Source organism: Bradyrhizobium sp. (assembly GCF_019242285.1).
Classification (GTDB): Bacteria; Pseudomonadota; Alphaproteobacteria; order Rhizobiales; family Xanthobacteraceae; genus Bradyrhizobium.
This window is the reverse complement of record NZ_JAFAVV010000741.1, coordinates 1-42,379: the sequence shown is the minus strand read 5'-3', so window position 1 is coordinate 42,379 and position 42,379 is coordinate 1. Positions and strand designations below refer to the sequence as shown.

Here is a 42,379-nt window from a genome sequence, read left to right as displayed (position 1 = left end):
CAAGAAGTTCGAGCGCGAGAACGGCCTGACCTACAAGCCGAGCCAGGTGATCGTCTCCACCGGCGGCAAGCAGGTGCTCTATAACGCGCTGATGGCGACCATCAATCCGGGCGACGAGGTCATCATTCCCGCGCCCTATTGGGTGAGCTATCCGGAGATGGTGGCGCTCGCCGGCGGCGAGCCGGTCGCGATCGTCTGTGAGGCGAGGCATGGCTTCAAGCTGCAGCCCGATGACCTGGAGAGGGCGATCACGCCGAAGACCAAGTGGATCATCCTCAACTCGCCGTCGAACCCGACCGGCGCGGCGTATTCGCGTGCCGAGCTCAAGGCCATCACCGATGTACTGGTGAAGCATCCGCATGTCTACGTCATGACCGACGACATGTACGAGCACCTGGTCTATGACGACTTCACCTTTGCGACCCCGGCGCAGATCGAGCCGAAGCTCTACGAGCGCACGCTCACCGTGAACGGCGTGTCGAAGGCCTACTGCATGACCGGCTGGCGCATCGGCTATGCCGGCGGACCCGCCGATCTGATCAAGGCGATGGCGACCATCCAGTCGCAATCGACCTCGAACCCGTGCTCGATCGCACAATGGGCCGCGGTCGAGGCGCTGAACGGGCCGCAGGATTTCATCCCGGTCAACAACAAGGCGTTCAAGGAGCGGCGCGACCTCGTGGTGTCGATGCTGAACCAGGCCAAGGGCATCGAATGCCCACGGCCCGACGGCGCCTTCTACGTCTATCCGTCCTGCGCCGGCACCATCGGCAGGACCACGCCGTCCGGCAAGCCGATCGCCAATGACGAGGATTTCGTCACCGAGCTTCTCGAGAACGAAGGCGTGGCGGTGGTGCAGGGTTCCGCGTTCGGGCTCGGGCCTGCGTTCCGCATCTCCTACGCGGCGAAAAACTCCGACCTCGAGGATGCCTGCAAGCGCATCCAGCGCTTCTGCGGCAATCTGAGATAACCCCTCTTTCGCGAGGCGGAATACCTCAGCGAGGATTTTTGCGGGCTGATCACCGGCACCGCCATGTTTTGGACACGGCGGTTCCTTCCTTTGCGCCCGCCAATCACATCCGTCTCGCGGAGATCCGAACCCATGCGACTTGCAACTCTCTTCATTGCCGCCGCCGCGCTCGCCGGCGGCGTCGCGACTGCCAACGCGCTGCCGCCGGTGCAGGCCGGCATTCTCGAATGCCGGGGCGGTCAGAATGTCGGTTTCGTCGTCGGCTCGGTGGCGAACCTGGAGTGCGTGTTCCAGAGCGAGGGCCGAAGGCCCGAGGCCTATATGGCGACCGTGCATCGGATCGGCGTGGATCTCGGCTTCACCGAGAAGACGCAGATGAGGTGGGCCGTCAGTGCACCGACCACGCGCCTCGCGCGCGGCGTGCTCGCCGGCAATTATGGCGGCGTCGGCGCCAACGTGTCGGTCGGTGTCGGCGGCGGCGGCAACTTCCTGGTCGGCGGTCCGGCCAACGCCTATGCGCTGCAGCCGATCAGCGTGCAGGGCCAGACGGGTCTCAACGTCGCGGCGGGCGTCGCGAGCCTCGAGCTCGAGCCGGTGGCGTTCGCGCCGGGCGGCCGGCATTTTCATCACCGTCATCATCACCGCCCGATGCGCGGCTGACGCAACGTTTTCATGACGAGAATGAACGGGAGGCCTGCGAAAGCGGGCCTCTTTAATCTTTGGCATGAGAATGCCGATTGTGGCATAGATGCGGCCGGCGCCGGCCATGGGGCCAGCGCTCGCATCACATCTCTCCGCGTTCGGAGCCTTGTTTCATGTCTCGTTCATTCGTTCTTGCAGCGGCAGCGGCGATCCTGCTTGCCACATCCTCAACGTGTGCCCGCGCGCAGCAACCTTCGCTCGTGCAGGTCGGAATCCTCGAGTGCCGCGGCGGCGCGAGCGTCGGCTACGTCGTCGGCTCCGTCACCAATCTCGGCTGCGTGCTGCGCGTCGAAGGCGTGCCGGAGGATCGCTACGTCGCAACCATCCGCAAGGTCGGCATCGATCTCGGCATCACCCAGGAGACGGTGCTCGGCTGGGGCGTCTACGCGCCGGTGGCGCGGCTCGGGCCGGGCGATCTCGCCGGCACCTATGCGGGCGCACAGGGCAGCGCGTCGGTCGGCATCGGCGTGGGGGGCAACGCGCTGTGGGGTGGCTCGGCCAACTCGATTGCGCTGCAGCCGCTCAGCGTGCAGGGGCAGGTCGGCCTCAGCGTTGCCGCGGGTCTGGAAAGCCTGGAACTGCGGCCGGGACGCTAGCCCAGGCGCGATGGTTTCGTGCCTCCGCTCTCCGTGAAACAACGGAGAGCACGGTGTTAACAAATTTCGGACGCATCGCAGCGACACTTTCCCGCTTGCCAAATCCTGAGGTCAGGCAGACCATGGACGTTTGCCGACCCAATCAAGGGCCGAGCTCCAATCCAAAGGAGACGGCGAAATGGGACAAGACGTCAGAAGTCCCCGCGGTCCCCGGTGCATCGCGCTGGTGGGCCCTTTCCAAAGCGGTAAAACCTCCCTTCTCGAAGCGATCCTGGCCCGCACCGGCGCGATCCCGCGCGCCGGCAGCGTCGACGCCGGCAATTCCGTCGGTGACGCCAGCGCCGAGGCCCGTCATCACAAGATGAGCGTCGGGCTGACGGCCACAACCACCAGCTTCATGGGCGAGAATTACACCTTCGTCGACTGTCCGGGCTCGGTCGAATTCTCGCACGACATGCGCGCCGCGCTTCCCGGGGTCGACGCGGCGGTCGTGGTCTGCGAGGCCGACGAGAAGAAGCTGCCGCAGCTCCAGATCATCCTGCGCGAATTGGAAGACCTCAAAATTCCGCGCTTCCTGTTCCTGAACAAGATCGACCGCGCCAGCAAGCGCGTCCGCGAGACGCTCGCGATGCTGCAGCCGGCGTCCCGGGTGCCGCTGGTGTTGCGGCAGATCCCGATCTGGAACGGTGAGTTGATCCAGGGCTTCGTCGATCTCGCGCTGGAGCGCGCCTTCGTCTATCGCGAGCACAAGGCTTCCGAGGTGATCGCGCTCGAAGGCGGCGATCTCGACCGCGAGAAGGAAGCCCGCTTCTCGATGCTGGAGAAGCTCGCTGACCACGACGATGCGCTGATGGAGCAGCTATTGGAGGACATCCAGCCGCCGCGCGACGCCGTATTCGACGATCTCGCCCGGGAATTGCGCGAAGGGCTGATCTGCCCGGTGCTGATCGGCTCGGCCACGCGCGGGAACGGCGTGCTGCGGCTGATGAAGGCGCTGCGCCACGAGGCACCGGACGTGACCGAGACCGCCAAGCGGCTCGGCGCCCGCGCATCGAAGGAGGCGCTCGGCTATGTGCTGAAGACCGTGCATCTGCAGCACGGCGGCAAGCTGTCGCTGACGCGGATCATCGCCGGCCACCTCGACGACGGCGCGACGCTGCATGCCGCTTCCGGCGAAAGCGGCAGGGTGTCGGGCATCCTCGCAGCGAGCGGCGCCCACGACACCAAGCGCGCCGCGGCCGAGGCCGGCGACACCGTGGCCCTCGGCAAGCTCGACGCCATCAAGACCGGCGACACCGTGGCAGCCGGCAAGTCCGCGCCGGCCGCGCTGGTCGAAATCGGGCCGCTGCCGCCGGTGCTCGCGATGTCGATCGCCGCGGTCGACCGCAAGGACGACGTCAAGCTCGGCCAGGCGCTGCTCAGGCTCAACGAGGAGGATCCGTCACTCACCATGGTGCAGAACGCACGCACCCACGACACCGTCTTGTGGGGGCAGGGCGAGATGCATCTACGCGTGGCGCTGGAGCGGCTGCGCGAGCGCTTCGGCATCAATGTCAAGTCGCACCCGCCCGTAGTCGGCTATCAGGAGACCATTCGCAAGCCGATCACCCAGCGCGGCCGGCACAAGAAGCAGTCCGGCGGCCACGGCCAGTTCGGCGACGTCATGCTCGACATCAAGCCGCTGTCGCGCGGCGAGGGTTTCAAGTTCGAGGAAAAGGTGGTCGGCGGTGCGGTGCCGCGCAACTACATCCCGGCGGTGGAGGAGGGCGTCAAGGACGGCCTCACCCGCGGACCGCTGGGCTTCCCGGTCGTCGACGTGCAGGTCACGCTGACCGACGGCTCCTACCACAGCGTGGATTCGTCCGATCTCGCCTTCCGCACGGCGGCGCGGATCGGTCTCAGCGAGGGCCTGCCGCAATGCCAGCCGGTGCTGCTGGAGCCGATCCACACGGTCGAGATCGTCTGCCCGACCGAGGCGACAGCCAAGATCAACGCGATCCTGTCCGGGCGGCGCGGGCAGATCCTCGGCTTCGACACCCGCGAGGGCTGGTCGGGCTGGGACTGCGTCCGCGCCATGATGCCGGAGGCCGAGATCGGCGAATTGATCGTCGAGCTGCGTTCGGCGACCGCAGGCGCCGGCTCGTTCACGCGCCAGTTCGATCACATGGCCGAGGTCACCGGCCGTGCCGCCGACCAGATCATCGCCGCGCATCGCGACGCGGCATAGGTCGCGACGCAGAGAAAGTCCCGGACGGACGCCCGTCCGGGACTTTTTTTGTGTGGACACTTTTCAACCTCAGCGCCTTCGTCGACATTGCTCACGCGAACGCGGGGTTTAGGCAGTGGACCAGTTCAACCTGGCGCGAAAGATGAAGCGGTTGACCATGTGGCTCGACGGCTGCAATCAGCCCGCGGGTGTGACTCGCCGCCAGTTTCACTGCGTCCCGTTCGGCGAGGCCTATGTCACGATCGATCCCTCGGGTCGGAAACCGTATGCCTCCGGCAACCCGAATCGCGTCCATCTGTGTGGGCTGGAAGCAGGAATGAAGCCGGACGGCATCCCGCGCCTGATCGAACTATTCGCCTCCGAAGGCGTCGGCCGCTTCTTCATCTGGTTTAGCCCGGGCCCGGATGTCGCGGTCGCGCGCGGCATGATCGAGCAGGCCGGGCTCATACGCGTCCCCTGGACCCGCTACCCGACGCTGTGCCGCCAACAGCGCGGTCCGGCTCCCTTCACGACCGATCTCGACATCCGACAGGTCGACGGGGAGGAAATAGCTGCGGCGGCGGAACCGCTCGGCGAGGCGCTGTGGCCGGAATATGTGCGGTCGGCAGGCCGCGAGAGCTTCTTCCACTACATGGCGTTCGACGGCGATCGTCCGGTCGCGGTCGCCGCCCTCTGCCTGTTCGAGGACATCGGCTATCTCGGCATGGCCGCGACCCGTGAGGGCGACCGCAAGCGCGGCGCGCAGCAGGCGCTGATCGCGGCGCGCCTGGCGCGGGCCGAAGCGCTCGGCTGCGCGCTCCTGGTGTCGGAGACGCTCACCATGCTGGAGCATTCCCATCGCAACCTGCGCCGCGCCGGCTTCGCGGAGATCTTTGACAAGGAGGTCTACGAGTGGAGTGCTTCGGCGTAGCCGGCAAGCATGCTTGACACCCGTCGCAACATCGCGCTCGCCTGCGCGCTGAGCGCGCTCGCCGGCTATGTCGACGGCATCGGCTTCCTGCATCTGGGCGGGCTGTTCGTGTCGTTCATGAGCGGCACCTCGACCCGGATGGGCGTCAGCCTCGCCGAGGGAAAATGGCTCGACGCGGCCGAGGCGTCCGCCCTGATCGCGCTGTTCACGCTGGGCGCGCTGCTCGGCAGCCTGATCGTGCTCGGCCGCGGCGCCCATCGCCAGCCGCGCGTGCTGCTCGCCGAGGCGGGGCTGCTCGCGTTCGGCGCGCTCTGCTACACGTTCGGGCGGCCGGATTTCACGATCGGCGCCATCGTGATGGCGATGGGCATGGAGAACGCCGTGTTCCAGATCGACGGCGGCGCCGGCCTTGGCCTCACCTATGTCACCGGCGCGCTGGTCAAGGTCGGCCAGCACCTGGCGGTCGCGCTGACCGGCGGGCCGCGTCTCGGCTGGGTCACGAACCTGCTCCTGTGGGCGGCGCTGGCCGCGGGCGCGGTCGGCGGCGGCGCTGCCTATCACTGGATCAATCTCGCGGCGATCTGGTTCGCCGCGATCTGGGCGCTCGGCCTCGCCGCGCTATGCGCGCTGACGGACCATAAGTGACATTGACAGCGGCCGCGGCTTGTCGGATTGGACGGTCATGAGCGCAGAGAAGAAGCCCCCGATGGCGTGCCTGATCGGCTGGCCGGCCGCCCATTCCCGCTCGCCGGTCATTCACCGCTACTGGTTGCGGCTGCTCGGCATCGAAGGTGGCTACATCATCGAGGCGGTGCCGCCGGAGGAATTCGCCGATTTCATCCTGCGGCTGTCGCAGCGCGGCTTCGTCGGCGCCAACATCACCCGCCCCCACAAGGAGCAGGCGCTGGCGCTGAGCAGGGGCGATGCCCGCGCCCGCGCGGTCGGTGCCGCCAACACGCTGTGGTTCGACAACGGCGAATTGTGCTCGACCAACACCGATGTCGAGGGCTTCATCGACAACCTCGATGTCTCGGCGCCGGGATGGGACGGATGCGGTGACGCGCTGGTGCTGGGCGCCGGCGGCGCCGCGCGCGGCGTCGTGTTCGGCCTGATCGAGCGCGGCATCGCCCGCGTGCATGTGGCGAACCGCAGCGCCGAGCGCGCGCAAGGGTTGGCGGAGCAGTTCGGCGAACGGGTTCACCCGTTGCCGTGGGAAGAGGCCAGCAGCGTGCTGCCGCGCGCGGGCCTCCTGGTCAACACCACCTCGCTCGGCATGCACGGCCAGCCGGCGCTCGAGATCGACCTCGGCCGCCTGCTGCCCGAGGCGGCCGTCGCCGATCTCGTCTATGTGCCGCTGGTGACGCCGCTGCTCGCCGCGGCGAGGGCGCGCGGTCTGCGTACCGCCGACGGGCTCGGCATGCTGCTGCATCAGGCCGTGCGTGGATTCAGCTTGTGGTTCGGCCAGCGCCCGCAGGTGACGCCTGAGCTTCGTGCGCTCGTCGAGGCCGATCTCACAAAGGCTTGAGGCCGGAATATCGTGCAGGCGAGGGGGTCTCCTGGTAGGTACACCGACCCTGCCGGAGTGTTCCCATGACTGTTCGCCGTTCCACCTTTGGCCGCCCGCTCATCGCGATCGCGATGGTCACGGCCTCGACCGTTTTCGCCATCGCGCAGAAATCGCCGACGCCGTCGCGGGTGCGCGGCACCATCGAGGCGGTGGATGGCGACACGCTCTCGGTCAAGTCGCGCAGCGGCGAGGACGTCAAGCTGCATCTGACTGCTGATGCGAAGATCGTCGGCCTGATCAAGATCTCGCTCTCCGAGATCAAGGTCGGCTCGTTCATCGGCACCACGACCGTGCCGGGACCGGACGGCATGCCGAAGGCGGTCGAGGTCCATGTCTTCCCGGAAGCCATGCGCGGCACCGGCGAGGGATCGCGGCCCTATGACCTGAAGCCGAATTCCACCATGACCAACGCCACGGTGACCGAGAGCGTGGTCGGCAATGACGGCCACACGCTACTAGTGAAATACAAGGACGGCGAGAAGAAGGTGGAGGTGCCGCAGGACACGCCAGTCGTGACCTATGTCCCCGGCGACAAGTCCGACCTGAAGGCCGGCGCCAGCATCATCGCCTTCGTCAAGCCGCTCGATGACGGCACCTTCGAGAGCAACCGCATCAGCGTCGGCCGCGACGGCCTGACCCCGCCGATGTGATGTTTTGGTCTACGCGCGCGCAGACCAAAACGTCATTCCGGGATGCGTAGGATCGAACCCGGATTCCGGGTTCGATCCTACGGACCGCCCCGGAATGACGGTCCGGATGGTTGACTTCCTCAACACCGCGATCACGCGATCGTCGGTGCCAGCGATCGTGACCTCGGAATACCTTCGTTCCCGCGGGGTTTGGGTTGGCGCGATCGCTGAAAATCCGGAGAAAGAAGCCATGTCGAAGACGAGATCGATGATGCCGCGCCTGCTGGTGGCATCGCTTGCAACCATTTCGGTTCTGACCTCGGTGGCGTGGGCGCAGCAGCCGCCGCCGACCCGCATCCGCGGCACCATCGAGGCGGTGGATGGGCCGGTGCTGGACATCAAGACCCGCGAGGGCACCGACGTGAAGGTGCGGATGACCGACAACGTCGCCGTGTTCGCGGTGGTCAAGACCGAGCTGTCGCAGATCAAGGAAGGCTCTTATATCGGCGTCTCGGCAATGGCCGAGCCGGACGGCACCCAGAAGGCGTTCGCGGTGCACATCTTCCCGGAAAACCAGCGCGGCGCGGCGGAAGGCTTCCGCCCCTGGGATGCGCGCCCCAACTCGACCATGACCAACGCCACCGTCGCCGAGACGGTCAAGGGCACCGACGGCCAGAACATCCTGGTGAAGTACAAGGACGGCGAGAAGAAGGTGGTGGTGCCGCCGGATACGCCGATTGTCACCTTCGTCGCCAGCGACAAGTCCGAGGTGAAGCCCGGCGTGAAGATCATCATCTTCGGCGCGACCAAGAAGGACGACGGCATGCTGGAGGCCAACCGCGTCAATGTCGGACGCGACGGCATCACCCCGCCGATGTGACGTGTTGGTCTGCACGTGTGCAGACCAAACGCCATTCCGGTGCGGTCCGAAGGACCGCACCCCCCGCACAATTCGTAGGGTGGGCTAAGCTTTCGCCGAAGCGCGAGCGGAGGCGGAAGCGTGCCCACCATTGCCGAGCTATGATGCCGATGGATGGTGGGCAGGGCGCCTCGCGCCTTTGCCCACCCTACGAAACCGAGTGTGCGGCCGCTTCAGTCCAGGCTGGCGCGATACACGGAAGACTCATCGAAGAAATAGAGATGCGCACCGCGTCCGAGCAACTGTCCTCTGGGCAAGGGTGAGCCGTCGGGCAATTGCAGTCGCACCCGCCGCGTTGAAAGTGCGCTGCCGTCGAATTGTCCGCGATAGGCCGTGTCCGGCGGCTCCTTGTATTGCGCTGTGAAGAGAATCTGCGCGGCGGAGATCGCGAATTCGTGGCAGCCGCGCAGCTCGGTCCTCCAGTGTGTCGTCCTGAAATCGCGCGATATCCGACACAGGGGAAAATCGGTGTAGAAGAACATCGCTGCTTCCTCGCCGCACACGTTCAACGCGTAGCAGTCGGCCATCCCGTTGTCGTCGGAATACTCCCAGATCTTGTCGCCGGTCTCCGAGAAGCAGACCAGGCCGGCGGCGCCGATGGGCGTCGGACCCGGGCCGCCCCAGCCGAAATTGCCGAACACGCCCTCATCGAAATAGGAGACCCAGATTCGTCCAAGGGCATCCACGTAGGTACGCTCGATCCCGTCGCCGAGAAGGATGCGCGAAACCTCGGAGCTGCCCGGATCGACGATCGCGCCGTTCAGGTCGAAATCCTCCGGGCCGCGCCAGGCGCATCTTGTCGCGACGACGAGAATCCTGCCGCCCGGGAAAACATCGACCAGCGGAAACGTGACATCGAGCTCCGGCAATTCGATCTCCCGCGCGGAGCCGTCGGCTGCCACCAGCGTCAGGCGAAACCGCCTCGCCTCCTTCATCCGCGGCTTGGGAAAGACGCCGCCTCCGCGCGAATAGGTCTCCCTGACCGCGCCAGCGCCGCCAGGCTCGATCGACAGGAACAGGAGCGAGCCGTCATTCGCCACCGACTTGGTGACGAGCGAATAGCCGTCGCGAGAAACGGGTATGTCGGCAAGCTTCTGAACGCGGATGGAATCCATAGTAGCGCTGCCAGCAGGACCTCCTACCCTTGATCAAGGGTAGGAGGTCCTGCGAAACCGAGCAAGATGCGATGGCTTACCCTCACACCGCGATCACGCGGTCGTCGATTTCGGCGATGGTGTTGACGCCGCACAGGCCCATGGTGGTCTCCAGCTCCTTTGCGATCAGGCTGATGGCCTTCTCGACGCCGGCCTGTCCGGCGGCCCCGAGGCCGTAGGCGTAGGCGCGGCCGATCATGCACGACTTGGCGCCGAGCGCGAGCGCCCGCATCAGATCCTGGCCCGAGCGGATGCCGCCGTCGAACATCACCTCCATCTGCCCGCCGACCGTGTCGACGATCTCCGGCAGCACCTCGATCGAGGATGGGGCGCCATCGAGCTGACGGCCGCCATGGTTGGACACCACCAGCGCCTGCGCGCCGCTCTTCGCCGCGATCTCCGCGTCCTCGACGTCGAGGATGCCCTTGAGGATCAGCTTGCCCGGCCAGATCGAACGGATCCAGTCGACGTCCTTCCAGTTCAGCGTGGTGTCGAACTGGGTGTTGATCCAGCTCGACAGCGCGGTGATGTCGTCGCTGCCCTTGAGATGTCCCATCAGGTTGCCGAAGGTGCGGCGCTTGCCGCGCAGCACGCCGGACACCCAGGAAGGCTTGGTGGCGAAGTCGATTAATTTCGACAGCGACCATTCCGGCGGCACGGTCATGCCGTTCTTGATGTCCTGGTGGCGCTGGCCGATCACCTGCAGATCGACCGTCAGCACCAGCGCGCTGCACCTGGCGGCGATCGCGCGCTCGATCAGCGCCTTGATGAAGCCGCGGTCCTTCATGACGTAGAGCTGGAACCAGAACGGTTTCTCGACGCTGGCTGCGATATCCTCGATCGAGCAGATCGACATCGTGCTCTGCGTGAACGGAATGCCGGCGGCCTGGGCCGCGCGGCAGGCATGGATCTCGCCGTCGCCATGCTGCATGCCGAGCAGTCCGACCGGCGCGAGAATCAAGGGCAGGGCGGCCGGCTCGCCGAGGATCGTGGTCGAGAGATCGCGCTTGGACACGTCGACCAGGATGCGCTGGCGGAACTTGATCTCCTGGAGGTCGTCGCGGTTGGCGCGCAGCGTCTCCTCGGCATAGGAGCCGCGGTCGGCGTAGTCGAAAAACGCCTTCGGCACGCGGCGCTTGTGCAGCGCGCGCAGATCCTCGATGCAGGTGATGTGTTTCATGGGCGTCCCCCGCCTTCTTGCGTTCACGGCTTTCGGGGTCATCTAGCATGATTGAGGCGGCTGCCAAATGCTGGGGAGCCGTGCGGCCAGGAGGTGACGATGCGTGGCTCCGGTTCGAAGAAGGCCAGATCCAGCAAGGATGCCGAAAAGCGCCGGCTTGATTCGGCGCTGGAGGAGGGGCTCGAGGAAAGCTTTCCGGCCTCCGACCCGCCCAATCTCACCCAGCCGCCGCCTTCCAAGGGCGACCACGACGTGTTCCGAAAGGACTGAACGCGTCGCGTCTGGCCGAAATAATTAATTTAAACAAATAATTGCAGTTGCCGCGGCGGAGTTCGTCGCGGTAATTATTCATCATATTTTTTGAAGCCAATTTAGCGACGAAGGCATTATAACCCCAAATTCTCGGGGGCGATGACAGGCCTCCGCCGCTTGCGCTCGGGAAGCGGCGCACTGGGGGTTCCATGAGCCGTAACTATTTCGGTACCGACGGCATTCGTGGTCGTGCCAACGCACTGATCACACCGGAGTTGGCGCTCAAGGTCGGCCAGGCTGCGGGCCTGCTGTTCCAGCGCGGCGACCACCGCCACCGCGTCGTCATCGGCAAGGATACCCGCCTGTCCGGCTACATGATCGAATACGCGATGGTCGCGGGCTTCACCTCGGTCGGCATGGATGTGCTGCTGGTCGGCCCGATGCCGACACCGGCGGTCGCGATGCTGACCAAGTCGATGCGGGCCGACCTCGGCGTGATGATCTCCGCCTCGCACAATCTGTTCGAGGACAACGGCATCAAGCTGTTCGGCCCGCAGGGCTTCAAGCTCTCCGACGATGTCGAGAGGCAGATCGAGCAGTTGCTCGACGAATGCCTGACCAAGCGGCTGGCTCAGAGCGCGAGCCTGGGGCGCGCGCGCCGCATCGACGGCGTGCACGACCGCTATATCGAGTTCGCCAAGCGCACTCTGCCGCGCGACCTATCGCTCGACGGCCTGCGTGTGGTGGTCGATTGCGCCAATGGCGCGGCCTACAAGGTGGTGCCGGAAGCGCTGTGGGAGCTCGGTGCCGACGTGATCTCGATCGGCGTCGAGCCTGATGGATTCAACATCAACAAGGAATGCGGCTCGACGTCGCCGGAGGCGCTCTGCAAGAAGGTGCGGGAGATGCGCGCCGACATCGGCATCGCGCTCGACGGCGACGCCGATCGCGTCATCCTGGTCGACGAGCGCGGCCATCTCGTCGACGGCGACCAGTTGCTCGCGGTGATCGCGCAGAGCTTCAAGGAGGACGGCAGGCTGGCGCGGCCCGGCATCGTCGCCACCGTGATGTCGAACCTCGGGCTGGAGCGCTACCTCAACGGCATCGGGCTCGAGCTGGTGCGCACCCCGGTCGGCGACCGCTACGTGCTCGAGCGCATGCTCGCCGACGGCTACAATCTCGGCGGCGAACAGTCCGGCCATATCATCCTGTCCGACTACGCCACGACCGGCGACGGGTTCGTCGCCGCGTTGCAGGTGCTCGCCGTGGTGCAGAAGCTGCGCCGCCCGGTGTCGGAGGTCTGCCACAGATTCGATCCGCTGCCGCAGATTCTGAAGAACGTGCGCTATCGCAGCGGTAAGCCGCTCGACGATGCCGAGGTCAAGTCCGCGATCGACGCCGGCGAGAAGCGGCTCAACGGCCACGGCCGGCTCTTGGTACGCTCGTCGGGAACCGAGCCCGTGATCCGCGTGATGGGCGAGGGCGACGATCGCAACATGGTCGAGGAGGTCGTCGATCACATCGTCACCGCGCTCGGCCAGGCGGCGGCCTGATAGCGCAATCCAGCCATGGGCTATTGACGGTGGTGGCACGCGTGCCGCCATCGTAGGAAGGCCGCATCGTTTCACTGATCGATGCGAGGTGTCACCTTGAACAAGTCCGTCGTCGTCTCCGAGGAAACGCTGACCGAGCCGGTCGTCGTTCCGGAGATCAGGCGGACGATGGCGGCGAAGGCGGCGGGTCCGGCCTATATCGTGCTCGCCGGCATCAGCTTCTCGCACTTCCTCAACGACACCATGCAGTCGTTGATCGCCTCGGTCTATCCGATCCTGAAGGCGACCTATGCGCTCGACTTCGCGCAGATCGGGCTGATCACGCTGGCGTTCCAGTTCACGGCTTCGCTGCTGCAGCCCGTGGTCGGGCATTTCACCGACAAGAAGGCGCAGCCGTTCTCGCTCGCGATCGGCATGTCCTCGACCTTCTTCGGGCTGCTGCTGCTCAGCGTCGCGCGGCAATATCCGGTGATCCTGATCTCGGCGGCGCTGATCGGGCTCGGCTCGGCGGTGTTCCATCCGGAATCGGCGCGAATCGCGCGGCTCGCCTCCGGCGGCCGCTACGGCTTCGCGCAATCGGTATTCCAGCTCGGCGGCAGCTTCGGCACCTCGATGGGGCCGGTGCTCGCGGCACTGATCGTGGTGCCGTTCGGCCAGCCGTCGATCGCCTGGTTCTCCTCGATCGCCTTCGTCGCGATCGTCATCCTGTGGCGCATCGGGCTGTGGTACCGGCCGCAGATCAAGGCGAAGAAATTCGTATCCGTCGATGCGCATCCGGATGCGCCGAGTTCGCGCCGCGTGACCGTCGCACTCGCGGTGCTGGTGGCGCTGCTGTTCTCCAAGCAGCTCTACGTCTCCAGCCTGTCGAGCTATTACATCTTCTACCTGATCGACAAGTTCGGCGTCTCGACCCAGGCGGCGCAGATCTATCTGTTCGTGTTTCTCGCCGCCAATGCCGTCGGCGCCTTTCTCGGCGGGCCGCTGGGCGACCGCTTCGGCCGCAGGATCGTGATCTGGTTCTCGATCCTCGGCGCGCTGCCGTTCACGCTGGCGCTGCCCTATGTCGGGCTCGCTGCGAGTGCGGTGCTGACCGTGTTCATCGGCCTCATCATCTCCTCGACCACGTCGTCGATCATCGTGTTCGCGCAGGAATTGGTGCCGCACCGCTTCGGCATGATCTCCGGCGTGTTCTTCGGCGTCGCCTTCGGCATCGGCGGTCTCGGCGCCGCAGTGCTCGGCAAGCTCGCCGACCACACCTCGATCGGCTTCGTCTACCAGGTCTGCGCCTTCCTGCCGGCGATCGGCCTGCTCGCGGTGTTCCTGCCCACGATGCCACGGCACACGCGCTGAGGCGCGCGACCCGTCCGGCCCGTCGTTTTCTCGCGCGTTAACTTCTGTCCCGCTCCGTTAACCATTGTGAAGAAGGTCAGCGCCGCTGGCCGATGCTTTTCGCGCGAGCGTTCGTAGGAAATCAACCTTAAGAATTAGGGTTAAGCGGTAATTAAGTAATTAGTGCCATCGTCCTGCCCGTGAATTGTCGGATGTGAGGCCATCGCTCGCCTCACTTGGCCAAAAGGACAAAGCCAATGCGTAGCGTTAAGCCCCTCATTGCCGCCGCGGCGGCTTCACTGCTGTCGACCGCGGCATTCGCCGCCGACATGCCCATCAACCCGCCCCCGATGTATGCGATGCCGCAGCCGGTCGATTTTGGCGGCTGGTACCTGCGCGGCGATATCGGTATGACCAACACGAGCACGAAGCTGCACGAGAACAGCTATGACACGCTGCCGGCCGGGACCGCCTTCAACCAGTACGGTCATGGCTTCGACGGCGGCATGCGGTTCGGCGTCGGCGTCGGCTATCAGTTCAACAGCTGGTTCCGCGCCGACATCACCGGTGAGTACCGTTCGCGCGCAAGCTTCAACGGCACCGACTTCTTCATGTTCAATCCCGGCGGCGGGCTCGCCGATACCTATCATGGCGGCTACACGAGCTGGGTCGGACTGGTCAACGCCTATGCCGATCTCGGCACCTGGTGGTGCCTGACGCCGTTCATCGGCGCCGGTGTCGGTGCCGCCAATATCAGGACCACCGCCTTCACCGACAACGCGACCTTTCCGGCGTTCGACGGCCGCACCAGCGCCTTCGCCGCCGATGGCGCCTCGAAGACGAACTTCGCGTGGGCAGCCCATGCCGGGGTCGCCTACAGGGTCACCAACGACTTCACGGTCGAGCTGGCGTATCGCTATCTCGACATGGGCACCGGCGTTCAGGGCGGCGGCCACTTCTTCGATGGCACCAATATCGGTCAATCCAGCTTCCAGTTCCGCGACATGATCTCGCAGGACCTCAAGCTCGGCGTGCGCTGGATCTGCTGCGACGTGCTTCCCCCGCCGCCACCGCCGCTGGTGCGCAAGGGCTGATCGCGGCCACAATCACTTAGGGTTGGTTAACGGCGCGGGGCTTTCCCGCGCCGTTTTCTTTTGCCGTTTTCCCGACACGGAAACGCCGCAGGAACGATTGGTTAAGGTTAACGCGCGATGATCTCCTCGGATCTAGTCTCGATGGAGAGCGTTGCGATGCGTGGTTTCCTGGTGGCGGTGATGGTGTTGGGAGCGGTATCTGCCGCGCACGCGGCCGACATGCCCGACCTTCCGATCCTGCGCGGCGGCTTCGCCGACGGCCTCTCAGCGAGCCGCGTCAACTGGGAGGGCTTCTACGTCGGCGGCCAGGGCGGCCTCGGCACCTCCGACATGGACTTCACCGGGGCGACGAAGGATCTCGCGACCAAGCTGCTGTTCGACACGGCGATCCAGAATGCCGGCGATGTTTCCGACTGGCCGCTGGGCGGCAAGGTGTCGACGCACGGCCACGGCTTCGGCGCGTTCGCCGGCTACAACGCCCAGTGGGAAGATGTCGTGCTCGGCCTCGAGCTCAGCTACATGCACGGCAGCTTCGGCGGCTCGCAGACCGACAGCATGACCCGCATCTTCACCGACAGCAACGGCACCACGGACACCGTGACCTATCAGGCCGACGGATCGGTCAAATTGACCGACATGGCGTCGGCGCGGCTGCGCGCCGGCTATGCATGGGGCATCTTCCTGCCTTACGCCTTCGGCGGCATGGCGCTCGGGCAGGCCGACATCGTCAAGACCGCCTCGATCTACGGCACGCAGGTGGGGACCGGTTTCAACGTCCCGTTCTACCTCAGCGCGACCGATGCCCAGAACAGCCGGTTCGTCTATGGCTATAGCTGGGGTCTCGGCGTGGACGTGATGCTGATGTCGGGCCTGTTCCTGCGCGGGGAGTGGCAGTACAGCCGCTATGCCGCCTCGATCGACACCGCGGTCAACACCTTCCACGTCGGTCTCGGCTACAAGTTCTGATCGGGCGAGCCGATTGGCCCGTTGACGGCGGCGCTGCCGCCTGCTGCTCTTCGCCATCGCGAGCAGGAGGCGACGGCGATGAGGATTCATGGCGATAGCGGCTCGGGCAACTGCCTGAAGGTCAAATGGGTCTGCGACACGCTTTCGCTGCCCTACGCCTGGGTCGACGTCGACACCATGACGGGCGGCAGCCGCACGGCCCAGTTCCTGAAGCTCAATCCATGGGGGCAGGTGCCGACGGTCGAGTTCGACGACGGCCGCACGCTCGCCCAGTCCAATGCCATCATTCGCTATCTCGCCGATGGCAGCGCGCTGATTCCGGCGGATCCGTTCAGCGCGGCGCAGATGGAGGCCTGGATGTTCTGGGAGCAGAACAGCCACGAGCCCTACGTCGCGGTCTGCCGCTTCCAGATGGTCTATCTGGGCAAGCCGGCGAGCGCGCTCGACGAGAATCTGGTGAAGCGCGGCTATGCCGCGCTCGACGTGCTGGAACGCCGCCTTGCCGATGCGCGCTTTCTGGTCGGCGAGAACTTCTCACTCGCGGACGTCACGCTGCTCGCCTATACGCGCGTCGCGCATGAGGGCGGTTTCGACCTCGGCCGCTACACGGCGCTGCGGCGCTGGATCGCGGAAGCCGAGCAGGCGCTCGGCCTTCCGCCGGCGCGGTGAGCGCCACGGTCGCGATCCGAACGAAGAAGAGCCGAAACATCATGACAGCGATCTCCGCCATCACCATCCGCCGCGCCTGCCGCGACGATGTCACCGCCATCGTCGCGATGCTGGCCGACGATCCGCTGGGACGTGCGCGCGAGCGGCTGGACGATCCCCTGCCCGCATCCTATTTCGGCGCGTTCGAGCGGCTCGACGCCGATGTCAACGTCACGCTCGTGGTCGCGGAGGAGGGCGGCAAGGTGGTCGGCTGCCTGCAGCTCTGCATCCTGCCGGGGCTCAGCTCGCAGGGTGCTTCGCGCGGCCTGCTCGAGGATGTCCGCGTCGCCTCCGACCGGCGCAGCCGCGGCATCGGCGAGAAGCTCGTGCGATGGGCGGTCGACGAAGCGCGCGGCAAGGGCTGCAAGCTGGTCGAGCTGCTCACGCATCACACCCGCACCGACGCGCAGCGCTTCTACGGGCGGCTCGGTTTTGCGCGCAGCCATGTCGGCATGACGATCCGGTTCTAGCAGCGACAAGGAAGTGAGCATGTCAGCGATGTCAGCCATCAACCCGCTCACCGCCATCGCCGTCGTGCTGGCAACGGCCGCGACCGACGCCGTTTACGTGATGTTTACCTCGGCGGTGGTGGCGCGGCGGCGCGTGCCGGCGGCGACCTGGAGCAGCGTCTGGTATCTGCTCTCCTCCTTCGCTGTGATCAGCTCCACCGAGAACTGGGTCTATGTCGGCTTTGCCGCGATCGGCTCCTGGATCGGCGCCTATGTGTCGATGACCTTCCTGCATCGGCCGGGCGGCGGCGCGCCGTTCGGCGCCGCGCCGGAATAGAACGATTAACAGATGCTTCCAGCGTGGGCCGCCGATCGCCCGCCCGTCAATGGCCCGTGATCGCGCCGTCCTTGACGACTGGTCCCGATTCCCATATGTGCAGCGGCGGGACACCTCCCCCCAACGGGAGGCTTACTATCTGGAAGGGTAGATCATGACGACAGCGAAGCCCGCTCAGCGGCCGGCCGTGCCGCATTTTTCGTCCGGCCCCTGCGCCAAGCGCCCCGGCTGGAATCCCCAAAATCTCAAGGACGCCGCACTCGGCCGCTCGCATCGCGCCAAGGTCGGCAAAGCGCGGCTCAAGCAGGCCATCGAGCTGACGCGCGAGGTGCTCGAGGTGCCTGCCGATTACCGGATCGGCATCGTGCCGGCCTCCGACACCGGCGCGGTCGAGATGGCGCTGTGGTCGCTGCTCGGCGCCCGTGGCGTCACCACGCTCGCCTGGGAATCCTTCGGCGAGGGCTGGGTCGGCGACATCCTCAAGGAATTGAAGCTCAAGGACGTCACCCAGCTTCACGCCGGCTATGGCGAGATCGTCGACCTCTCCAAGGTCGATTGCGATACCGACATCGTCTTCACCTGGAACGGCACCACCTCCGGCGTGCGCGTGCCGAACGCGGACTGGATCAAGGCCGACCGCAAGGGCCTGACGATCTGCGACGCCACCTCGGCGGCGTTCGCGCAGCTGCTGGACTGGCCCAAGCTCGACGTCGTGACCTTCTCCTGGCAGAAGGCGTTGGGCGGCGAGGCCGCGCATGGCATGCTGGTGCTGTCGCCGCGCGCCGTCGAGCGGCTCGAAACCTACAAGCCGGCCTGGCCGCTGCCGAAGATCTTTCGCATGACCAAGGGCGGCAAGCTCAATGCCGGCATTTTCGAGGGCGAGACCATCAACACGCCGTCGATGCTGTGCGTCGAGGACTATCTCGATGCACTGAACTGGGGCAAGTCGATCGGCGGACTGAAGGCGCTGATCGCCCGCGCCGACGCCAACACCAAGGTGCTGGCGGACTGGAAGGCGAAAACGCCCTGGATCGACTTCCTGGGCAGGGATCCCGCGATCCGCTCCAACACCTCGGTCTGCCTGAAGGTGGTCGATCCGGCCATCACCTCGCTGAATCCGGACGCGCAGGCCGAGTTCTGCAAGAAGCTGGTGGCGCTGGTCGAGAAGGAAAATGCCGGCTTCGACTTCGCGCATTATCGCGACGCGCCGGCCGGCCTGCGCATCTGGTGCGGCGCCACGGTCGAGGCATCCGACGTCGCTCTCTTGACGCAGTGGATCGATTGGGCGTTTGCCGAGGCCAAGGCGCAATTGCCGAAGGCGGCTTAGCTTTCATGTTCACCTCTCCTTGTTCTTGCAAGGGGAGGGAGAAGAACAATCCGAGACTTCACCACTTTGGCCCCTACGGGCAGCCCTCGTGCGGGGGGCGAGGATCATTCAAATGTCAAAACCCAAAGTTCTCATTTCCGACGCGCTCTCGCCCGCCGCTGTCCAGATCTTCAGGGATCGCGGCGTCGAGGTCGATTTCCAGCCCAATCTCGGCAAGGACAAGGACAAGCTCGCCGAGATCATCGGCAACTATGACGGCCTTGCGATCCGCTCCGCGACCAAGGCGACCGCCAAGATCATCGAGCGCGCGAAGAAGCTGAAGGTGATCGGCCGCGCCGGCATCGGCGTCGACAATGTCGAAATCCCGGCGGCGACCGCCAAGGGCATCATCGTGATGAACACGCCGTTCGGCAATTCCATTACCACAGCGGAGCACGCGATCTCGCTGATGCTGGCGCTGGCGCGCGAGATTCCGCAGGCCGATGCCTCGACCCAGGCCGGCAAGTGGGAGAAGAACCGCTTCATGGGCGTCGAAATCACCGGCAAGATGCTCGGCATCGTCGGCTGCGGCAACATCGGCTCGATCGTTGCCGACCGCGCGCTCGGCCTGCGCATGCGGGTGATCGCCTTTGACCCGTTCCTGTCGCCCGAGCGCGCCCGGGACATCGGGGTGGAGAAGGTCGATCTCGACGAGCTGTTCAGGCGCGCCGATTTCATCACGCTGCACACGCCGCTGACCGAGAAGACCAGGAACATCATCGACGCGGCCGCCTTCAAGAAGATGAAGCAGGGCGTGCGCATCATCAACTGCGCCCGCGGCGGCCTGGTCGACGAGCAGGCGCTGGTCGAGGCGTTGAATGCCAAGCACGTCGCGGGCGCGGCGTTCGACGTGTTCTCCGAGGAGCCGGCCACGTCGAACGTGCTGTTCGGCCATCCCAACGTGATCTGCACCCCGCATCTCGGCGCCGCCACCACCGAGGCACAGGAGAACGTCGCGCTGCAGGTCGCCGAGCAGATGTCGGACTACCTGCTCTCCGGCGCGATCTCGAACGCGGTCAACTTCCCCTCGATCACGGCGGAAGAGGCGCCGAGGCTCCGGCCGTTCATCGAGCTCGCCGAGAAGCTCGGCTCGTTCGCGGGCCAGCTCACCGAGACCGGCATCGTCAAGGTGCAGATCACCTATGAGGGCCAAGTCGCCGAGATGAAGATCAAGGCGCTCACGTCGGCGGTGCTGTCGGGCCTGCTGCGCCCGATGCTCGGCGACGTCAACGTCGTCTCGGCGCCGGTGGTCGCCAAGGAGCGCGGCATGATCGTCGACGAGGTGGTGCGCGCAGCGCAGAGCGATTACGAGAGCCTGATCACGGTCAACGTCACGACCGAGCGGCAGGAGCGCTCGGTGTCGGGCACGGTGTACGCCGACGGCAAGCCGCGGCTGGTTGATATCAAGGGCATCCGGGTCGACGCCGAGTTCGGCAAGACGATGATCTACGTGACCAACGAGGACAAGCCAGGCTTCATCGGCAAGTTCGCAAGCCTGCTCGGCGACGCCAGGATCAACATCGCGACCTTCCATCTCGGTCGGATGAAGCAGGGCGGCGACGCCATTGCGCTGGTCGAGGTCGACGGCGCGGTACCGCCGGACGTGCTGGCCAAGGTGCAGGCGCTGCCGCAGGTCAAGCAGGCCAAGGCCCTGGTCTTCTGAAACAAAGGCCCGGGTCTTCTGAAAATCGGATCATCCGCCGCGGCGGATGCAATCGGCATGAAATGTTCCCTTGCGGCGTTTCGCCTCGGATGCGGCGAAACGTAGGCGGCGGTTATGTCTTAACGACGCCGCAAATCGAACCGATCTCTCCATCGCTGCGTCTCACCACTTGCTTGTGGTGTGGCCGTTTTTTCGTGCGTTTGGTCGCGCCGCCGGAATGGGGGCGCGATCCATGAAGATTTGCCGGAGGGACGTCATGCGACTTGTTACCAATTATCTCGCCACCACGAGCCTCGTGCTCGTCGCAGCCTTCGCCGGCGGCGCTGCATGGGCTGCCGACCTGGAAACCGGCTCGGCGATCGATGCCGTCACGGTCTATCCCGACGGCGCCACCGTGACGCGCGTCATCAATGTCGATCTGCCCTCGGGCGACAATACGCTGGTGGCGAAGGACTTCCCGCCGTCGCTGGACGTGGCCTCGCTGCGGGTCGAGGGCGCGGCAGGCGAGAAGCTCACGGTCGGCGCAATCGACGCCCGGGCGCCCAAGCCGGTCGCCCCGACCAACTTGCCTGAGCTCGACAAGCGCATCGAAGGGCTCAGGGATCAGCGCGCCGATCTCGACGGCGCGGTCGCCGCCGCCGAGGCGCGGCGCAAATTCGCCGAGCGCTTTGCGGAAGCGTCGCCTGCCGGATTGGGCGAAAAAGGCGAGGCGCGACCGCTCAGCGACTGGCGCGCCGCCTTTGCCGCGGTTGCCGAGGAGGTCGCGAACGCCGACACCGCGATCCGTGACGCGCAGCGCAAGCAGCGCGACATCGACCGCGAGATCGCGCGGTTGGAAGCCGACCGCGCCGCCAAGCCCCCGGCGAAATTCGAAGTCCGGATCGATCTCGCCGCAGCGGCCGCGACCAAGGCGACCCTGCGGGTCACCTATTCCATGCGCCGTGCGCACTGGACGCCGCTCTACGATGCGCGTCTCGACACCGGCGCCAAGGACCGCAAGCCGTCCCTCGAACTGGTGCGGCGCGCCGAGATCACGCAGAGTACCGGCGAGGACTGGTCGAACGTGATGCTCGGCGTTTCCACCGTTCGCATGACCCGCGGCGGCAGCGCGCCGGAGCTCGCTTCGCTGATCGTGCAATATCCGCCTCCGCCGCGTGCCGCTCCGCCGCTCGGCGCTCTCGGCGGCGCGGCGGAAAGGGACATGGCGCGCTCGGCGGTCGCGCAAGCACCGGCGTCAGCGGCGCCGGCGCCCGAGCCGCTGGAGAAGAAGAAGGCCGACGAGCAGCAGGCCGTCGCCGAGGTCGGCGCCTTCCAGGCCGCGTTCAGGATTCCCGGGCGCGTCAGCATCGGCGCCAGCGAAGGCACGAAAAGCCTGCGCATCTCGACCACGACCATCGTTCCCGATCTCGTCATCCGTTCGGCGCCGGTGCTCGACCCGACTGCGTTCCTCGAAGCAAGCTTCGTGCAGAACGAGGATGCACCGCTGCTGCCCGGCCGGGTCGCGATCTATCGCGATGGCGGCTTCGTCGGCCGCGGCGCGATGATGGCGGCCGGCAAGGACGAGACGGTGCGCTTAGGCTTCGGCGCGGATGACAAGGTCAAGATCGAGCGTGCCGTGATCAAGCGCAACGAGGGTTCGTCCGGCCTGATCGTCGCCACGTCGAAGACCGACGAGCGCAGCTTCAAGACCAGCGTTCGCAACGGCCACGACTTCCCGATCAAGGTCGCGATCCAGGACCAGTTGCCGGTCAGCGAGAATGAGGACATCGTGGCCGAGATGCTGCCCTCGACGACGCCGCCCACCACGACCAATGTGCGCGACAAGCGCGGGGTGCTGGAATGGGCCTTCGAAGCCAGGCCCGGCGAGGCCAGGGATATCGGCTTCGCCTGGCGCGTCCGCTGGCCGAAGGACAAGGGCGTCGTCATATTACCGTCTGGTTGATCGCGGAGTGATGCCAGTGGTTTTGAGCGTGGAGTCGGCGATCGACGCCGTCATGGTCTATCCGGACGGCGCGCTCGTCACACGGGTCATCGCCGTCGATCTGCCGGCCGGCGACAGCAGGGTGCTGGTGGAGGACTTTCCGCCCGAGCTGGACACCGCCTCGCTGCGCGTCGATGGCGAGGCGGAAGAGAAGCTCATGATCGAGGCGGTCGATGCCCGGCCGCCGCGACCGGTCCCGCCGGCCAAGCTGCCGGAGATCGACCAGCGGATCGAGGTGTTGAAGGACGAGCGCGCCGATCTGCAGGATGCGATCGCCGCGGCCGAGGCGCGGCGAAAATTCGCGGAGCGTTTCGCCGAGAAGTCACCCGCCGGGCTGGGCGAGCAGGGCGAGGCGCGGCCGCTCGCGGAGTGGCGCGCGGCGTTTGCGGCCGTGTCGGAGGAAGTCGCGGATGCGCGTGCCGCGATCCGCGCCGCCGAGCGCAGGCAGCGCGAGCTCGACCGCGAGATTGCTCGCCTCGAAGCCGATCGCGCCGCCGAGCCGCCGAACAGGCTCGGATTGCGGATCGATGTTTCGGCAGCGGCAGCCACCAGGGCGGTGCTGCGGGTCAGCTACGCCATGCGCGACGCGTGCTGGGCGCCGCTCTATGATGCCCGGCTCGATACCGGCAGCGGGGATCGCAAACCGGCGCTCGAACTGATCCGCCGTGCGGAGATCACCCAGAGCACGGGCGAGGACTGGTCCGATGTGACGCTTTCGCTGGCGACAGCCCGTGTCGCCCGCCGCAGCGAGGTGCCGGATCTGGACCCGTTGATCGTGGAGTTCGAAGCCGCGGAGTTCGCCGTGGTGAGGCGAAGGTTCGAGCCTGCGGGCGCGGCGTCCGCTCCCGCGCCGAAAAAGGCCGAGGAGCAGCAGGCGGTGCAGGAGACCTCAGCCTTTCAGGCGACGTTCCGGATTCCTGGACGCGTCAGCATCAGCGCCAGCGAGGGCGGCAGAGGTCTGCGCATCTCCACGGTGAGCATCGCGCCCGAGCTCGTCATCCGTTCGACGCCGCTCCTCGATCCGACCGCGTTCCTCGAAGCGAGCTTCGTGCATGGCGAAGACGCGCCGCTGCTGTCCGGCCGGGTCGCGATCTATCGTGACGGCATGTTCGTCGGCCGTGTCCAGATGACCGGGGCCGGCAAGGGCGAGACGGTGCGGCTGGGTTTCGGCGCCGACGACCAGGTCAAGGTCGAGCGCGTGGTGGTGAAGCGGAGCGAAGGCTCGTCAGGCCTGATCGTGACGACGTCGAAGACCGATGAGCGCAGCTTCAAGATCATCGTGCACAATGGCCACGATTTTCCGATCCAGATGATGATCCTGGACCAGATGCCGGTCAGCGAGCATGAGGACATCGTGGTCGAGCTGTTGCCGTCGAAGACGCCGCCGACTGCCAGCAACGTGCGGGACAAGCGCGGGGTGCTGGAATGGGCTTTCGAAGCCAGACCCGGCGAGTTCAAGGAGATCGCTTTCGGCTGGCGCATGCGCTGGCCCAAGGACAGGGGCGTGGTCATGCCGCCATCCGGTTAAGTCGGCGGCCGGCGACAAAAAGTCGGACTCCGTGACCTTGATCACGCTGTTGCCGTCAATGTGACGCTAGCTGTGTGGGATCAGGGCGCCCGTCGGGTTGCCCACCGCACCGGTACCATGGCATGGCTGACGCATCATGGTTTGCTTTTCGGGGTCTCATGCTTTTTCGGGGTCTCATGATGAAACGGATGTTCGCCGCGATGATCGTCGGCTCAATCGGATTGGCCGGGGTGGCCCAGGCACAGACGCCGGCACCTGCGGCCGTCGTCGAGGACGTGCAGGGCAAGGTCACCGGTGCCGAGTTCATGGACTATGTCGTGCCGGGTCAGGTCATCAAGCTCGGACCCGGCGGCGTCGTCGTGCTCGGCTACATGAAATCATGCTGGCACGAGACCATCTCAGGGATCGGCACGGTGATCGTCGGCGCCGAGCAGAGCGCGGTTCATCTCGCCGATTTCAAGGCCAACAAGGTGACCTGCGATTCGAGCCAGGCCAATCGAATCGGCAAGGAGGCCGGCGAGAGCGCCGCCACGGTGGTGCGCAGCATCGCGGAAGAAAGCGTCCCGCCGCCGGTCGTGCTGCACGGCCTGTCGCCGGTGATCGCCACCGCCGAACGGGGCAAGCTGATCGTCGAGCGGCTCGACGTCAAGGGCGAGCGCTACGAGGTCGATGCGGGCGGCAAGTCCTATGACTTCCTCAAGGCCAACACGGCCCTGAAAGCCGGCGGCACCTATGCGGCGAGCCTGAAGTCCAAACGGGTGGTGTTCCGGATCGATGCCAGCGCCGCGCCCGGGCCGAGCCCGATCGTGGGGCGCCTGGTCACATTGCGATAGGCAGCGGAGGAGGCGGTCCGGACCACGCCATGGGGAGCGCCGTCAGGCGGGACGTCATCGTCATCCTGATCGTCGCGCTGGCGAGCGGGCTCGTCACCGTTCTTCCGCCTTTCACCCATGTGCATGGCTGGTCGATCGACATCCTCACCGCGTTGCGCTTTCAGCTGTTCGGGCCGCGTCGCGATGCGGCCGCGGCGCCGGCCGTGGTGATCGCGATCGATGAGGAGACATACCACACCCCGCCATTCGAGGGATCGCCGACGACGATCTGGACCACCGAGATCGGCCGCGTCCTGACCGCCGTGCTCGAGGGCGGCGCCAAGGTGGTCGGGTTCGACATCGTGTTCGAGAATTCGATCGAGCAATCCGTGCTCGCCTTCGGCGAGGATTCGGTCGGTGCGAAGATGCGTGGTTTCGACCGGCCCTTTTTGCGCGCGCTGGCGTCGGGTGCTTCCGCCGGCAAGGTCGTGCTGGGCGAGGTGCTCGGGACGGAGGTTATCCACGCGCCTTCGCCCGGGCAGGGCATCGCGGTGAAGAGGCAGCAGAACATCCGTCCACTGAACGTCTATACCGATCCCGACGAGGTGGTCCGGCGCGTGCAGCTCACTTTCCCGGAACAGGAGAAGCCGGTGCCGTCGATGGCGCTGGAGTTGGCCTCGCGTGCGATCGGCGCCGAGCCGGCATTTTCCGACGACGGCAACGTGACGCTCGCGGGCTATCGAATTCCGGGCGCGATGACGAACACGATGACGCTGAATTTCGATGGCGGGGCGAACGACATCGAAACCTTCTCGCTCGCGGACTTGCGCGCCTGTGTCGAGAAGAACGACCGGGAGTTCTTTCATCGCGTGTTCGCCAACCGGGTCGTGATCCTCGGCACGATGGTCAGCCTGGAGGACCGCAAATCGACCTCCAAGCGCTTCGTCACCCGACCGGAGGCGGCCAATGCGCCGCGCTGTGCGCTCCCTGGGGCGACCGTCACCGCGCCGCGGTTCGATCCCGGCAGCATCGCCGGCGTGTATGTTCATGCCACCGCGGTCAACAATCTGCTCGGCCATGATGCGCTGGTCGAGCTCGGGCGATGGTCCACCATGCTGATCGCGATCGGCCTCGCACTGTTCATGGCCATCGTGGCGCGGCGGTTCGCGCCGGTTGGCGCTGCCTCGATCTATCTTGCCATGATGGCACTGTGGACCTTCGGCGCCACGCTGGCCTTTGCCAGGACCCTGGTGCTGCCGTTGAGCGAGCCGTTCGCCGCAGGTCTCGCGGCGCTCGCGATGATCATCGCCTACCGCCTCGTTGTCACCGACCGCGGCCAGCGCCTGCTGCGCCGGAGCTTTGCGCTCTATCTCGCGCCGCAGGTGATCGACCGCATGCTGGCTTCGAACAAGCTCCCGGAACTGGGCGGCGAGACGCGCAACGTCACCATCTTCTTTTCCGACCTCGCCGGCTTTTCCGCGATCTCCGAGCGGATGACGCCGGCCGAGCTCGTGACCTTCATGAACGAATATCTGTCCGCCATGACCGACGTCGTCGAGGCCAATGGCGGCTATGTCGAGAAATATATCGGCGATTCCATCGTCGCGGTGTTCGGTGCGCCGATCGACGATGCCGATCACGCCCGTCATGCCGCCGAAGCCGCGCTCGGTTGCCGCGCGCGCCTCGCCGAGCTCAACCGCGACTCGCCGGTGCTGCACGGCTTCGACGTCGCACAGCGGATCGGGCTCAATACCGGCGAGGCGCTGGTCGGCAATATCGGCTCGCGGCGGCGCTTCAACTATTCGGTCATGAGCGACGCCGTGAACGTCGCCTCGCGGCTCGAGGGCGCCAACAAATATTACGGCACGACCATCATCGCCTCCGAGACGACGGTGGCGATGGCAGGTGAGAGTTTTGCCTGGCGCGAGCTGGATGCGACGCGGGTCAAGGGCCGCGAGAGCGCAGTGAGGATCTACGAGCTCATGGCGCCGGCGGGCGAGGCGACGCCGCGGCAGCGCGACGCCGCGGCAGCCTATGCCGAAGGGCTGGCGCGTTGGCGAAATCGCGAATTCGAGCCTGCCGCGCAATCGTTCGCGCGTGCGGCAGCCTTCGACAAGCCTTCAGCGCTGTTTGTCGTCCGCGCGCGCGAGCTCGCGCAGCAGCCGCCAGGTGCGGACTGGGAGCCGGTCAGCGCGCTGGAGGGAAAGTAGTTTCGGCGCAGTCGCCGAGGGCACCGTCTCCCGTCTTCCCTCTCCCCGTGAAGAACGGGGGCGAGGGAGCGTACCCCTCGACGCCGCGCCGTCGGAGATCAAGACTCCTTCCTCTCCACCCATCGATTGCCGACCTTTTCGTATTTGTGCTTCACCGCTGCCCAGGCGACACGGTGCGCGGTCTGCTCGCGCTCGAGCAAGCCACACGAGGCATATTTCAGCCAGGCGTTGTTGAACGCGCCGAGATAGACTTCCTGCGCATGCTCGGGCAGGTGGGCACGAACCGGCGGCGGCAGGTCGTCGATGGAGGCGTAAGGCATACGGAATACCTCATGATCGCTGCGCAACGGTGATGCGCTACTGTGAGATGCCCGTTGATCAAGAGCAAGCTTTCGAGAGCCGGAACTCCCGTCAGCCGCTGGATTCGATGCAAGCCGGTGCAGGCGTGGAAGGCCGGTTGCGGTGCCGGGGCTGACATCCCCGCTGATCTCGGGCAGAAATGGCAGCAACGACAACCAAAGCTCGGGAGGAACTGCGCCGATGACCCATCAGCACATTCTAGTCGATGATCCCCGCCCGCGGGTACGGCGGATCACGCTGAACCGCCCGGAGAAGCGTAACGCGCTCAACAACCGGCTGCGTGGCGAGATATTCGGGGTGCTGGAAGCTGCCGATCGCGACGCCGACGTTTCGATCACCGTCATCCGCGGCGCCGGCCCCTGCTTTTCCGCCGGCTACGATCTGTCGGCCGACAACAGGGTGGAGCAGCCCTATCATTCGGCCGGCGGCCCCGGCCAATGGTCGCGCCATGTCGTGGAGGGCTGGTTCTCGATCTGGGATCTGGCCAAACCGGTGATCGCGCAGGTGCACGGCTATTGCCTGGCCGGCGGCACTGAGCTCGCCACCGCCTGCGATGTCGTCTACGTCGCCGACGATGCGCAGATCGGCTATCCGCCGGTGCGGCTGATGAGCCCGCCCGACATGCAATACCATCCGTGGCTGGTCGGCATGCGCCACGCCATGGAGCTGATGCTGACGGGAGACGCGATGAGCGGGCGTGAGGCGGCCGAATGGGGCTACGCGACGCGGTCGTTTCCATCGGCCGAACTGGAAAATCGCACGCTCGATTTCGCCGAGCGTGCGGCGAAGGTGCCGGTGGAGCTGCAACAGCTCAACAAGCGCACGGTGCATCGCGCGATGGAGATCATGGGCGTGCGCGCCGCGATCCGCGCCGGCACCGAGATCCAGGCGCTGGCCTTCACGACGGAAGCGAGCAAGGCCTACATGTCGGGCTTCCGCCGTGACGGCTCGAGCGTCAAGGCGCAGCTCGATCAGCGCGATACGACGTTCGGGGATTATCGGACGAAGAAGCCGTGATCGGCGATCTTCCCGCAACGGCCGAAGCGATGCGCCGGTGAGGGACTGAACTAATTCGATATGCGCTCCGACTGCTGAGGCATGTCGCGCAACTTTTGAAGGATGGAGTCCGTCGTTGCGCCGCTGGCGCACATTCCTATCGCGGTTTCTCCAAAGTCGACGAGGCTATGATATTTCGGGCCGGGAGCCTTCTGCAAGGGTACCAGCCAGGCATCGAGGCCCCGTCTCTTCAGCCCGTCGAAATAGAGCTCTTGCGTCGAGAACGGAATGTTGGTGTCGCGGGGGTCGGCAACGAGGAATATTCGCCTCCCGGGCTGGTTCGGTATTCTGTCGATCGAATCGTAGGGATCGAAAAACACCTCGGTCTTCAGCCGCTGCACGAAACCTTTCTTCTCAAGCCTGGCGCGATAGGCAGCCGCAGGGGATGAAAGCACCGCGCATCGGATGTCGTCGCGCCAAGCGAGAAATTCAGCGGCAAGCGTTCCGCCGCCGCTGTGTCCGCCGAGCACCCATTGATCGATGCGGTAGCGCCTCTTCAGGGCATCGATTTGAGCGTCCACCAGCCTCGCTTCCAGAGGCGTATGTCTGACGTCGTAGTGCTTGCCGGAGCTGCCATAGGTGCCGGGTCGCGCGAGGAAAATGTAGGGCACCGCATATCGGTTGGACAAGGTCGCGGACTGTTCGATCATCGAGGCGACGCCCAGCCCCTGTTGATGCGCGACACCCTTCGGGCCTCCCATCACGTCGCCGGACATCCAGCCGGCGACGACAGGATTAGGTCGATCGAGCGCGACGCCGGCGGCATAGTATCTCAGGCAATAACCTCGTCCGTCGACGCGAACCCAGACCGCCGTCTGGCGCCGTACCATCTCTTCACAGGCCGACGGCGTGGTCTGGATCCCGTTGATGACGCTGACCGGATCGAACATGCCGGTGTCTGGAAGAGATTGGGCGAAAGTCGTGACCGAAGCCATCATCCAGATCGCAATCGCGAACGAGAAAACTAGCGTTGCAAGCCTAGCGGTTCTCAACACTCACTCCATGCCTTAAGAAAGAGTACATGGCAGATGGTGTGTCGAGATTCAACCATGTCCTCGAACGTCTGCCTCACGAAGACGAACGAAGCCGGACATCGCAAATTCCGTGGAACATCTTATGATCAAGACGAGCCTCATGATCCTCTCCTTCTTGCTGGCAGTTTCGGCGGCGGCTAAGGCCGAATGCTCGCCTCATACCATGCAGGGCCAATATATCTTTTCAGCAAGGGGGTTCATCGAGCCGCTCGCCCCAAAGGTGCAACGGGTCCATGCCGGAGTTTTTGTATTTGATGGCGTTGCCAACGTTTCGGGTACCGAGACGTCCAGCCGTGAAGGCAGAATCGCAAGGGGCCAGAAGCTGAAGGGCAAGTACACGTTGAATGCGGACTGTACCGGAACGATTACATTCGATTCGCTGGCCCTGCCGAACCTACAGACTCATTGGGACCTGTTCGCGACGGACGGCGGCAGCAAGGCCAACATGATCCGGACCGACCCGGGCGCGATGTCCATTCGCAGTCTCGAGAGATGATTGGCGGAGTGCCGCACGCGATATATCGCCGAAAAACCGATCACTCCTTCACCGCGCCGGTGAGCGAGGAGACGTAATAGTCGACGAACAGCGAGTAGAAGATCGCGACCGGCAGCGAGCCGAGCAGCGAGCCCGCCATCAGCGCACCCCATTGATAGACGTCGCCGGTGACGAGCTCGGTCAGGATCGCGACCGGCACGGTCTTGTTGGCGCTGCTCTGGATGAAGGCGAGCGCATAGATGAACTCGTTCCAGGACAGGGTGAACGAGAAGATGCCGGCCGAGATCAGGCCGGGCACCGCGAGCGGCAGCGTGATCCGCCACAATATCTGCAGGCGCGTCGCGCCGTCGACCAGCGCGCATTCCTCGAGCTCGTAGGGGATCGACTTGAAATAGCCGATCAGGAGCCAGGTGCAGAATGGCACCAGGAAGGTCGGATACACCAGGATCAGCGCCATCGGGCTGTCGAACAGGCCGAATCGCACCACCACGGTGGCGAGCGGAATGAACAGGATCGACGGCGGTACCAGATAGGCGAGGTAGATCGCGAGCCCGACATAGGGGCTGCCGCGGAAGCGCAGGCGCTCGATCGCGTAGGCCGCGAGCGTCGAGGCGACCAGCGACAGGAAGGTCGCACCGATCGCGACCGCCATCGTGGTGACGAGCCAATGCGGATAGGCGGTCTCGAACAACAGATGACGAATATGGCCAAGCGTCGGCGAGGAGATCCAGAACGGACTGTGGGCCTTGTAGTTGTAGAGCTCGGCATTCGGCTTGAATGCAGTCACCGCCATCCAGTAGAATGGAAACAAGAGGATGAGCACGAAGCAGCACAGCGGCAGATAGATCAGCATCATCCGTCGCGTGCGCGATTCCCACTGCATCGTCTCGGGCGCGGCGCCGGCATCGTCCGGGCTCTGCGCGACCAGCTCAGTCATTGGCCTCTCCCTGCTGCCACTTGCGGCGGGCGAGGCCGAAATAGGAGAACAGCGTCGCGAACACCAGGAACGGGATCATCGAGACCGCGATCGCGGCGCCCTCGCCGAGCTCGCCGCCGGCGATACCGCGCTGGAACGCCAGCGTCGCCAGCAGGTGGGTCGAGTTGACCGGGCCGCCGCGGGTGATGGCGTAGACGAGCTGGAAATCCGTGAAAGTGAAGATGATCGAGAAGGTCATGACGATCGCCAGGATCGGCATCATCATCGGAAAGGTGATGTAGCGGAAGCGCTGCCAGGAGGTGGCGCCGTCCAGCATCGCGGCCTCGTAAAGCGAGGGCGAGATGGTCTGCAGGCCCGCCAGCAGCGAGATCGCGACGAAGGGAATGCCACGCCAGATGTTGGCGGCGATCAGCGAGAAGCGCGCCGGCCAGGGCGCGCCGAGGAAGTCGATATTCGAGGTGCGCAGATGCAGCACGTCGACCAGGAGATAGGAGATGACCGAGAACTGCGGATCATAGATCCACCAGAATGCCAGGGCCGACAGCACCGTCGGCACGATCCAGGGCAGCAGCACGATCGCGCGCACCAGGCTCTTGAGCGGGAAGTGGTTGTTGAGCAGCAGCGCGAGCCAGAAGCCGAGCGCGAATTTCCCGAAAGTCGCGACCGCGGTATAGAACACGCTGTAGAACACCGCACCCCACCACAAGGGATCGCCGAGCAGGTACTCGAAATTCTCGAGCCCGATGAAGACGCCGCCGCGGCCGATCGTGGTGTCGGTGAAGGCAAGCCAGATGCCGAGCCCCAGCGGGTAGGTCAGGAACACCATGAGCAGCCCGATCGCGGGCGCGAGGCAGGCGACGATCAGGAACGGCTTGTAGTCGAACAGCCGGGTGAGCCAGCCCGGCTGGCGCTGCGAAACGACGCGGGACGGAATGGTCGTGACGGACATCGGTGGACCTTCTCCCGTCATTCCGGGGCGATGCGAAGCATCGAACTATGTTGCGCAATTGCGCACCATGGAATCTCGAGGTTCCGGGCTCGCTTGCGTGCCCCGGAACGACCGGCACTACCGCCTGAAATAGCGCTTGGCGCGACGCTCGGCTTCTGCGGCGGCGGCCTCCGGCGTCGCCGCATCGGTCGCGACCGAGGCGCACATCTGCACCAGCACGTAGTCGGCATTGATGGCGCCGGTCGCGGTCGAGATCGGACCGGCATAGCCGTTCCAGTACTGGTTCCTCATGCTGTTCTTGAAGATCGCGACCTTCGGGTCGCCGGACCATACCGCGCTGTCGTCGTAGGCGGCGAGTGGATGCGTCCAGTACCCGTAAGTGGCGTTGAGCCACGGCTCGTACTGCTCGCGTTCCAGCATGAATTGCAGGAAGGCCTTCGCCGCGTTCGGGTAGGGGCTGTGCTTGAACACCATCGCGTTCATGGTGAGCGCACCCATCGGCGAGACCTTCGCGACGCCCTTCGGCACGAGCTGGTGCTCGGTGTCGTCGGCGATGGCCTTGGTCGCCGGGTCGTTCTTCAACGCGAAATACAGCGATACGCCGTTCGCCGTCAGCGAGATTTCTTCCGCCGAATAGGCCCGATTGTTGGAGACGTCGTTCCAGGACGGCGTGCCGGCGATGAAGGTCGGGTAGAGCCGCTTCAGGTATTTCAGCGCCGCCACCGTCTCCTTGCTGTTGATGGTGAGGTTGCCGTCCGCATCGAGCAGCGCGGCGCCATGCGACCACAACAGCCAGCTCGCAAAGCCGTTGCCGTCGCCGACCGCGTTGCCGAGCGCGAAGCCGGCCGGCTTGCCGGCGGCTTTCAGCTTCTGGCACAGCGCGAGCAGGCCCTCATGGTCGTCGGGCACCCTCTCGAAACCCGCAGCCTGCACCAGCGACTTGCGATAGACCAGCGGGCCGGAGCCGCCGCCGAATGGCAGCCCGATCCAGGCATTGCTCTTGTGCCGCCTGCCGTATTTCTCGGCGAGGAACAGCCAGCCGCCATAGCGCCTGCCGAGATAGTCGGCGACGTCGGTGAGCTCGATCAGCTTGTCGACGTAGATGTGCGGCGAGTCGGAGAAGCCGATGATGAGGTCGGGACCGGCGCCGGAATTTGCGGTCACCGCGGTCTGCTGGTTGATGTCCTCCCAGCCGACGAAATCGACCTTGACCTCGACGCCGGTCTTCTCGGTGAAGCGCTTGGCGTTGGCGCGAAACACGTCCTCGTCCGGCTGCACGAAGCGCACCGGCCGCAGCATCCGCAGCGAGGCGCCCTTCTCGATCGGCAGCGACGGCGGCTCGACGTCGACCGCCTTGATCTCGGCGCGCGCCGGTGCGCCGGTTGCGGCCAGCGCCGCGCCGGCGAGGCCGAGCGCCAGCGCATCACGACGGGACATCTCCTTCGTCATGGCTTCCTCCACGATGTGTCCTCGGCGGCGTTGATCGCCGCTCGAGATATCCGGCAGGCTAGCTGTTCGGCCCGCGATCCATGCTCACCGGCTGCCAGCGCCTGAGCTGGGTGTTCTGCAGCACCGCCGGATTGACGCAGCTTACCGGCCACAGGCCCTGCAGCACCAGCGACAATTCGTAGCCGACCCGCCGCTTGCGCGCCTCGTCGAAGCGCGCGGAGGCCGAGGCGACGTGCGCCGTCAGGGTGACGTTCTCCATCGACAGCAGCGGGTTGTTGTGGGAGGGCGGCTCGGTCTCCAGCACGTCGAGGGCGGCGTGGGCGATCCAGCCTTCCTGCAGCGCCTTGATCAGCGCCTCCTCCTGCACCGTGGCGCCGCGCCCGGTATTGACGAAGATCGCGTTCTTCTTCATCTGCCGGAAATGGCTCTCGCCCAGCATGTGGTGCACCTCGGGCCGGGCCGGCGCATGCATCGAGATGAAGTCGGATTGCGACAACACCTCCGACAGCGTCGCCGGCATCACGCCGTGATCATACATCAGCGTTTCCTGGAGGAAGGGGTCGAACGCCATCATCCGAAGCCCGAACGGCGCCGCGCGCTTGGCGACCGCGCGCGCCACCCGTCCGAACGAGACGAAGCCGAGCGTCTGGCCCATCAGGCGCGGCAGCTTCAACAGCGCCGGGCGGCCTTCCCGCCAGCGGCCGTCGCGGACCATCCTGTCCTGCTCGACCAGGCGGCGGAAGCCGCCGAGCAGGAGGGTCATGGCGTGATCGGCGACCTCCTCGATGAAGGTATCGGGAACGTTGGTGACGGGAATGCCGCGCCCGGTCGCGGCCTTCACGTCGACACTGTCGACGCCGACGCTGCCGAGCGTGATCACCCTGCAGTTCTCGAGCGCGTCGATGACCGCCTTGGTGATCGGCATGCCCTTGGCGTAGATCGCATCCGCATTCCGCGCGGCCGCGATGAATGCCGCCTCGTTGGCCGGGGCCTCGACGATCTCGGCGCCGATCGGCTCCAGGGCCTCCATCTCGTAGGCATAGCCGCCGCCGGCCACCGTGAAGCTCGCGCCCTGCGGCGTCACCACCCTGAATTTTGGCATTCGTTGCTCCCGTTTTCGCCCCCGCGGGGCGGGCTTGTTATTATGGACATCAAAGCACGGAGCAGCGGTTGTCGGCTAGGCCGCTCGCGGAGGGCTGATCTGCCGGGGACGGCAATCGAGGGCTTCGGATCATTCGAGGACGCGCCCAGGCAGCAATGCCACGCCATGCGTGGGAACCCAGAACTTCTACGGAGGCATGCGTAACCGACCACTCATAAATTCAATCTATCGTTAATTGAATCATCTGCCCGTTTCGCCCGCCACCGGCCCAAGTTCCTGGAGATCGTCCCGTGAAGCTGAACAACCTGAAGATTGCCCCTAAACTTGCGATTCTGGTGGGCGTGACGTTGCTCGGCCTGGTCGTGTCGGGCGTGCTTGCCGGCTACCTCATGCAGCAGGAGATGCTGAATGCCCGGATCGAACAGACCAAGACACTGGTCGAGGTCGCGCGCAACATGGCCTCCGAGCTGAAGAAGGAGGTCGACGCCGGTGAGATCACCAAGGAGCAGGCGATGGCCCAGTTCCGTAGGCTCGGCAATGCCATGAAGTATGACAACGGCTCGGGCTATTTCTTCGCCACCACTTATGACGGCACCACCCAGCTCTCGCCCGACCCCAAGCAGGTCGGCACCAACCGCATGGAGGTGGTGACCAACGGCCGCAAGCTCTCCTGGGAGATATTGAACGGCGTGAAGGCCAACGGCCAGATCCTGCTCAACTATGAGTATGTGAAGCCCGGCGAGGAGAAGCCGATCCGGAAGATCGGTTATGCGGTCGCCGTGCCCGGCTTCGACCTCTATCTCGGCACCGGCGCCTATCTCGACGATCTCGACGCCAAGCTCAGGCCGATCGCCTGGCTGCTCGGCCTTTCGATCCTCGGCATCGGCGTGATCGCGGGCGCCATCGCCTGGCTCATCGGTGGCAGTATCAGCCGTCCCTTGCACCTGCTGGGTCAGTACATGCGCGGCCTCGCCGATGGCCGGCTGGACGGCGACATTCCCGGCAGCGGCCGCGGCGACGAGGTTGGCGCGATGGCATCGACCGTGCAGATCTTCAAGGACAATGCGGTTCGCATGCGCGAGCTCGAGCAGGCCGAGGCCGCGAACCAGGCCCGCGCCGCCGCCGAACGCCGTGGCGCGATGGAGAACCTGGCCAGCGACTTCGAGCGCAGCGTCAACGGCATCGTCCGATCGGTCTCGACCGCCGCCGCCGGCATGCAGACCACCGCGCAATCGATGACGTCGACCGCGAGCGACGCCAGCGCCCGGGCTGCGAACGTCAGTGCCGCTTCGCAGAGCGCTTCCGGCAATGTCGGCACGGTCGCTGCTGCGGCCGAGCAGCTTTCCGGTTCGGTTTCCGAGATCTCGCGCCAGGTGGCGCGCTCCAGCGAGATCGCCAGCAAGGCCGTCGGCGACGCCGAGCGCACCAATGCCACCGTGCAGGTGCTGTCGACCGGCGCCGAGAAGATCGGCGAGGTGGTGAAACTCATTCATTCGATCGCCGCACAGACCAACCTGCTTGCGCTGAACGCCACCATCGAGGCGGCCCGCGCCGGCGAATCCGGCCGGGGCTTCGCGGTGGTTGCCTCCGAGGTCAAGGCGCTGGCCAACCAGACCGCCAAGGCGACCGAGGAGATCTCCGGCCAGGTCGCGGCGATGCAGCAGTCGACCGGCGATGCGGTGACGGCGATCAATGGCATCACCCAGACCATCTCGCAGATGAGCGAGATCACGATCAGCATCTCGAACTCGATCGAGCAGCAGGGCGAGGCGACCCGCGAGATCGCCCGCAACATCCAGTCGGTGGCGGCGGGCTCGAACGAGATCAACGCCCATATCGGCGGGGTCACCTCCGCGGCCGAGGCCACCGGAAAGGCGGCTTCCGAGGTGCTCACCAACGCCCGCGAGCTCGACAACCAGTCCGGCATGCTGCGCAGCGCGGTCGACGGCTTCCTCGCCAAGGTGCGGGCGGCCTAGCCGTCCTCACCCCCGCCGCGAGGCGATGACCACGCCCGCCAGCACCAGCGCGTAGCCGATCAGGTGAAACGGCCGCGGCTGCTCGCTGAGCAGCAGGATCGCCATGGCCGAGCCGAACACCGGCACCAGATGCAGGAATGGCGCGGCGCGGTTCGGCCCGATCAGCGCGATGCCGCGGCTGAAGAAAAGATAGGCGAGCGCCGACGGGAAGATCACCACATAGACCAGCGTGGCGATCGTCACGAGATCGGGTGTCAGCGTGGGGCCGGTCGACAGCTCCCAGACCGCGAACGGCACCAGCAGCGCCGAGCCGCAGCCCGTGGTGAATGCCAGGAGCGACAGGTGATGCGTCACCGGCCGGCGCGTCATCAGCGCTGAATAGAGGCCGAATACCAGGAGCGAGCTTGCGAACATCACGTCGCCCTTGTTGGGGCGGATGCCGGCCAGCGCCGTCAGGTCGCCGCGCAGGATGATGGTGAGCACACCCGCGAGCGAGATGACGATGCCGGCGAACTGCGCCGCGGTGAGCCGCGCGCCGAACAGCACCAGCGACCACAGCGCCACGAACAGCGGCCCCGACGACTGGATCAGCAGCGCGTTCAGTGCTTCCGTGTACTGCATCGCCCAGTAGGAGACCGCGTTGTTGTAGGCGAAGCCGGTCGCCGACAGCAGGAGAAGCAGCGGCAGATGCGCACGCAACGCCGGCCAGTCCCGCCTCAGATGCGTCCAGGCGAACGGCAGCAGGAGGGAGAAGACGCCGAGCCAGCGCACGCAGGACAGCGTGAGCGGCGGCACGCGGCCGGCGACATGGCGCGCCAGCACGATGTTGACGGCCCAGAACAGCGACGTCAGGCTCAACAGCAGGTAGGGCTGGTCGACGAGCCAGCGCAGCGCGGGGTGATGCTGTTGTTCGGGCAATGCGCCGCTACTTGCGCCGGAAACGTCGGACTTCGCAAGCACGACGTCGGAATTGGTCCCATGCGCGACTCCGGCGGGAAGCGGGACCTGCGACCAGGCGGAGCGCATCGGCGTCGACGCCGTCGATCGGCCACGCTCCGCCCACGCGATGTGCCCGCCTGGACGCGGCTCTGGCGGCGCGGCGGGATGAATCCTGAAGGCCGCGGAAATCTGCTTTGCGCGCCAGGGCTTTCACCAGACCACGATCCAGGAAGTGATCCGGCAGTCCGGCCTGGCGGCCAGCCTTGCAGGCGGCGTCAGCTCGGGCCTGCTCGGTGTCAGTCCCGTCGGCGGCTCGTGGTGTCCTCCGTGCTGCCGCTCGGAGCCGAGCGGCATGTGGCGCAAGGCATCTGGCTGGTGGCGCAGATTCCGCCGACCAGCGCGTTCGGGATCAGGCGCTGTTGGGAGAAGGGCAACCGCAGTCCGCGGCGCCGGCTGGCGCTGCTGGCGATCGGTTTCGTGTCCGCAATGGCGATCTACATGGCATCGAAGGCGCTGTTCTGACGCCGCGCCGGTCGATCCATTATTTCTGCGGCCCCGACAGCGAGATGTCGCGCTCGGCGCGGAACACGTTGCTGTAGAGGTTGGCGATCCATTGCCGGCCGCTGGAGGTCACGTTGAGATAGCGGATTGCGGTCTGCACGTGCGGCGCCACGCTGTTCCAGTAGAACTGGGGGTAGAGGTTGACGATGTCGGCCGGCGAGGAATAGCCGAACTGCCGGTTCAGCCCCGCCTCCTCGAATTCGTAATAGAGCGCATTGGCCTTGCGGATGTAATGGGGATCGCCGAGCTGCCCGATCAGGTCGGCGGCGCGCAACAGCGAGGCTTCCTCGTCGCATTGCTCGTTCTCGCTCGGGACGGTGCAGGGAAACCGCGTGCCCTCCACGGCACGTGCGATGCGGTTCTTGTCGAGCTGCGCGATGCCTTCGATCCGCTCCATTACGAACATCTTGGAGCGGTCGACATGGTAGGGCAGCAGCGCCGCATCGGACGCGCCGCGCGGCAGCGTCACCTTGCGTCCCGCGGCATCGACGACATAGCCTTCCTTGTCGTCGGCCTTGAACACCCCGCGGACATAGCCGATGTCGTGGGTCAGGCAGGCGATGATCACATGGGCGTAATCTTCCGCGAGCATGTGGCTGTGCAGCGCGCGGCCGCGCAGGATGTCGTGGCCTGCCAGCGTCACCAGCATCGTATGCTCGACATTGTGATAGAGCGCGTCGCTGTTGCCGATGCATTCGAGCGCGATGCGCGCAATTGACGGTACCATCTCGACGAGGTCGGTCTGCGACGAGCCGAACCTGCGCCGCATGTAGGTGGCGAGAAATTTCCCCAGCGCGTCGGCAGCAAGCTCCGGAACGGTAATCATCGCCAAGTCCCCGAACCCCCGTGCAGGCCGCAGGCCTACCGCAGTTTAAAGCATAACGTGCGGTTGTGACACAATCGTTATCCTTACGGTCGGGGACAACACGGGCCGGTGCGACGGCGTGACGCGCGATCTCAACTTGCCTGCTTGCGCGACGCGACATAGACGCCGGTCAGCACCATGGCGAAGCCGATGAAATGGAAGGGCTGCGGGCGCTCGCCGAGAAAGACGATCGCCATGACTGCGCCGAATACCGGCACCACGTGAAAGAACGGCGCAGCGCGGTTGGCGCCGATCAGTTGCACACCGCGATTGAAGCAGAGATAGGCCAGCGTCGACGGGAAGACGGCGACGTAGAGCAGGGTCAGCAGATTTCGGGCGTCGAGGATCACGACCGGACGCGAGATCATTTCCCATATCCATAGGGGAACGAGGCAGAGCGCGCCGCAGCCGAAGGTGAAGGCGACGAAGGACAGCCCGTGGATCGCGGGGCGCTTCAGCGTCAGCACCGAATAGAGGCTGAAGATGACCATCGCGACGCTGAAGATGAGGTCGCCCTTGTTGAACTGGATCGCCGAAAGCGCGGTGAGGTCGCCGCGCAGCAGGATCACCAGCACGCCCATCAGGGATACCAGCACGCCGATCGCCTGTGCCAGCGTCAGCCGCACGCCGAGCAGGATCAGCGACCAGACGGCGACGATCAGCGGTCCAGCTGATTGCAGGAGCAGCGTGTTGAGCGCCTCGGTGTGCTCGAGCGCCCAATATTGCAGCGTATTGAAGATGCTGATGCCGGTCAGCGAGATCACGACCATGACCGGAAGCTTGGCGCGGATCGCCGGCCAGTCCTGCTTCAGATGCTTCCACGCCCAGGGCAGGATCAACAGGAACGCCAGCGACCAGCGGAGGAAGGCGAGCGTCGCCGGCGGGATGTGTCCGGCAGCGAGCCGTCCCACGATCGCATTGCCTGCCCAGCACAGCGCGGTGATGCAGAGCAATAGATAGGGTTGATGCGCCAGCCAGTGGTAAGGCGAGGCCGCGCGCGAAGTGTGGTCCGAAGCCGACATCGGTGAATTGTGCCTGTGGGGTCACGACGCAGGGACCCCGCCCGGCGGGAAGCCGCCGGGCCGGCAGCTTCCCGGCCCGTCCAAAGACACGGATTCCTGCTGCCCATCAATAGGGCAGATGCATCGCGACCATGCGAACCGCGCGGCTTGGGCTCGGATGCGACTCGGGCTCGGAACCGACCTCAGCGCGACCGCGACGATTGTCGTGATCGAGGTGTCGAAGCGATGCGGCACGCCTGGAATGTCGGCGACCTCAGGGCGCATCATCCGCGTCCTCACGACATGGAGCACGATCGAGATCAGGATGCTGAAGGGCGCCGCGGCAATGAAGCATTCCAACCAAGTGATCGACCGGTGCAGCGTCTTCTCAATGAAGCCGATGGCTATCTCTATGCCGATGTTCCAGATGCTTGCGGTCTGCACCTCGTGATCATCAGCATGCCGGCGAAGGCGCCGTGGCTGCTGGCGCCGAAGGCCGCGATGATGCGAGCGTGATCGGCACCAGGCGTCGGGAGGCATGCCACGATGACGAGGGCTGCGATCGCGAACAAAAAGCCCCCCAGTTCGCTCGCAGCTAGCGCGGTCGCGCAGACGTCCCGACGGCGGATTTCGGCATTGCGTCGAAAATGCTCCTGTCGGCCTTCGGGTCTTTCTTCGACGGTCTTGCCCAGGCCCCGTTGAACCGGATCAAGCACGACGCCAAGAGAGGAAATCGCGCCGAACGCGAGGAAGGGCGGTGCCGCATCCCATGATCGAGCGGCGACCGGTCAGCCGGCCGACGGTTGGGGACCGGTGAAAGTGATGCGGAAGCCGCCGGCCCATCGAGCGGATGAGATGGTTCACGACCGTGGAGATACAGATTTTCCGGGGATATCAAGGGGTTGTGGCGCTCGCGGATGCCGTTCGGGTCCCTTCAAGCTTGCGTCAAATGCCCGCTTCCTTTATCGGGTTGGGGACCTCGCATGCGGGCTCCCTGGCCGTGTTTCGGCCGGGCGCATGTTCCTGGGAAAGGCACACCCGCGGACGCGATCCTTCGGGACTGGTCTTCCACTGGGGTCGCGCTCGCGTGAAGCCAAGATTGCAGAGGGAAGTGTCACCGAATGGCCAATGTCGTCGTCGTCGGCGCCCAATGGGGCGACGAAGGGAAGGGCAAGATCGTCGACTGGCTGTCGGAGCAGGCCGACATCGTCGTGCGCTTCCAGGGCGGCCACAATGCGGGCCACACCCTCGTGATCAACGGGGAAACCTACAAGCTGGCGCTGCTGCCGTCCGGCGTGCTGCGGCCGTCCAAGCTGGCGGTGATCGGCAATGGCGTTGTGTTCGACCCCCGGGCGTTCCTCGACGAGGTGGCGAAGCTGAGGACGCAGGGTGTTGCCGTCAGCCCGGAAAACCTGCGAATCGCCGAGAACGTCACGCTGATCCTGCCGCTGCATCGCGAGCTGGATGCGCTGCGCGAGTCCTCCAACGCGATCACCGCGATCGGCACCACCCGTCGCGGCATCGGCCCCGCCTACGAGGACAAGGCCGGCCGTCGTGCGATTCGCCTGATGGATCTCGCCGATCTCGATACGCTGCCGGCTAAGATCGACCGATTGCTGGCGCACCACAATACGCTACGGCGCGGTCTCAGCCTGGAGGAAATCGACGGCCGGGCGATCCTGGACGAGCTCAGGGAATTGGCACCCAAGCTCCTGCCCTATGCCGAGACGGTGTGGCGGCTCCTCGATCTGAAGCGCCGCGAGGGCAAGCGCATCCTGTTCGAGGGCGCGCAGGGCGCGCTCCTCGACGTCGACCATGGCACCTATCCCTATGTCACCTCGTCGAACACGGTAGCGGCCCAGGCCGCGACCGGTACCGGCATGGGACCGGGCGGGATCGGTTACGTGCTCGGCATCTGCAAGGCCTATACGACCCGGGTCGGCCAAGGCCCGTTTCCGACCGAGCTGCATGACGAGATCGGCGAGGAGATCGGCCGCCGTGGCCGCGAATTCGGCGTCAATACCGGGCGCAAGCGGCGCTGTGGCTGGTTCGACGCCACGCTGGTGCGCCAGACGGTGCGGACCAGCGGCATCAACGGATTGGCGCTCACCAAGCTCGATATCCTGGACGGCTTCGAGACCGTCGAGGTCTGCACCGGCTATCGGCTTGACGGGCGGGAGATCGACCACTTGCCCGCCGGCGAGGGGGCGCAGGCCAGGGTGGTTCCGATCTATGAGACGATCGAGGGCTGGAAGCAGCCGACCGCCAATGCAAGGTCCTGGGCCGATCTGCCGGCGCAGGCCATCAAATATGTCCGCCGCGTCGAGGAACTCGTGGGTTGTCCCATCGCCCTGCTTTCCACCAGCCCCGAACGCGAGGATACTATTCTGGTGCAGAACCCGTTCGAGGCGTGACGGGATATGACAGCGAAGCGCGCAGGTTGAGTTGACATGGCCGACTACTACCCGCTGATCGCCCGTGCCATTGCCGGCCTGGACCCCAACGCCCCGGGCGAGAGCCGCCGCGCGCTCTACGAGCGGGCTCGGGCCGCG

Annotated in this window: 40 protein-coding genes; 29 read left to right on the top strand and 11 right to left on the bottom strand. The window is 65.6% G+C overall.

The window, feature by feature from the left end; all coding sequences use genetic code 11:
• From JOY90_RS30220 to JOY90_RS30180, 9 genes are all read left to right on the top strand, one after another.
• Positions 1–970 (top strand): pyridoxal phosphate-dependent aminotransferase (locus JOY90_RS30220; protein ID WP_291694759.1); only part of this gene is annotated, 970 nt, incomplete at its 5' end.
• 132 nt (positions 971–1,102) lie between these two features.
• Positions 1,103–1,630 carry a DUF992 domain-containing protein gene (locus tag JOY90_RS30215; protein WP_291694758.1) on the top strand — a complete coding sequence of 176 codons (528 nt, stop codon included), beginning with the start codon at positions 1,103–1,105 and terminating at the stop codon, positions 1,628–1,630.
• Positions 1,631–1,785: 155 nt separating this feature from the next.
• Positions 1,786–2,268 carry a DUF992 domain-containing protein gene (locus tag JOY90_RS30210; protein WP_291694757.1) on the top strand — a complete coding sequence of 161 codons (483 nt, stop codon included), beginning with the start codon at positions 1,786–1,788 and terminating at the stop codon, positions 2,266–2,268.
• 178 nt (positions 2,269–2,446) lie between these two features.
• Positions 2,447–4,495 carry an elongation factor G gene (locus tag JOY90_RS30205; protein WP_291694756.1) on the top strand — a complete coding sequence of 683 codons (2,049 nt, stop codon included), beginning with the start codon at positions 2,447–2,449 and terminating at the stop codon, positions 4,493–4,495.
• 115 nt (positions 4,496–4,610) lie between these two features.
• Complete coding sequence (locus tag JOY90_RS30200; RefSeq protein WP_291694755.1) at positions 4,611–5,405, top strand: hypothetical protein; 795 nt, start codon at positions 4,611–4,613, stop codon at positions 5,403–5,405.
• 9 nt (positions 5,406–5,414) lie between these two features.
• Positions 5,415–6,050 carry a YoaK family protein gene (locus tag JOY90_RS30195; RefSeq protein WP_291694754.1) on the top strand — a complete coding sequence of 212 codons (636 nt, stop codon included), beginning with the start codon at positions 5,415–5,417 and terminating at the stop codon, positions 6,048–6,050.
• 37 nt (positions 6,051–6,087) lie between these two features.
• Positions 6,088–6,930, top strand: coding sequence for a shikimate dehydrogenase (locus tag JOY90_RS30190; protein WP_291694753.1), 843 nt, complete (start codon positions 6,088–6,090; stop codon positions 6,928–6,930).
• A gap of 65 nt (positions 6,931–6,995) precedes the next feature.
• On the top strand, positions 6,996–7,622 hold the full coding sequence (locus JOY90_RS30185; protein ID WP_291694752.1) for a hypothetical protein: 627 nt from the start codon (positions 6,996–6,998) through the stop codon (positions 7,620–7,622).
• Positions 7,623–7,851: 229 nt separating this feature from the next.
• Complete coding sequence (locus tag JOY90_RS30180; RefSeq protein ID WP_291694751.1) at positions 7,852–8,481, top strand: hypothetical protein; 630 nt, start codon at positions 7,852–7,854, stop codon at positions 8,479–8,481.
• 212 nt (positions 8,482–8,693) lie between these two features.
• Here the strand turns inward: JOY90_RS30180 and JOY90_RS30175 are convergent, their stop codons facing one another.
• Together JOY90_RS30175 and JOY90_RS30170 are read right to left on the bottom strand one after the other, a co-directional pair.
• The gene (locus JOY90_RS30175; RefSeq protein ID WP_291694750.1) at positions 8,694–9,635 is read right to left on the bottom strand and encodes a hypothetical protein; all 942 of its coding nucleotides are present in this window, start codon (positions 9,633–9,635) and stop codon (positions 8,694–8,696) included.
• 82 nt (positions 9,636–9,717) lie between these two features.
• Positions 9,718–10,854: an alpha-hydroxy acid oxidase gene (locus JOY90_RS30170; protein ID WP_291694749.1), complete on the bottom strand. Its 1,137-nt coding sequence runs from the start codon at positions 10,852–10,854 to the stop codon at positions 9,718–9,720.
• Between the two features lie 99 nt (positions 10,855–10,953).
• On the opposite strand from JOY90_RS30170, the gene JOY90_RS30165 reads away from it, so the two are divergent.
• From JOY90_RS30165 to JOY90_RS30100, 14 genes are all read left to right on the top strand, one after another.
• Positions 10,954–11,124 (top strand): hypothetical protein, encoded by a 171-nt coding sequence (locus tag JOY90_RS30165; protein ID WP_291694748.1) that lies wholly within the window; start codon positions 10,954–10,956, stop codon positions 11,122–11,124.
• Between the two features lie 191 nt (positions 11,125–11,315).
• Positions 11,316–12,659 carry a phosphoglucosamine mutase gene (glmM, locus tag JOY90_RS30160; protein WP_291694747.1) on the top strand — a complete coding sequence of 448 codons (1,344 nt, stop codon included), beginning with the start codon at positions 11,316–11,318 and terminating at the stop codon, positions 12,657–12,659.
• Positions 12,660–12,755: 96 nt separating this feature from the next.
• The gene (locus JOY90_RS30155; protein ID WP_291694746.1) at positions 12,756–14,009 is read left to right on the top strand and encodes an MFS transporter; all 1,254 of its coding nucleotides are present in this window, start codon (positions 12,756–12,758) and stop codon (positions 14,007–14,009) included.
• Between the two features lie 236 nt (positions 14,010–14,245).
• Positions 14,246–15,082, top strand: coding sequence for an outer membrane beta-barrel protein (locus JOY90_RS30150; protein ID WP_291694745.1), 837 nt, complete (start codon positions 14,246–14,248; stop codon positions 15,080–15,082).
• A 156-nt stretch (positions 15,083–15,238) separates the two neighbouring features.
• Positions 15,239–16,048 carry an outer membrane beta-barrel protein gene (locus JOY90_RS30145; RefSeq protein WP_291694744.1) on the top strand — a complete coding sequence of 270 codons (810 nt, stop codon included), beginning with the start codon at positions 15,239–15,241 and terminating at the stop codon, positions 16,046–16,048.
• Between the two features lie 78 nt (positions 16,049–16,126).
• Complete coding sequence (locus JOY90_RS30140; protein ID WP_291694743.1) at positions 16,127–16,717, top strand: glutathione S-transferase family protein; 591 nt, start codon at positions 16,127–16,129, stop codon at positions 16,715–16,717.
• Between the two features lie 41 nt (positions 16,718–16,758).
• Positions 16,759–17,226, top strand: coding sequence for a GNAT family N-acetyltransferase (locus JOY90_RS30135; RefSeq protein ID WP_291694742.1), 468 nt, complete (start codon positions 16,759–16,761; stop codon positions 17,224–17,226).
• Between the two features lie 28 nt (positions 17,227–17,254).
• A complete protein-coding gene (locus JOY90_RS30130; protein WP_291694760.1) occupies positions 17,255–17,542 on the top strand; it encodes a hypothetical protein in 288 nt (95 codons plus the stop codon).
• 154 nt (positions 17,543–17,696) lie between these two features.
• Entirely contained in the window at positions 17,697–18,869 is a 1,173-nt protein-coding gene (locus JOY90_RS30125; RefSeq protein ID WP_291694741.1) for a phosphoserine transaminase, read from the top strand.
• A 112-nt stretch (positions 18,870–18,981) separates the two neighbouring features.
• Positions 18,982–20,571 carry a phosphoglycerate dehydrogenase gene (serA, locus tag JOY90_RS30120; protein ID WP_291694740.1) on the top strand — a complete coding sequence of 530 codons (1,590 nt, stop codon included), beginning with the start codon at positions 18,982–18,984 and terminating at the stop codon, positions 20,569–20,571.
• Between the two features lie 256 nt (positions 20,572–20,827).
• The gene (locus tag JOY90_RS30115; protein WP_291694739.1) at positions 20,828–22,513 is read left to right on the top strand and encodes a mucoidy inhibitor MuiA family protein; all 1,686 of its coding nucleotides are present in this window, start codon (positions 20,828–20,830) and stop codon (positions 22,511–22,513) included.
• Positions 22,514–22,523: 10 nt separating this feature from the next.
• On the top strand, positions 22,524–24,080 hold the full coding sequence (locus JOY90_RS30110; RefSeq protein ID WP_291694738.1) for a mucoidy inhibitor MuiA family protein: 1,557 nt from the start codon (positions 22,524–22,526) through the stop codon (positions 24,078–24,080).
• Positions 24,081–24,259: 179 nt separating this feature from the next.
• Positions 24,260–24,913 (top strand): hypothetical protein, encoded by a 654-nt coding sequence (locus JOY90_RS30105; RefSeq protein WP_291694737.1) that lies wholly within the window; start codon positions 24,260–24,262, stop codon positions 24,911–24,913.
• Positions 24,914–24,942: 29 nt separating this feature from the next.
• Complete coding sequence (locus JOY90_RS30100) at positions 24,943–27,102, top strand: adenylate/guanylate cyclase domain-containing protein (RefSeq protein ID WP_291694736.1); 2,160 nt, start codon at positions 24,943–24,945, stop codon at positions 27,100–27,102.
• 98 nt (positions 27,103–27,200) lie between these two features.
• On the opposite strand, the gene JOY90_RS30095 is transcribed toward JOY90_RS30100, so the two are convergent.
• Complete coding sequence (locus tag JOY90_RS30095) at positions 27,201–27,422, bottom strand: ChaB family protein (RefSeq protein WP_291694735.1); 222 nt, start codon at positions 27,420–27,422, stop codon at positions 27,201–27,203.
• 220 nt (positions 27,423–27,642) lie between these two features.
• Between JOY90_RS30095 and JOY90_RS30090 the strand changes: the two genes are divergently transcribed.
• Positions 27,643–28,479, top strand: coding sequence for an enoyl-CoA hydratase-related protein (locus tag JOY90_RS30090; protein WP_291694734.1), 837 nt, complete (start codon positions 27,643–27,645; stop codon positions 28,477–28,479).
• Positions 28,480–28,529: 50 nt separating this feature from the next.
• Here JOY90_RS30090 and JOY90_RS30085 read toward each other — a convergent pair whose 3' ends face one another.
• Entirely contained in the window at positions 28,530–29,453 is a 924-nt protein-coding gene (locus JOY90_RS30085; RefSeq protein WP_291694733.1) for an alpha/beta fold hydrolase, read from the bottom strand.
• 181 nt (positions 29,454–29,634) lie between these two features.
• Between JOY90_RS30085 and JOY90_RS30080 the strand changes: the two genes are divergently transcribed.
• Entirely contained in the window at positions 29,635–30,048 is a 414-nt protein-coding gene (locus JOY90_RS30080) for a hypothetical protein (RefSeq protein WP_291694732.1), read from the top strand.
• Between the two features lie 40 nt (positions 30,049–30,088).
• On the opposite strand, the gene JOY90_RS30075 is transcribed toward JOY90_RS30080, so the two are convergent.
• The 4 genes from JOY90_RS30075 to JOY90_RS30060 form a co-directional block, all read right to left on the bottom strand.
• Positions 30,089–30,985 carry a carbohydrate ABC transporter permease gene (locus tag JOY90_RS30075; RefSeq protein ID WP_291694731.1) on the bottom strand — a complete coding sequence of 299 codons (897 nt, stop codon included), beginning with the start codon at positions 30,983–30,985 and terminating at the stop codon, positions 30,089–30,091.
• Positions 30,978–31,934, bottom strand: a complete 957-nt coding sequence (locus tag JOY90_RS30070) for a carbohydrate ABC transporter permease (protein ID WP_291694730.1) — start codon at positions 31,932–31,934, stop codon at positions 30,978–30,980. Before JOY90_RS30070 ends, JOY90_RS30075 begins: the two co-directional genes overlap by 8 nt.
• Before the next feature lie 117 nt (positions 31,935–32,051).
• Positions 32,052–33,383 carry an extracellular solute-binding protein gene (locus tag JOY90_RS30065; protein WP_291694729.1) on the bottom strand — a complete coding sequence of 444 codons (1,332 nt, stop codon included), beginning with the start codon at positions 33,381–33,383 and terminating at the stop codon, positions 32,052–32,054.
• A 58-nt stretch (positions 33,384–33,441) separates the two neighbouring features.
• Positions 33,442–34,485, bottom strand: a complete 1,044-nt coding sequence (locus JOY90_RS30060) for a C-terminal binding protein (RefSeq protein WP_291694728.1) — start codon at positions 34,483–34,485, stop codon at positions 33,442–33,444.
• A 290-nt stretch (positions 34,486–34,775) separates the two neighbouring features.
• Between JOY90_RS30060 and JOY90_RS30055 the strand changes: the two genes are divergently transcribed.
• Positions 34,776–36,461, top strand: coding sequence for a methyl-accepting chemotaxis protein (locus tag JOY90_RS30055; protein ID WP_291694727.1), 1,686 nt, complete (start codon positions 34,776–34,778; stop codon positions 36,459–36,461).
• Between the two features lie 6 nt (positions 36,462–36,467).
• Here JOY90_RS30055 and JOY90_RS30050 read toward each other — a convergent pair whose 3' ends face one another.
• Positions 36,468–37,487, bottom strand: a complete 1,020-nt coding sequence (locus tag JOY90_RS30050) for a DMT family transporter (RefSeq protein WP_291694726.1) — start codon at positions 37,485–37,487, stop codon at positions 36,468–36,470.
• A gap of 240 nt (positions 37,488–37,727) precedes the next feature.
• Here JOY90_RS30050 and JOY90_RS30045 point away from each other — a divergent pair, with 240 nt between their 5' ends.
• On the top strand, positions 37,728–37,922 hold the full coding sequence (locus JOY90_RS30045; protein WP_291694725.1) for a hypothetical protein: 195 nt from the start codon (positions 37,728–37,730) through the stop codon (positions 37,920–37,922).
• A 19-nt stretch (positions 37,923–37,941) separates the two neighbouring features.
• On the opposite strand, the gene JOY90_RS30040 is transcribed toward JOY90_RS30045, so the two are convergent.
• Both JOY90_RS30040 and JOY90_RS30035 read right to left on the bottom strand, forming a co-directional pair.
• Complete coding sequence (locus JOY90_RS30040) at positions 37,942–38,787, bottom strand: metal-dependent phosphohydrolase (RefSeq protein WP_291694724.1); 846 nt, start codon at positions 38,785–38,787, stop codon at positions 37,942–37,944.
• A 131-nt stretch (positions 38,788–38,918) separates the two neighbouring features.
• Complete coding sequence (locus JOY90_RS30035; RefSeq protein WP_291694723.1) at positions 38,919–39,848, bottom strand: DMT family transporter; 930 nt, start codon at positions 39,846–39,848, stop codon at positions 38,919–38,921.
• A 282-nt stretch (positions 39,849–40,130) separates the two neighbouring features.
• On the opposite strand from JOY90_RS30035, the gene JOY90_RS30030 reads away from it, so the two are divergent.
• Both JOY90_RS30030 and JOY90_RS30025 read left to right on the top strand, forming a co-directional pair.
• Complete coding sequence (locus JOY90_RS30030; RefSeq protein WP_291694722.1) at positions 40,131–40,343, top strand: hypothetical protein; 213 nt, start codon at positions 40,131–40,133, stop codon at positions 40,341–40,343.
• Positions 40,344–40,948: 605 nt separating this feature from the next.
• Positions 40,949–42,241: an adenylosuccinate synthase gene (locus JOY90_RS30025; RefSeq protein ID WP_291694721.1), complete on the top strand. Its 1,293-nt coding sequence runs from the start codon at positions 40,949–40,951 to the stop codon at positions 42,239–42,241.
• Positions 42,242–42,379: the final 138 nt, after the last annotated feature.

Coding starts and splice junctions, on each gene's coding strand:
- JOY90_RS30215 (WP_291694758.1), top strand. CDS start 1,103: ATGCGACTTGCAACTCTCTTCATTGCCGCCGCCGCGCTCGCCGGCGGC.
- JOY90_RS30210 (WP_291694757.1), top strand. CDS start 1,786: ATGTCTCGTTCATTCGTTCTTGCAGCGGCAGCGGCGATCCTGCTTGCC.
- JOY90_RS30205 (WP_291694756.1), top strand. CDS start 2,447: ATGGGACAAGACGTCAGAAGTCCCCGCGGTCCCCGGTGCATCGCGCTG.
- JOY90_RS30195 (WP_291694754.1), top strand. CDS start 5,415: ATGCTTGACACCCGTCGCAACATCGCGCTCGCCTGCGCGCTGAGCGCG.
- JOY90_RS30190 (WP_291694753.1), top strand. CDS start 6,088: ATGAGCGCAGAGAAGAAGCCCCCGATGGCGTGCCTGATCGGCTGGCCG.
- JOY90_RS30185 (WP_291694752.1), top strand. CDS start 6,996: ATGACTGTTCGCCGTTCCACCTTTGGCCGCCCGCTCATCGCGATCGCG.
- JOY90_RS30180 (WP_291694751.1), top strand. CDS start 7,852: ATGTCGAAGACGAGATCGATGATGCCGCGCCTGCTGGTGGCATCGCTT.
- JOY90_RS30175 (WP_291694750.1), bottom strand. CDS start 9,635: ATGGATTCCATCCGCGTTCAGAAGCTTGCCGACATACCCGTTTCTCGC.
- JOY90_RS30170 (WP_291694749.1), bottom strand. CDS start 10,854: ATGAAACACATCACCTGCATCGAGGATCTGCGCGCGCTGCACAAGCGC.
- JOY90_RS30165 (WP_291694748.1), top strand. CDS start 10,954: ATGCGTGGCTCCGGTTCGAAGAAGGCCAGATCCAGCAAGGATGCCGAA.
- glmM (WP_291694747.1), top strand. CDS start 11,316: ATGAGCCGTAACTATTTCGGTACCGACGGCATTCGTGGTCGTGCCAAC.
- JOY90_RS30150 (WP_291694745.1), top strand. CDS start 14,246: ATGCGTAGCGTTAAGCCCCTCATTGCCGCCGCGGCGGCTTCACTGCTG.
- JOY90_RS30145 (WP_291694744.1), top strand. CDS start 15,239: ATGCGTGGTTTCCTGGTGGCGGTGATGGTGTTGGGAGCGGTATCTGCC.
- JOY90_RS30140 (WP_291694743.1), top strand. CDS start 16,127: ATGAGGATTCATGGCGATAGCGGCTCGGGCAACTGCCTGAAGGTCAAA.
- JOY90_RS30135 (WP_291694742.1), top strand. CDS start 16,759: ATGACAGCGATCTCCGCCATCACCATCCGCCGCGCCTGCCGCGACGAT.
- JOY90_RS30130 (WP_291694760.1), top strand. CDS start 17,255: ATGTCAGCCATCAACCCGCTCACCGCCATCGCCGTCGTGCTGGCAACG.
- JOY90_RS30125 (WP_291694741.1), top strand. CDS start 17,697: ATGACGACAGCGAAGCCCGCTCAGCGGCCGGCCGTGCCGCATTTTTCG.
- serA (WP_291694740.1), top strand. CDS start 18,982: ATGTCAAAACCCAAAGTTCTCATTTCCGACGCGCTCTCGCCCGCCGCT.
- JOY90_RS30115 (WP_291694739.1), top strand. CDS start 20,828: ATGCGACTTGTTACCAATTATCTCGCCACCACGAGCCTCGTGCTCGTC.
- JOY90_RS30110 (WP_291694738.1), top strand. CDS start 22,524: ATGCCAGTGGTTTTGAGCGTGGAGTCGGCGATCGACGCCGTCATGGTC.
- JOY90_RS30105 (WP_291694737.1), top strand. CDS start 24,260: ATGAAACGGATGTTCGCCGCGATGATCGTCGGCTCAATCGGATTGGCC.
- JOY90_RS30100 (WP_291694736.1), top strand. CDS start 24,943: ATGGGGAGCGCCGTCAGGCGGGACGTCATCGTCATCCTGATCGTCGCG.
- JOY90_RS30095 (WP_291694735.1), bottom strand. CDS start 27,422: ATGCCTTACGCCTCCATCGACGACCTGCCGCCGCCGGTTCGTGCCCAC.
- JOY90_RS30090 (WP_291694734.1), top strand. CDS start 27,643: ATGACCCATCAGCACATTCTAGTCGATGATCCCCGCCCGCGGGTACGG.
- JOY90_RS30085 (WP_291694733.1), bottom strand. CDS start 29,453: ATGGCTTCGGTCACGACTTTCGCCCAATCTCTTCCAGACACCGGCATG.
- JOY90_RS30080 (WP_291694732.1), top strand. CDS start 29,635: ATGATCAAGACGAGCCTCATGATCCTCTCCTTCTTGCTGGCAGTTTCG.
- JOY90_RS30075 (WP_291694731.1), bottom strand. CDS start 30,985: ATGACTGAGCTGGTCGCGCAGAGCCCGGACGATGCCGGCGCCGCGCCC.
- JOY90_RS30070 (WP_291694730.1), bottom strand. CDS start 31,934: ATGTCCGTCACGACCATTCCGTCCCGCGTCGTTTCGCAGCGCCAGCCG.
- JOY90_RS30065 (WP_291694729.1), bottom strand. CDS start 33,383: ATGACGAAGGAGATGTCCCGTCGTGATGCGCTGGCGCTCGGCCTCGCC.
- JOY90_RS30060 (WP_291694728.1), bottom strand. CDS start 34,485: ATGCCAAAATTCAGGGTGGTGACGCCGCAGGGCGCGAGCTTCACGGTG.
- JOY90_RS30050 (WP_291694726.1), bottom strand. CDS start 37,487: ATGCGCTCCGCCTGGTCGCAGGTCCCGCTTCCCGCCGGAGTCGCGCAT.
- JOY90_RS30040 (WP_291694724.1), bottom strand. CDS start 38,787: ATGATTACCGTTCCGGAGCTTGCTGCCGACGCGCTGGGGAAATTTCTC.
- JOY90_RS30035 (WP_291694723.1), bottom strand. CDS start 39,848: ATGTCGGCTTCGGACCACACTTCGCGCGCGGCCTCGCCTTACCACTGG.
- JOY90_RS30030 (WP_291694722.1), top strand. CDS start 40,131: ATGGAGCACGATCGAGATCAGGATGCTGAAGGGCGCCGCGGCAATGAA.
- JOY90_RS30025 (WP_291694721.1), top strand. CDS start 40,949: ATGGCCAATGTCGTCGTCGTCGGCGCCCAATGGGGCGACGAAGGGAAG.